Origin of the sequence: Adlercreutzia sp. ZJ141 (assembly GCF_011038965.1) — a bacterium.
In the GTDB taxonomy this organism is placed as follows: domain Bacteria; phylum Actinomycetota; class Coriobacteriia; order Coriobacteriales; family Eggerthellaceae; genus ZJ141.
Genome location: NZ_JAAKEB010000016.1, coordinates 1 through 45,277, shown reverse-complemented (window position 1 = coordinate 45,277; position 45,277 = coordinate 1). Strand labels below are relative to the sequence as shown.

The window sequence follows — 45,277 nt, the reverse complement described above, 5'->3', positions numbered from 1 at the left end:
TATGCTAGTGTCTTAGTGCCAGATGTTGTTTCGGTGAGCTTTTTGCTCGGCGGTAAGAGCGTTGATTTCTGCGATGCGGCTCTTGTAGTACGACGCCGTGCGCTCGTCGGTGAGCAGCGGCTGGAACACCTGGATGTATTTGATGCCTGAGTTTGAGTTGATCTCCATGATCTTTGGACCCTTGTCGGTTATTCCGATGTCAAACCCAAGATACTCGCATGCACCGAACTTCATACTCATGCGTTTCATGACATCAACCACCTCTGACCAGCAGTCGATGGTCAGATCGACGAGGGCATTGCTCGTGGGGTGTTGGGGGGCATTGATGACCTTGTTGGCGTAGACGATCGTGCCGTTCGAGATGTGGCCTGTATCCAGGTTAATCTTGGCGTTGTAGGAGAAGATATTGCTGTTGGTGGGCGGCACATAGTTAGGCTTGTGCCCATCTTCGTCTCCCCCCACGGCGAAGCGGATGTAGGCGGCGACGAGTTCTGGGTTAACGCCGCTTTCGTTAAGGACAATGGCTCGAATGGTGTGGATACGCGGGCTGATCTTCGCCAAGGGCTTTGCCGGGTGTAGGAACTCGGTGAAAACATAGTTCTTCATCTCTTGGAGTGACCGCACGAGCTCGTCTTCGGACACGGTCTTTCCGTCAAAAATGAAGGCGCCATCGACGAACTCCAGTTTGTGGAATCCGCAGGCAAGTGTTCCGTTGCAGGGTTTGGCGGCTACTTCACCCTTCTCCTTGAGGATAGCGATGAGTCCTGAAACGTCGGCTACTCCTTTGCTGTCCTGCAAGGGAAGGAAGCCTCGGGGGGTAGTGTAGTAGTAGTACTCGGGAAGATAGTGCTGCATATCGGTGCCCAGGAGCATAGCGTTGAGTGTGAGCTTGTCATTTATCCAAATTCGCTGCCAGTCGTTGAGCGGCCAGAGCTTCCAGTAGTCGTAGTCGGAAAGGTAATCTCCGATGTTTTCTGCGCTCAGCCCATAGGCACAAGCGGATTCGGCAAAGAAGCCGTTCTCGTGCGCCCATGAGAGGTATGTGGGATCGAACATCCCGCTGGCTATCTCGGCTTCTTTCATCTCGAGGAACTCTGCAGCCATTCGCTCGGTGAAGCCGTCGGCGAGAAGCGCCGAAAGAGTATTTTTATCGTACATGGAGTACCTTTCAGATATAGGAACTTTTCCGCTTACGAAGCGTTTTGTTCATGATAGTTGATGCGGTTGGGTTGTGAGTTGTGATTTGCTTCTTTGGCTGCTGGTTTTGGCGGGTGCAACGCATTGGGGATGTCTGCTGCCCTATAATTAATGCTGCAGCATGCTTGTAGCTGCTGACTTTGAGAGAAGAGGTTTGAATTGGATGACAGAAAGACACTGCTGCTGCTTGGCGGATCTCGACAGCAGGTTGTTGCCATTGAGGTGGCGAAGTCGTGCGGGTATCGCACGGTTCTCTGTGACTATCTCACCGACAACCCAGGTCAGCATTACGCTGACGTGTTTTATCTGGTCAGCACCACTGACAGGGATGCGGTTCTGGGGGTTGCGCGCAAGGAGCGCGTAGACGGAGTGATCGCGTACTCATCCGATCCTGCCTCTCCGACGGCGGCCTACGTTGCCGAACAGCTCGGCTTGCCGTCCAATCCTCTTGAGACGGTCGAGATAATGAGTTCGAAGAGCCTGTTCAGGGAGCATTTGACGCAAAATGGGTTTCCCTGTCCGAAGTCCTGCAGCTTCGACGCTGAGGAGGATGTCTGCCATGTGAGACGCCACATTGAGGCTCTCCGTCTGCCAGTGGTCGTGAAGCCCACCGACTCTTCGGGATCGAAAGGTGTCACGGTACTCCACAATCTTTCGAAGTTAAGCGAAGCGATCGATTATGCCCGATCCTATGGTCGAAACGGCATCGTTATCGTCGAGGAGTATATTAGTTATGGGTTTCCCCGCGTTGTCGGCGGTGACATTTTCGTCGTGGACGGCATCGTGAGGTTCTGGGGGCTTATGTCGTGTTTACGCGATTGCGGATCACCCCTTGTTCCCGTGGGCGAGCGGATGCCATCAGGGCTCACCTTCGAGCAATATCGTCGAACAAAAATGGTTCTACAAGAGCTTGTCACCTCGCTGGGTATTCGCTTTGGGGAGCTCAATGTTGAGGTAATCTACGGTGCCGATAATGAGCCGTATGTTTTGGAGTTGGGGAGCCGCGCAGGGGGGAATCTTATTCCTGTTCAGCTGTCCGATGCGAGTGGTGTCGATCTAGTCAAGGCCAATATCCGATGCGCTATGGGGGAGAATCCGGGTTTTATCGACTGGGAGTTCGGGCGGGTGCTCAATGCGACGTTCGTTCTGCATTCTACAGACAAGGGGCGCTATCGGGGCTACGAGCTTTCTGGAGTTGCCAAGGAGACCTTTTATCGCGAGGTCATGTATGTTGAGGCGGGAGATGTGGTCGATGCGTTCTCCAACGCAAACAAGGCGCTGGGTGTGCTGTTCTTTCGCTTCGAGTCAGAGGAGCAGCTCGAACATTTTACTGAACACTTCAGCGACTATGTTTCCGTGCTAGTGGAGACTGAAGACTGACTGGGCTTGCCGCGCTGATCGGGCTATCGCTTCGAGGTGCGCTATAATTGCAAGGATGTTTGACACCCGCGGGCGAAAGGAGATGGGTTTGAGAGCGCTCTGCGTCATACCGGCGTACAACGAGGAAGCCTCGCTGGAGAACACGGTAACCGACTTGCGTCGGCTCAACCCCGATGTCGACTTTCTTGTTGTGAACGACGGGTCGTCGGACTCGACGGCTGAGGTCTGCCGGCGCAACAAGTACCCATTTCTCGATCTGCCCATCAACCTGGGTCTCTCAGGGGCATTCCAAGCGGGCATGCGCTATGCGTATCGTTACGAATACGATTGCGTGGTGCAGTTCGACGCCGATGGCCAGCATTGCGCAGAGTACGTGGCAGCTCTCGTGGATGCGACGCGAAAGAGTGATATTGTAGTGGGATCCCGCTTCATCGTGGGCGAGCGACCACGATCGTTGCGTATGTTCGGCAGTATATTGATTGAGAAGGTCATCAAGCTTACCACGGGCACCACTATCAAAGACCCTACCTCGGGTATGCGCGCTTTCGGCAAACGGATGATCCCGCTGTTCTCGACGGAGCCGAACTTCGGCCCCGAGCCAGACACCATCTCTTATCTGATAAAGTGCGCGGGCGCGCGCGTTTGCGAGGTGCCTGTCGAGATGAGGGAGCGTTACGCGGGGCAGAGCTACCTCAATCTGAAGAGCTCGGTTCTCTATATGGCTCGCATGATTATGTCGATCCTATTCATTCAGTTCTTTCGCAAGGACCTTAGAGGTGGCGGTGATGCCCGATGATGACGCTGACATTGCGCGTTGTTTTGGTGATTGCCGCGCTTCTGGTTTTGATTCTTGTTCTGCGTAAGGTGCGCAATTCTCAGGTTCGCCTGGAGGATTCCCTGTTTTGGCTTATCCTGGCGCTTGCCCTTTTGGTCGTGAGCATCTTCCCGGGCATCTTCGAGTGGATGTCATCAGTGGCGGGTGTGTACGACCCGACAAACTTCGTCTTTCTCTTCTGTATCTTCGTCTTGTTGGTAAAGTGTCTCACTATGAACATCCGCATCTCCCAGCTCGACACACAGGTGAAGGAGCTAGCCCAGTATTTGGCGATTGAGAAGTTCGAGCGAAGACGACAGGACGAGACGACGATGTCCGAGCGAGGTGAACGGCTCGATCGCGGTGTCGATTCTCGTTCCGCAAGCGACTGCCCTGACGAGTAGATTGTAGATTGTAGCCAAATTGAACCCATGCGCAAGCGCATCAGCTAGGCAATTAGCAAGCCGCTTAGGCTGAGAGGGGCGCTCGGGACATTCACAGGCGACATATCCAGCGAAGGATTTTATCGCACAGAGCCTGCAGTTCACGGTCTTCGCCGAACACCTACGCGTTTCACGCACGCACCAAGAGAATAAGATGACCTTTGGCTGAAACGATCAAGCGACGTAACGTTGATAAAGAGATGATAAAGAAAAACGACGTCCATTATATCACGACAATTTGCAAAACGCCTGATAGAAGGCCTGCAGGCATTTTTGAGTCAATGTCATGAAGCCCAAAATGATTTTCAGTGATAAAGAGAAATTGCCCGATCGCCAAGCTATCTTCCATTACTTTATGCCCAATGAGGGATATATCGTTTGAACTTAGTTCCAGCGTTTTCATCTTCTTCTTTGATAAGCTCTTTCTCGCATGCTTCTCTGATTAGCCGTGAGATAGCCAAGGTATTCTTTCTTTCATTGTTCAGACCAAAGCGGCTGCGAAGGCTCTGATTCCCCATTGATTCGTCTTGTGCGTACATAAGGCAGGCGTGCCAGTAGAGGGCTTCCATGCGCTCGGTTTTTGTCATGCGATCGAAAGCCGAATCCGAATAGAGAGAAACGGTGGTTCCAAGGTCTTCGGTGCTGATAATTTTTGGAGCGGGCATAAATCGACTCTCGCACGCTTCAACCGCTCTGTCCCACCCAGTGCCTCCTTCTTCACAAAGATCCATTTGACGCAGCATGCGCACCAGTCCGTTATTTCGAGTTTTTGGTTGGGCATTGAGAATGCGGTCAGTGGGGATGAGGCACGATCCGGGATTACTAAACTCGATGCGGTTATCGTATATCTTTACTAGTGGGCCAGCGGTGGTAACGGTTGCGTCTTGATGGACGATAGCGTTAATGAGCAGTTCGCGAATGGCAGCTTGCGGATATGCGTATTGGATTTTTCGGAAAGCTCCCTCAGAGATCTCTTTTGCGGGTAATGAGGCCATAATGTAGCTTTCAGCTTGAGGAATTACCAGTGCATAGCCTTCGTCAAAGGTGCGGTCGGCGATGATGTTGAGGTTGCTTTTTCCCTCAAATCGGATTACTCGAAGCGGGCGTTTTCTCAACCCTGGGAAGCCGGACAGCTTCTTTGCAAGAAGGAGAGCACCTAAATTAGTTATCGCGTAGTTTCCATCATCTTGGTACTTGATAAGTTCTTGTTCTGCAAAGGGGATGAGTGCCGATGCTAAGTCGGTGGGTTGTTTGAGTCCGAGCAAATCGAAATACGCGTCAACGGCAAGAAGCTCGCGCACGTCTTTTGCTGGGATGTTTTCGATGGCAGTTTGGAATTCAAACGTTGCGCGTTGAAGTCTGCGCCATAACTCTTCTTCTTTAGCTGATCCGAGAGCAAGGCATGTGGTTGCGTTTCCCTCACGAATGTAGGCGGCGTTGTTGAAGCGTACAGGCTGTCCCGATGCTGCTCTCACTTTCAGGATGACAAAGCGCCTGTTGGTATCGTCGGTAACCTGGCTGAACTCGTAGTTTGCATTAGGAGTAAGGTGGCGGGTGAGCCAAACCAGCAGATCTTGATTTCCTTCTCCTTTGGCTCGAAGATAGTCGAAAGTGGTTCCAACCAGTGCATGATCGGAGTCGCGAACGCCCCATATTTTATAGCCGTAATCGTGTCCGCAAAAAGCAGCGGCATTGGCAAGGGCTGAGATATCACGGCCTGTCCGCTGAGGATCCTTGTTGTTTTCTTTGAATTCAAGCCATTCGGTTTCGGCCGGATAACCAACGAGGGAATAAACAAGATCCATTGAGTGCTGGTTGGGCATTTCGACTCCTTGGAATACGTGAGTTGATAAAGAGATGATAAAGAGGTGATAAAGAAAAATCAAGCCCTTTGTGTTGCAAGAATTTGAAAAATACCTGATAGAAAGCTCGCGGGCATTTTTGAATCAACGTCATGAACCCCAAGATGATTTTCAGTGATAAAGAGAAACTGTCAGCATGGACGTAAGTGGTATGAAGTTCCTGTACGTAGTCAGGCTCTTAAAGTGGAATCTGCATGACGCGTGCAACTAGTATTAAGTAAAGTACTATTTTGCTTACACTACAGTCTTTGACAACTGCTGTGTTTCCGTGCGCTACAATAGCGGCGTTTCACTGGGGATTGCCCGTAAAACGCTCGTGGGAGTGATAGCGAGTTCGGCTGGGAAGGGAAAGTTATCATGCGCTTCGTGTCGTGGAACGTGAACGGCTTGCGCGCCGTGCTGAAAAAAGGGTTCGAGGACGTGGTGAGCGCGTTTGATGCCGACATATTCGCGCTGCAGGAAACGAAGCTGCAGGCAGGTCAGGCTGCACCCGATTTGCCGGACTACTACGAGTTTTGGAGCTATGCTGAGCGCAAAGGTTACTCGGGTACGGCGGTGTTTTCCAAGCGGCTGCCCTTACAGGTGCTGCACGGGCTGGGTTTCCCGCATCTCGATACCGAAGGGCGCATTTGTGCGCTTGAATTCCCCGAGTTCTGGTTTGTATGCGTGTACACCCCAAATGCACAAAACGAGCTGGCACGCATTGATCATCGTATGGAATGGGACGATGCGTTTCGCGAGTTCTGTACGGGGCTTGAATCAGGAGTGTTGCCGGCGGGTGTGCCCGTAGAGCGCCCGGGCGAAGGACCGGCGGAGTTTGGGACGGGGCACGTGGATGTCGCGGTGCTTCCAACAACACAGCCCGGGGATGCAACGAATCCGAAACCGGTAGTCATGTGCGGCGACTTCAACGTGGCCCATCAGGAGATTGACCTGAAAAATCCTGGCCCCAATAGGGGAAACGCAGGGTTTTCCGACGAAGAGCGTGCCAAGTTCACCGCGCTATTAGATGCGGGATTCATCGATACGTTCCGCCTGACGCACGGCCAGGAAGAGGGTGCGTACTCGTGGTGGAGCTACCGTTTTAATGCGCGCAAGAACAACGCTGGATGGCGCATCGATTACTTCCTGGTAAGCGAGCAGCTACGCCAGCGTGTGCAGGCTGCCAGCATTTACCCAGAGGTGTTCGGCAGCGACCATTGTCCCGTGGGCCTTTCGCTGGACGAGTTTACTGAATAAGCAGTTCGCTTCATCGTTTTGCCAATTTCTCGTTCAATTTGCGTCAACGGATCTCGGGTGTGGATCTCAGGTGTCTCAAATAATGATGCGAAGCAACGTATGCGTTGTGAAACCAACGCAAAAAAGAAGGGTTCAATGGAGCGAACGAGGGTTGCATGGCGGGCAATAATGACACTCCGGTGTGCGTGTTGTGCCCGATAGAACAAATGCTACAAAATAACTAGCATATTGCGGATGCCCTCGATTCGCTGGTAGAATGAAACCGTAACGGTATTTCCATCTCGTAACAAATAGAAGGGGGTGTGCGATGGATCTGCTAACCGATGTTGCGCTGCTGTCCCGAATCCAGTTTGCTTTGACAGTTGCCTACCATTTCTTCTTCGTGCCGCTGTCCATTGGCCTTGGCTTGATTCTGGCCATCAACGCAACAAAGCATTATCGCGCCGTGAAGAGGGGTGACGCATCCGCCGAGCAGGAAGGCAATGCAGTTCGCTTCTGGGTGAAAATCTTCACGGCCACGTTCGCCATCGGTGTTGCCACAGGTATCACGATGGAGTTCTCGTTCGGCACGAACTGGGCTAACTACTCGCGCTTCGTGGGAGACATTTTCGGTGCGCCGCTGGCGGCCGAGGCGCTGTTCGCGTTCTTCCTGGAGTCGGTATTCCTGGGAGTGTTGCTGTTCGGTCGCAACCGCGTGTCGCTGAAGTTCTACACGGTGTCTGCCTGGCTTGTGTGGTTTGGCTCGTGCCTTTCTGCCCTGTGGATTCTCATTGCGAACTCGTGGATGCAAACGCCGGCCGGAGCCCAGCTTGCGGCTGACGGCAGCAAAGCGGTTATCACTGACTTTTTGGCCGCTGCGTTCAACCCGTCCATTCTGCCTCGCTACGCACATACGGTCATCGCGTTGCTGATCATGGGTGCGTTCGTTGCTATGGCTGTGGCGGCATGGTATCTGCTTCGTGGCAAGTTCAAGGAATTCGCTCTGAAGACCATGAAGATCGGTGCTGTGGTGGGCATTGTTGCCAGCTGCGCCATGATCTTTGCTGCTCATGCTTCCGCTGTGTTGGTGTGGGAAGAGCAGCCCACGAAAATGGCCATGATGGAAGGTATGTACGAAGACGAGATTCCGCCGCTGTATGCGTTCGGCTGGGTTGACGAGAACGGCGAGAAGGTTCTCGCGCCCTTTGCCATTCCCGGCGGCACGAGCTTTTTGGCTACGGGCACCTTCGATACCGAGTACCAGGGCCTAAATTCGCTCGCTGAAACCGAGAAGTACGGCGACATCAACCCGTCTGAGCTGCCAGTAAACCTTGTGTTCCAGAGCTATCACCTTATGGTGGCTATGTACGGCGCTATCATGCTGGTGGTTATTCTGGCCTTGGTGTTCACGCTGCGCGGCGGGAAGATTGCGAACATGAAGTGGCTGCAGCGCTTGATCGTTATCGGCCCCTTGTTCCCGTTTATTGCCATTCAAACCGGTTGGATTACCGCCGAGGTTGGTCGTCAGCCGTGGGTAGTGTATCCGTCCGTGAGTGGTCCTGACGGCGTGAGCCTGCTTACTAACGATGCCATTTCTCAATCGGTGTCGGCTCCTGAGCTGCTTATCACGCTGGCGCTGTTCATTGCCATCTATGCATTCTTGCTGATTGGCTGGATTCGTATTGTGAAGGGCTTTATCCAGAAGGGTCCCGTGGGCGATGAGGTCGCACCGGCGCAGGACATGACGCCGACGCGTGCGACTGTGTCTGCTGTACCGGCAACTGAGACCGCTTCTGCGTCTGCGGTCGAGACGGCTGACGCTTCTAAGGAAGGTGAGTAACCATGACGTTTCTTCAGATACTGTGGTTCATTCTCATCTTCGTATTGATCGCTGGATACTTCGTGCTGGATGGTTTTGACCTTGGTGCTGGCGTGCTGTATCCGGTGCTGGGGAAAAACGAGCGTGACAAGGCTGTGGTGCGCCGGGCTATTGGTCCGGTGTGGGACGGCAACGAGGTGTGGCTGCTTACGGCGGGCGGTGCGCTGTTCGCTGCATTCGCTCCGGCGTATGCCACCACGTTCTCGGGCTTTTACCTGGCGGTTATGCTGGTGCTGTTTGGCTTGATTGTTCGTGCGGTTTCTCTTGAGTATCGTGCGCACGACCCCAAATGGGCGCGTTTGTGGGATGTTCTGTTCACGGTTGGGTCGCTTTTGCCGGCGCTGCTTTTGGGCGTTGCGGTAGGCAACATCTACGCAGGCATTCCCATGGACGCCGCCGGCAACTACAGCGGTGTTCCGCTGTTGGGCCTGATCACGCCGTTCACGTTGTTGTGTGGTCTGCTCGGTTTGGCTATGTGCCTTGCTGCCGGTGCATCGTGGGTGGCGCTGAAAGCTCCGAAGCCCTCTGACATGCAGGACCGCGCCGCCAAGTTGCGCATGCCGCTGCAGATTGTTGCGCTGGTGTTGTTCGCTGCCGTTTCGGTGTACGCGTTGGTTATCGTGCAGCCTGAAATGGCTGCTCAACTGGGCGTTGTGCGCTGGGTGTTCGCTATTCTGTTCGTGGTTGCTGTGGTCGCGGCGATCATGGCAGGCAAGAAGAATTGCGACATCGGGTCGTTCGTGCTGCAATCTGCCGCTGCGGTGTGCCTAGTTGCGCTGCTTGCCGCGAGCATGTTCCCCAACTTGGTGGTTGCTTCCGCCGATAGCGTGGGCGCCTCCATTACCATTGCCTCTGCGGCATCATCTGAGCTGGCGCTGTCGTGGATGACGGGCATTGCTTGTGTGGGCGTGCCGCTGGTGCTTATTTACCACGTGATCATTTATCGCACGTTCCGTGGGCGCGTGGCCGACGACGAGCTGGATTACTAGGTGATTCACGAGGTGGCTCGATTGCGGAAGCACACAGCTTTCAAGCTGCTGAGGTGCCGGATGTGTCGGATGGCTTTTCAAAAAGCTATCGCAGCTTTGGTTATGGGTGCGTGATACGAGCTTATTGCGATGGCGCCGCGCGTTGCGGCGCCATCGCTGTGCGTTGGTGGAGTTCGACAATAGGGGGCTTGGTGATGAGAACCTACTTTGGGTGGATAGCCGCCATCTGTGCAGCACTGGTGATGTTCGCTGTGGGTATTACACTCGTAGGTTACAAGCCACTCAGTGTTGGGCGCGTGGCAACGATGCTTGTGCTGACCGTAGGCGCAATCGGATTCGCAGTGGCGTCGCGTCGCGTGCGCTGACGCTTAGGAAGTGAAACGATCGAGAAACCCGGGTGGCTCGAAATGGCCGACCAGGGTTGGGTGGGCCGAGCGGAAACGCCGTGGGGCTGTTGACAACCTTGGTATAGAATGTCCCAGGTAAGAACAGGCGCGTTTGAGTGGGGGTTTGTTACGTGGATACGGAAAAGATCGAACAAGGCGTGCGCCTGATTCTTGAAGGAATTGGAGAGGATCCGAATCGCGAAGGGTTGCTTAAAACCCCCGGCCGCGTGGCGCGCATGTACGAAGAGGTGTTTGCCGGCATGGAGCAGGACCCTGCCGTGCATTTCGAAACGACGTTTGACGAGCATCACGAGGAAATGGTGCTTGTTCGTGACATCCCTTTCTACTCGATGTGTGAGCATCATCTGGTGCCGTTTTTCGGCAAAGCACACGTAGCATACATTCCTGCGGCTGATGGGCGCATTTGCGGGCTGTCGAAGCTTGCACGCCTGGTTGACGTATACGCGCGCCGCCCGCAGGTGCAGGAACGTTTAACCAGCCAGATTGCTGATACGCTCATCGAGCAACTGCACCCCCAAGGTGTGATCGTTGTGCTCGAGGCTGAGCACATGTGTATGAGCATGCGTGGCGTGAAAAAGCCAGGCAGCAGCACAACCACCAGCGCAGTGCGCGGTGTGTTCGAGCGTAGTCAGAATACGCGGCAAGAAGCGCTACAGCTGATCTTTCGTCCGTAGTGTTCGCTTGATGGTGCGGTCGCGGCTGGGTCGCACGTGTAGCTGGCCGCTTCTGTATTACAATGCGGGAAACCTCGTGAAAGGACCTTCCAATGAAGTGTGTTATATCTGTTTTGGGGAAAGACCGTAGCGGCGTGGTTGCGGCTATTTCTACGGTGTTGGCTGAATGTGATGCGAACATCGACGACATCAGCCAAACCGTTCTTGATGACATCTTTAGCATGACCATGCTCACTACGCTGAACACCGACGTCGCCGATTTTAATACCGTGCAGGAACGTCTCGAAGAAGCCGGCGCGAAGTTGGGCATGCAGGTTATCATCCAACGCGAAGACGTGTTCCAATTCATGTACAAGATTTAATGAACATGGTAAAGTTATCACGATAGTGTTTCCAATTAGTTCAAGCAGTTTCTTCTAATATCGGCTATAACCTGGTGCTTCACCTCTTTCTTGGACAAAGAATGCAGACTTTTATGCATCTGCACTAAAATGAATAATCAGTGAACTAATCGCGATTATAGAAAATTCAGAGCGACCTTGATAGAATGCCGTTAGGTTCGTTGTTACTGACGTCAAAATCAACACCAAAACTCGCGAGCGCCCGTTACTGATTGTTACCGACAAGGAGGAAAAAATGGCAAGCCCGGGTGGTGGAATCTGCTGGCGCAAAGCTGCAATTCTTGCAGGCGCCATCATTGCGTTGGTGATAGGTTCTGGATTCGCTACAGGCCAAGAGCTTTTTCAGTACTTTACTGCATATGGATTGCAGTGCGTATTTGCAATCGCTGTGTTCGCGATCCTGTTCATTTACTACAACTTCAATTTCGCCAAAGTAGGCGCTGAGCAGCGTTACGAAGTTGGCAACGATGTGTTCAAGTATTTCTGCGGAAAGACTATCGGCACCGCATTCGATTATTACTCGACCTTGTTCTGCTACATGTCCTTCTTTGTTATGGTTGGAGGTGCGGCATCTACGCTGCATCAGGGGTTCGGTATCCCCGAATGGGTTGGCGGTGTCCTGCTTGCTGGATTGGTTATTCTGGTTGTGGCGGCAGGGTTAAACAAACTTGTCAACATTATCGGCGTGATCGGACCTATCAAGATAGGCTTCTTCGTTGTTGTGGGTATTGCTGTGCTTATTGTGGGCTGGCCTCATATATCTGAGGGTCTTGAAACCATCGCGAGCGGCACCTATCAGGGAGCGGAGGCGGGCCAGACTGTTACCAAAGCCGGTGGAAACTGGCTGATGTCCGGGTTATCCTATGCTGGCTTTGTCTTGCTGTGGTTCTCGAGCTTCACTACTTTGCTGGGCGCGAAAAACGAGCTTAAGAACCTGAAGGCTGGCATTATCATTGCAACGGTGACTATTTGCGCAGCTATCCTGATAATTGTTCTAGCTCAGATTGCTAACATCAACACCACTGATGGCACCAATTACGTGTGGAATGCAGCTATACCCAACCTCATTCTTGCGGAAAGCCTAAACCCCGCCCTTTCGGTTGTATATGCCGTCGTGGTGTTCGTCGGTATATGCGCAACCGCAGTGCCCTTGCTGTATAACCCCGTTGCTCGCTTCGCGAAGGAGGGGACTCGAAAGTTTCGCATTCTTGCAGTTGTGCTCGGTGTTTCGGGCCTTGTCATTGGCCTGTTCGTTCCGTATCGCATGCTCGTGAATGTCGTGTACGTTCTGAACGGGTACGTCGGCGCGGTGCTGCTGATTTTCATGGTTCGGAAGAACACTATGGATCGCAGGACGGTTTCGTCGCCTCGGCCGAACTACGATGTGTGGTATCTGATGAAGAACGGGACGCCTTTGCCTGCCGAAGAAGTTCCTCGATAACTTTTCGCCTTGGGTTCCCGTGGTTCCCCATTCTGTATCCCCCACGGAAACCCAATGGTTCCTCTCTCCTGGTGCCGCTGCAGTTTTCCCTTATCCCGCAGCGGCACCACTCACATAACCACAAGAAGACTCAGTACTTTTGTTAACCAAGCAATTTCAGGATAGCGAGAGTCTATGAGCACGTCATCTTCAGCTCCAAAATACCTCAAAGAGCAGATCATGCGGGCGTCCATCGTTTTAACCGCTACTGATATTTTGCTCAGGGAAGGGTCTGCCGCAGTAACGTACGACAGCGTTGCTAGGTTGGCACGAATTCCTCGATCCCAGATACAGTATTACTTCAGCTCCATCGATTGCCTTTTGCGTGAAGCGGCTAACTACATTGCGAACCTCATGCTCGAACAATCGGAAGAGGCTGTCTGCGAAGCTGAGAAAATGCAGACGGAAGAGATCAGGGAGGAAATTGTTGGTCTTCTGATCAAGACGTGTCTTCCCGAGAACGATTCTCTTCTGGTGGGCTATTACAAGCAAATGTTGCTCGCCGACGAAGAGCAGGCTTTAAACGAGGTTTCCCAAAAGAGACGGCACAAATTGAACCTGTTGGCCGAACGGCTTTTGAGCAAAGCGGGTATGAACGTTGATGCGTGTGTGCTGAGCATTCAGATCGATGGTGCGGTATTGCAAGCGATTTCCGAAGGAAGCAACCCAAGGGAGTCGGCCGCCCGTGTTGTGGAAAGGAACATCAACGACGGTAGCTTTTCAAAGTAACTGCAACACTCGGGGGCAGTTGCGCTGAGTATGAAAAGTTTCGCCCGCGAATAGTAACGCAGCTAGAGTTCCGCCTCATCGGCGAGGTGGATAAAGCCTTGTATTCTAGTTTATGGAAGGTATAATACATGCAAATTGCATGTATTAGAGGGAGGACATTATGCCGGCGTTGCAAGTAAGAGAATTCCCTGAAGACCTTTACGGGGAGTTGCGTGTTTTCGCAGCTCGCAATCATAGAAGTATCGCGCAACAAGTTGTCGCTTCAGTTGAACAAGTAATTCACGAATGCGATCAGGCGCAGCGTACCCCCGAGCAGCGACGGCCATTTACTGTCGAGTCTCTCGCAGAGCGCGAGGCTCGCAATACCAAACGTGAAGAAATACTTCGACGAGCTCGTGAGCGACAAAGCAAGCTACGTAGCGGTATTCCTGAACCGTCCATCATGCTTGCTAAGGCTCGTGCCGAGCGCGATGTGCGATTCGATGAACTCGCTGCTGCCGTAGCAGGAGAGAAATGATGATCGTGCTAGATGCGAATGCCGCCCTCGCCATGGTCATGGGAACGGAATATGGGGAAGCACTCAAGATACTGCGTTTAAAAGACGAAAGAATCGCAGCGCCAACACTGCTTGTTACTGAGGTTACCCATGCGCTCACAAAATACATGCGCGGAAAACATCTGACACCTGAAGAGGCAATTGATTGTGGGCGGGATGCTATTGCTCTTGTTGATGATTTTTACGACGATGGCAATCTTTGGGTTGAAGCTATGACTGAGTCGGTCAGGCTCGGTCATTCGTCCTATGATCTGTTCTACTTCGTGTTGGCACGCCGTTTGGGTGCCACTCTCTTCACTGTCGACAAAAAGCTTCAATCCCTCTGCACCGCTAACGGCGTGAATTGTCTCTGGTTGGATGCTGCTTTTTAGCCGAGTGCCAACGGTGTCCTTGTGGGCTGTTTCGTATATGTGGGGTGCATGTGTTAGGGGGAGACTCTGCTCTTTGACACACTTGAGCGGGTACGTCGTTTCGCTCCGGCAGCATTGAGTTTTCGACAGTGTTGGAACAGAATGCCAGCGTGACTGTTACGGTTACTTGCTGGGTCTATGCTAGAATGGGCACAAAGTAAGTGCTGTTCTTCGGGGAGTTTGTTTGCTTACACGTGATGACATAACTACTGCAGTGGCTCAGGTGGCTCCGAAGTACGGCGTTCGACGCGCCCATCTCTTTGGAAGTTACGCAAGGGGTGATGCCTGTGCCGAATCGGATGTCGATCTTGTAATCGAGCTTGAGAAGCCCCTCGGGTTCGCTCTCGGCGGGCTGTATCTTGATCTTGAGAAACAGCTCGGGTGTGATGTCGATATCATTTGTGGAGCCGATAGGCTGTATCCCTTTGTGCGCGAAGCATTCGAGCGGGACAAGGTGTCTGTCTATGGATGACAAAAGCGACATCAGTCCGTTTCTTGTGCAAGAAGTTCTCGTCAATGCGCGCATGATTGATAGCAGGATCAAGAGCGAGCGAATCGACGAAGATCTATTTTCGAAGTCCCCTTTTCATCAGGATCTGCTTACTATGCCGCTTTTGCGTATTTGTGAGCTTGTGAGCAATCATAAGGATGCATTTAAAGCGATCAATCCGTCTTATCCATGGGATGAAGTTGCTAAAATGCGCAGTAAGATCGCTCATCCGTATGGCGGCTTTGATTTCTATTTTGTTTGGACTGCGATAGTTGAAGATCTTCCCAGTCTTGTTTCCATTTGCGAAGACTATGTCTCGTAAAGGTTGTGGCAAGACAATCGAATGAGTCTCAAAATCAGTAATTAACCCGCTATTAGGGTACACCTACCTAAGCCCCTTGAAGGGGAATTTCAAAAAAGTGGTGTTAAACGATTCATAGTAATAGCCCGAATATTACTATGGCACGGTATGACTTCAAATAGTTGTGCAAGTGATATAAAAGATCCTGCAGTTGCACCAAAATGAATAATTGATGAACTAATCGCGATTATTGAAAATACAGATCGGCCTTGATAGAATGCCGCTTAGTTCGTTGGTTACTGACGTCAAAATCAACACCAAAGCTCGAGAGCGCCCGTTAACGACTGCTACCGATAAGGAGAAGAAGATGGTAAGCCCGGGTGGTGGAATCTGTTGGCGTAAGGCTGCAATTCTTGCAGGTGCCATTATTGCGTTGGTAATAGGCTCTGGATTCGCTACAGGCCAAGAGCTCTTTCAGTACGTTACTGCATACGGATTGCAGTGCATATTCGCGATCCTGTTCATTGGGTGCGTCGGTGCAGCGCTGCTGGCATTCATGGTTCGAAAGAACATCATGGATCGCAAGCCTAAGGTAGTCTCGTCGCCTCGGCCGAACTACGGTGTGTGGTACCTGATGAAGAACGGGACGCCTTTGCCTGACGAAGAAGTCTCCAGCTAATCCTCCGCATGGAGCTGCCGAGTTTCCCCATTTCACGCCCCCACGGCAGCTCTATGGTTCCTCTCCTGGTGCCGCTGCAGTTTACCCCTATCCCGCAGCGGCACCAGCGGCTTAACCGCAAGGAAGCTCAGTGCTTTTGTTAGCCACGTAATTTCAGGATAGCGGGAGTCTATGAGTACGTCATCTTCAGCTCCAGAATACCTCAAAGAGCAGATCATGCGGACAACCATTATCTTGACCGCTGCTGACATCATGCTTAAGGAAGGGCCTGCCAATGTGACGTACGATAGCGTTGCTAAGTTGGCGCGAATTCCTCGATCGCAGATACCGCACTACTTCAGCTCCATCGATCGGCTTTTGCACGAAGGTGCCAACTCCATTGTGAACCTCATGCTCAAACAGTCGGAAGAGGTGGTCCTTGAGGTTGAGAAGATGCATGCGGAAGAGATCAGGGAACGAATTGTTGACCTTCTCATAAGAACGTGCCTTCCTGATGACAACACTGTTTTGGTGGGCTATTACAAGCAGATGCTGCTTGCCGAGAAAGAAAAGCCCCTCAATGTGGTTTACCAAAAGAGGCGTCGCAAATTGAATCTGTTGATCGAAGAGCTTTTGAGCAAAGCAGGCATTGACATTGATGCGTGCATGCTGAGCATTCAAATTGACGGAGCGGTATTGCAAGCGATTTCCAAAGGAGAAAACCCAAGGGAGTCGGCCACCTGCGTTGTGGAGAGGTACATCAACGATTCGCTTTACTGCAACCAACCCCAAAGTACGCCTCCTCGATAAGGCGGATAAGGTCTTGTGCTCTCGTTTATGGAGGGTATAATACATGCAAAACGCATGCATTATAAGGAGTGAGCGGGATAAGGTGTCTATCTATGGATGACAGAAGCGAATGTCATCAGGTGTCTGACACATTTGGTCGCTCCCGTAGGATTTCCTCGGCCAAATACTCATCGCTTCGGCAATGCAAATCAGCGACTCCCTCTTGAATGAGAGGCATAGTTTCCGAGTTGTAGAAAATACTCAGGGCTTTTTGCGCGCTGACGTTTTCTTTTTCTGCAATCGTAGCGATGATGCGCGCATACTTCATTTGCAACACCGTCTGTTTACCTTCTGCGCTCATCACAGCTCCTTTGCGCCGATAAAACTGAGCAGAATATCAAGGGCTTTCTGGTTTCGAATACACAGTTGATCATTGGGTTTTTCGTACGCGAGACGTCCGAGCGCTTCTTGTTTGGTTATTTCGCCCGCGAAATATAAATCGACTGTGGTAAACACTCTGTCATTTGCGATGCCTCCAAAGACAATGTCCCAGTCGGTTTGATCGTCGTCTTTTCTGCAGCTCATTACGAAGTCAAGCCAATCTTCATCGTAAGCATCGAAACGAAGAACTTTGAATAATTCAACGGCCGCCTCGTCGAAGTTGTATTCGTTAAGGAATGCCGCTTTCTTTCGAAGGGTGAAACGCCTTGCGTAGCTTACTGCCTGTTCGCGCATCGTGGTAACGTAAAATCCGCGGCCAAAATCGAGGTTGTTCCTCGAATGGACTGTGTCGGGGCTTTCTACTACGTAGGGGGATGCATGGTAGACCCTCATGCTATCAGCCCCTTTTCGTGCATGTATTCAACAAGATCATCCATGAGGTATTCCTTGCCAAATGTATGAAGTACGTCATACGCTTCGATGATGTAGCCGTCAAGAATCCCGCTCGTGGCGAGCATGTTGTATATTTCGGACTGAGATAGACCGAGACGTTTGGAGAGATTTCCTATACAGTATGTGACGAACTCAATTTGTTCGATGGACATAGCAGCCTCTTTTCATGTGCTTTTATGCATTGTAGCAGCAGCGTTCTGTTCTTGTCGGTGCCAACTGATTGACGAAATTGTCGCACCAAGGTTTCCCTAGCGCCTTTAGGGCGGTTCTCAGAAGATCGAGTGCTATTGCGTGCAGTTTCTTCGTTTCTTTTTGAAGCTAAATCAACAGTGCGAAAGAACGCGTATGATGACGAAATAGTTTGATAGTCAAACTAATTATTCGTCAAGCGTGCGAGGCAAGTTTCTGATTCGCGCGCCTAAATTGAAAGGATCCGAACATGACTGTTCGTTTTGTGATTGACTCGGCATCGGACATGGTTGAGCTGGCGTGTCCGTGCCAAGAAGCGACCCTCGGAAGCGATATGCTTGCGGGAGATGGTGCGCGTGCGCCCCGAGCCGATGACGTGCTGGCGGGAGATGGTGCACGTGCGCCCCGAGCCGACGAAGTAGTCGGTGATGCATTCTTGCCATTGACGGTAGCGTTTTGCGATGAGCAGGGTAATCGCGAAGAATATCTCGACGGGATTACGTTGTCGCATGCTGAGTTCTACGAGAAGCTTATCGAAAGCGATGAGCTGCCGAAAACGAGCCAAGTTGTTCCCTATGCGTTCGAAGAGGTGTTCGAACGCATAGTTTCCGCAGGTGACACAGCTGTTGTTGTTACTATATCTGGGAAGCTGTCGGGCACGTATGAAAGCGCGTGTGCTGCAGCGCATGGATATGAGGGTAAGGTCTTCGTGGTGGATAGCGAGAGCGCAACCATCGGCGAGCGCATTCTCATTGAACGGGGCATGCACCTGCGTGATCAGGGCATGGATGCCGCCGATATCGCTTGCGCGCTCGACCGCGAAAAGCGCAACATATGCGTTCTTGGCTTGCTCGACACGCTTGAGTACCTGCGCCGCGGCGGACGCATTTCTGCAGCGGTTGCGACGGCGGGCACGCTGCTTTCCATCAAACCGGTGATCACCATTGAGGATGGCGAGGTTGTGCTGCTTGGCAAGGCACGCGGCAGCAAGAAGGGCAACAACTTGCTGATCCAAGCGATCGAGAAAGTGGGCGGCGTCGACTTCTCGAAACCGTACGCGTTGGCGTACTCGGGCCTGAACGATGACCTTATTCGCAAGTATATGCAGGACAGTCGTCATCTGTGGGCTGATCATGTGGAAGATTTGCCCATTCGCACCGTTGGCAGTGCTATTGGCACGCACGTGGGACCTGGTGCTATCGCAGTCGCCTTCTTCGCGAAGGGAAGGGAATAGCGCGAGGTAGTCGTGCGGTTCTGACGATGCGGAGCGTGTAACGCTGGCTAAACGTGTTGGTAGTGTGTGATCCACAATATATGGGAGTCTATCTTGCTGTGCCCTACATTTTCTGGTAGGATTGCCTCGAGCTTGAAAATGCTACTTAATTTGTAGCATATCCGAGACATTTGACAAGTTCGCAGTGGGAATTTGCTGCGAACAAAAAATGATTACAACGTTGCCGCAGCACCTGTAAGCCAATGTGTTGTGGCGGCGAGATGAAGCGAAGGAGGCTGTCATGGCAACGGCGGTGTTGGAGCGAAACCAGGTTCAGCAGAATCTTCAGCAAGATCAGAAGCCCTTGCAGGACGTTTTCATGGTGAGGGATGTGTCCGTGAAGGTGAACTACGCTCACGATACCGATGTGCGCGTAACCGAGCAGGAAGTTCGCGCATATATCGAGCGCGGCAATCGGCGCAACCCCAACAGTACCGTGTCGGGTTTGACGCTCGATGTCGATGGCGAGGATGTGGGCATCTTCTACGAGTACAATGCGGTGCCGTTCGACCGCATCCGTCGCATTACCGGATATCTGGTGGGAACGCTCGATCGCTTCAACGACGGCAAGCGTGCCGAAGAGCACGACCGCGTAAAGCATGGCGTCCCCCAGTGCTGCCGTTAAGAGGTACCGCCTGAAACGACGCCAAGCGTTGCGCGTTCTCTAACTCGGATGCGTAGCGTGCTACCATAGACATTCCCAGAGCAACAGGAGACCCCGTAACTCGCCAAGCGAGCTGCGGGGTCTCCGACGTTGAAGCAAAAGCTGATGCAGTGCCAGTGGTATCGTTACTCTCCAGCAGGCGTGTCGAATGCGCCGGCGCAGTGGGGGCAGCGGGTTGCCCCGGCCTTCACTTCTTCCAGGCAGAAGGGGCAGGTGGGTGCTACGGGCTCTTCCGCACATTCGTCTTCGCCGCCGCGATGGGCCAGTTTGTTGCCCATGTTCTGCAGGTTGTTAATGCCTTTCACCAGGAAGAACACGACCAATGCCACAATAAGGAAGTTAATGATGGCGCTTAAGAACGCTCCGAAGTCGATGTTGGTGCCAGGAACCACCAATCCCGAAATGGAGTCTGCTCCGCCACCGGCGATGACGGCGATCAGCGGGTTGATGATGCTGTCGGTCAACGATGTGACGATACCCGTGAACGCGCCGCCGATAATGACGCCAATGGCCAAGTCCATCACATTGCCGCGGTTGATAAATTCCTTAAACTCGCCCAAGAGCCCTTTCATGTGCTAATCTCCTGTCCTTCCCGCCCACACTCCGTGCAGGCTCTCGTTCCATATTCAACAACGCGCGTTTCCCGTTTCGTGGGGCGAAGTGACAAACGCACGCTTGTGTTCGCAGATTCTACTGCAAGAACTCCCCGGTTTCCACATCCATGAAGGTGGAAAGTTGCAGCGAAGGCGCGGCTTCGTTCGTGTCGTTCGTTTTGTTTGCGCCAGTCGTGCCGTTTGCGCTGTTCGTTGCAGTCGTTTCGGCCGCTTCGGCTTTATTTCCAATACCATTGGGGTTTTCGGGGAAGATGAGCTTGAATGGAAGATCGGCGTAGTTTCCGTTCTTCGTGCGGCGAAGCATGCCGTGCTCCTTGAAGAATGCGAGCACGTTGCGGTGCCGGGGCTCGTCGTCGCGGTTTACGTATAGCGCGATAGTGCCCTTTGCGGCATTGCGGTAGCGTGCTTCAGCGACAATGCCCCGCTCAACGGCTTCCTTGCACAGGGCGGCCGCCGTATCACAATCGGAGAACGAAACCTCCCACTTGCCAACTTTTTCCTTAATGAAGGCACTGTCGGCATCATCGGCGGCGATGCGCGTCCACACCTTGTCCTTGACTACTTTGATTCCCATGCGGTGCCGCCTACACGAACTTCACGGCGGTGCCGTAGCACAGCATCTCGATGGTTCCTTCGGCCACGGATTCGCTGGAGAAACGAACGGCGACTACTGCGTTTGCGCCCATCGTTTGGGCGGCGGCGACCATACGGTCTTCGGCGATCTGGCGCGACTCGTTGGTCATGTCAGTGTACGTTTGTATCTCGCCACCGACCATGCTCTTGAACCCCGCCATCATGTCGCGGCCGACGTTTCTCGACGTGACAATGTTTCCGCGAACCAAGCCCAGAACCTGAACAGCCTGACCGGGCAGGACGTCTGCAGTGGTAACGATCATGAGAACCCCTTTCATTTGGTGGTTGAAGGCGTATTGGCCTTAATCAGTATTTCCCAAGTATAGCGAGCATGTAAGTTGTGGCGAAGCGGGGCAGAAAAGCTCCGAAAAAGCAAGACGGCTTTACTCGGTGTTTTCCTGGGGACAATGCCCGCCGTGCCAGCGCGTTCTCAGATGCCGCTATAATGGGCGCATGAAAGGCAAGAAGCTCATACTCGATCGCTATCGGCCCGTCGAACAGGCGGGTGCGGGTGGTTTTGGCACGGTGGTGAAGGCGTGGGACACGCGCATTCAGCGCTACGTTGCTATCAAGACCATTCAACTGAGCGAACGCGATGCGGCTGGTGTTCATGAGCTGAACCATCCATCGCTTCCAGCTGAGTCGGCGTTTCCGGCCGACCCTGAGTTTTTAGATGCTCGTTCAGCGCGTTTGCGTTCGACGGATACTCATGAATCCGACCTTCCTGACTCGACGCCACTCGTGCGGGAGCTTGCCAACCTGCCCGGTTTGGACGAAGCGCGCACGGCGGCAATGCTCGAGGATCCCAACATTGTTTCCGTGCATGATTTTGAAGTGCGCGATTCCACTGCGTATTTGATCATGGAATACGTTGAGGGCATGTCGCTGTCGAAGCTGTTGCATGAGTATGATAGCCAGCTCACGCTGAACCAGATAGCGGCAGTGTTCGAAGGAGTGGCGCACGCGCTTTGCGTGGCGCACGCCAACGGTGTTCTACACCTGGACATCAAGCCCGACAATGTGCTCATCGACGTAAAGGGACAGGTGAAGGTGACCGACTTCGGTCTTGCCACGCTTGCTGATGAAACAGGGGTGGGCTATGCCGGAGGCGGAACCATCGGGTACATGCCGCCCGAGCAGATCGACCGGCAGCCGCTCGATGAGCGCTGCGACGAATGGGCGCTGGCGGCGGTTACGTACGAGATGCTTTCCGGCGAAAACCCCTTCCGGGTGCGATCGTTGGAGCATGCGGCGGCTGCCATTGTTGACGCCGAGCTTGTGCTGCCTTCGCTATGTTGGGACGATCTTAACGAAGAAGCCGATAACGTGCTATTCGACGCGCTCGACCCTGATGCTGACGCGCGTTTTGCTACGGTGGAGGAATTCGCCGACGAGTATTTGCCATACCTGGGCGATGTCGAGTGCGGGATAGCTGAACTCGCTTCGGTGGTGAGTTGTGGCGATTTCGAAGACCCCGATGACGAAGACGAGTGGGGCTCAGGCGAAGTGTCACCGCACACTCGGTTTGTCGACCGCCTTCGCGACATAATCCCAGCGTCGCAAGCGCTTTCCCGTCACGTATCGCCTCGTGCGCTTTCCGCACTTGCTCATGGCGTTGGTTGTGTGGGCAGTGCCATTGTGTCGTGGATTGCGCTGTCGGGTATTGCCCCGCTGGTTGCGGGCGGGTCCGCTGCTGGGGCGAGCGCTGGGGCGGGCGCTGCGAGCACGGTTGCGTTCGTTGGCGCCAACCCGTGGCTGGTGGTACCCCTTGTTGTGGTCGCGCTGCTGGGGTTGGTGGTACCGCACGTTGGTGCACTTGCAAGCCTTGAGATGCTTGCTGTAGCGCTTGTGGTGCAGGGGCAACCTGCTGCAGGCGTGCTGTTCGCGGCGGTTACTGCGGCGTGGTGGTATTTCGCAGGTAAGGCGTCGAAGGGAAGTGCGAACGTCGCGTTTTCTCCGGTGCTTGCGGGCGCTGTTGGCTTGGGGCAGGTGGCGCCTTTGGTTGCCGGGTTTAGTCTTCCGCCGATGCGCGCCCTGGCTGCCACAGTGTATTCCCTGGTTGTTGCACTGGTGCTGTCAGCGTGCGGTCCAGAGCTGGGGCCCGGCTCGCTGGCAGGGATCGGATCGCTGTCGGGGTGGGACATTTCCCTGTGTTTGAGCGCTGACGGTTTCGCGAACATGCAGGAGGTGGCCGTGCGCGTGCTCGTTTCTCCGCAGTTTTGGTGCACTGCCGCAAGCTGGTTGGCTGCGTCATTTTTACTGGCGCTGTTCCGCCGTCGTCAAACGAGGGCATTTGCCGTTGCAGGTGTTGCTGTTTCTGGGGTGGTAATTGTCGCCGGTTTGATTGGCGGCGCCTGGATGGCAAGCGGCGGTGTGTCGCTTGTACCCGCGCCTGCCGATTGCGCTCTGGCATTCGCCTCCATCGCGGCGATGTTCCTGTGCTGCCTGTTCGTTCCCTCGAAGCATGATGCGCACGGCGGTGTATACTTTGCAGATGCTTCGTAAGAAGCATTCGTTGGACAACGTTGAACAACAGGTAAAGGACAGTCATGGAAATCATCGATTTTCTGTTCAACACGTATGCAGGCCTTGGATGCCTGATAGGTGGGGGTCTGATCATCAGCCTTATCGCCTGCGTTATCATGGAGCGGCGCACGCGAAAGACGTTCGTTGACCGCCCTGCAGGGGAAGATGACTGGTCGCTGTTCGACGACGATGACGACGAGGACGAAGATTAACGGAAAACCACGCTGCATGCGCATGTGACCTGCGCAGTGGTGCCGCCGGCGGAAAGCCGCGCCGTGCGCCGTGTGCAGGTTGCCCCGTGCGCTTTGCGACGTTTGAGCACAAGCACGAAAAGGAGAGCCGGAAATGCTGGATATCAAGTTTGTACGCGACAACCTAGAAGCCGTTGCTCAGGCGATGGAGAATCGAAACGCCTCGTGGGACAGCGCTCGCTTCTTAGAGCTTGACGAACAGCGCCGCGCTGCCATTGCGAAACAGGAAACGCTGCAGGCTGAGCGCAATGCCACGTCGAAGTCCATCGGGGCTATGATGGCGCAGGGTAAAAAGGAAGAAGCCGAGGCCGCAAAGGAGCGCGTGCGCACCATCAACGACGAGCTGACTTCCCTCACCGCCGCTCGAGAAGAGGCCGATGCGGCGCTTCGCGAGATTCTTATGACCACGCCGAATATTCCTCACGCCACCACACCGGTTGGCAAGGACGAAAACGACAACCCCGAAGTTCGCCGCTGGGGCACCCCACGCGATTTCGCCGCCGAAGGTATCGAGGCGAAGGCTCACTGGGACCTTGGCCCCGAGCTGGGCATTATGGACTTCGAGCGCGGCGTAAAGCTGGCCGCGAGCCGCTTCTACCTGTTGGGCGGCCTTGGCGCGCGTTTGGAGCGTTCGCTTATCAACTTCATGGCCGACACGCACACGAGCCGCGGCTACAAGGAATGGTGGTGCCCGGCCATGGCGAATGCCGAAACGCTGACGGGTACCGGTCAGTTGCCCAAGTTCGAAAACGACCTGTTCAAAACGCGCGAAGGGCTCTACCTTATTCCCACGGCTGAAGTGCAACTTACCAACATCCACCGCGATGAGACGCTTGACGCCAGCCAGCTGCCGCTGAAGTACTGCGCGTTCACGCCGTGCTTCCGCGAAGAGGCGGGCAGTGCCGGGCGCGATACCCGCGGCATCATTCGCGTGCACCAGTTCAGCAAGGTTGAGATGGTGAAGTTCTCCAAGCCCGAGGAAAGCCAGGCCGACCTTGAGTCCATGGTGGCCGATGCCGAGAATATCCTGCAGCTGCTCGAGCTCCCGTACCGCGTTATCTCGCTGTGCACGGGCGATCTGGGCTTCGGATCGTGCAAGACCTACGACTTGGAAGTGTGGCTGCCCTGCTACAACGACTACAAGGAAATTTCCAGCTGCTCCGATTGCTGGGACTTCCAGGCGCGTCGCGCGAACATCCGCTACCGCGACCCCGACAACTTCAAGGGTTCTCGTTATCTGCACACGCTCAACGGGTCGGGCTTGGCGGTGGGCCGAACCATGGCGGCCATCGTGGAGAACTATCAACAGGCCGACGGCTCCATCAAGGTGCCCGACGTGCTGGTGCCCTACATGGGCTGTGAATACATCACGCCCGAACAGGCGTAAGCACCTGCTCGCATTCTCTTGAGGGGAAAGGCGAGGAGCGGACGTGGTAACGAAGCGCAAGCCGACAAAGAGAACAAAGAATAACGCGGATGCCCGGCAGCTCGGGCATCCCGCGTCTGCGCCTGTGCCTACGGCTGACGAAACGGCGAAACGGAGCTCGCTTCCCGTTGTGGACGATCCGTTCGATGACGAATCGCCATTCGACGGCGATGATGTAGATGCTGGTAGCGACACGTCGGCGGAAAACCTGCTGCGCAGCAACTCGTCGCATTTGTCTGCGCGAGCCGCCGACGAAACTGTCAACACGGCTGACGACACGACCGATGGTGCGGCTGATGACACGACCGATGACAAGCGCGCAACGGAAACTCGTGACGTTACGAGAAAGCGGCCCACGGCGGCGAAAAAGCAGCATTCGCTTGGCGTACGGATCGCGCTGGGCTTTATGGCTACGGTGCTGATCGTGTTGGTTGTGGTGGGTGGATTGTTTTCGTGGAACCGCTGGTTTCGCTACGATGACGCCACCGACTTCATAGGGGAGTGGCAGATCCACGGCACGGAGGCGATCGTTCTCATCGACGGGGAAAACATCAACCTCGCCGCTGATGCGGCGTATTCCTACACGTTGGACACGAAGGCGAAAACCATTCATTTCACGATGGGAACGATGGAGGGAGGCGGCCGCTACCGTTTCTCGCACGACCGCGCACAGCTGGTCATCGAAGACGGTGAGTTTGGATCGTTATTGGGCAATGCGTGGCACGATTTCCCGTGGATGGTCAACGAACTGCTGCATCGGTATTTGGATGCCGATTTGAACGATCCATCGGGCGAGAATGTGTCGGTGCTCGATAGGCCAGGTACGTCGCAATGACGCGCGCCAGCGGCGAGCACCTGCCGTTGCGCGTGATTCGCGTGGCAGTGCATCCGGGCAGGATGATCTGCGACGTTCAGGTTCGCAAGGGGGTTTCCCGCTATGCCAGCGCCGAAATCATGGGTGCGGTTTTAGAGAAGCGGCCCGCTTTGCGACATCATGCGTGCATAAACGATGTGGGGCCGCGCTTTGCTGACGTTATGATGGGCACGTCGATTCCACATGTGCTCGAGCACGTGATTATCGACATTCAGGTTCAAGACGCGTTGCAGTCCGCCTTTCAGTCCGTTTCGCATCCCAGCGCGCAGGCGAGAAAGCACGCGCCACTTTTTGTAGGTACGACCGAATGGATCAGCGAGGATGCGGGTACCGCGCGCGTGGAGTTTTCCTTCATCGACGACATACAGGCCATGAAGGCGCTGAGGCAAGCGCTTGATTTGTTGAACGAAATTCTGAAATCGTAACTGAACACATGGCAACGGTTCGTTAACCTAATTCTAAAGCGCTCGTGTTTTCAGGCGATGCGGCCTGACGTGGCGTATAATTCGTTCCAATGATTCTTCAAATAAGGAGGTTTGCCATGAGCGGTAAATTCGGAGTGTTTCTTGGCGGTGCTTTGGCTGGAGCGGCGGCTGCGCTGCTATGCGCTCCTCGTGCGGGAGCAGATACCCGTGCCATGGTGTGTGATAAGGTGAACGCTATGTGGGGCGATGCCCAGCAAACCGCCGAAGACGCCGCCGACGCGGTTGAAGACGTTGTAGAGGACGTTGTCGAATCCGATGACCCGGTGAAGACCGCCACCGAAAAAGGTCAGGATTTCGCTCAGCAGGCCGCCGCTAAGGGCAAGGCATTTGCTCAGCAGGCCGCTGCTAAGGGTCAGGAATTCGCAGCTCAGGCGAAGGTGAAGGGCCAGGAAGTGTACGGTCAGGCATCCGTGCGCGTGCATGAGGCAACCGACAATATTAAGCCGGCATTTACGCAGAAAAACGACGAGCTGCGCGACAAGATCGAAGAAGCCCGTCAGCGCATTGCCGCGCAAGTTGCGCGCAACGCCGAAGAGGCTGCTGTGGCTGTAGAAACAAAAGCTGATGACGTTGCCCAGGCCGCCGAGGCCGTTGCGGAAACTGCGAATGAAGCAGCGTCTGTAGCCGAAGCGAAGGCTGAAGAGCCGAACGCCTAAATTATTTGGAAGCAATTGAAGCGGTTGCTTCGCGCGTTGGTTGTGGCGTGCGGGGCGCCGCTTCTCCATTGTTTGTATGAGCGATGCCAGACTGCGCAAGCGCTGGCAGTGCGCGTGAAAAGCGAGACATGCGGGGGACAATCGTGGCCAAGAGCATTACTACCAACGGCATGACGGGCATGCGCGTTTTGGGAGGGAAGAAGGGGACGAAGCGCATTGGCAAGGTGCGCCGGTTTGTGTTCCATCCTCGGTCGAAGCGCGTCGTGGGTTTTATCGTGAAGCGTCCCGACTTGCTGTGGATGTTCCATCGCAAAGACTTGTTCGTGTCCATTAACGGCTACGACATGGTTGATGGCCGCATTGTGGTGCGCGAAGACCCCGAAGCGACGAATAAGGGAGCGTGCAAGGCGCTCGGTGTTGATTGGAACGATTGTGTGCTCTGGGTGGGCTTGCCGGTCATGACCGAGGACGGCACGAGCTTTGGCGTGGTGGGCGATGTGACCTTTGACCGCATGACGGGCGCGGTGCAGTCGTTCGAAACAAATTCCGGTATGACGGCGAACGCCGTACTGGGAACGCGCACCATATCTGCCGACATGATTAAGGGTTTTCGCACAGGCATGGGAGCAGCGCTCGTTGACGACAGCGTTGTTGGCGAAGGCGACACTGAAGGCGAAAGCGCACCCGTCTTGGGAGCTATCTTAGTGTCCGACGAAGTGAAGCGTACGGAAACCGAAGGCGGCATCGCCGAGAAGGCGGGGCAGGCAACGGCCGTTGCTGTTGACAAGGTTCAAAGCAGCGTGAAGCCCGCCGCAAGTGCTGCCGTGGCGGCAACGGGTGAAGCGGTGAACAAGGGAGCGTATGCCACTGGCAAGCAGATTGCGAAGTCGAAAACCATGTTCTCCGACTTCAAGACTGAATATGACAAGGCGCGTGGTCCGAAACCTACCCCAGCGAAGAAGGCTGCCGCAAAAGGTTCGGCGAAAAAGGCCACCGTGAAAAAGCAGGGCAAAGGAAAGAATATGTTTGCCGCATTCAAGGATGAGTACAACAAGGCGCGACACGATGACTAAGCGCGCTGAACAAAGTACTGCGAGCAAGCGTGAGTCTGTTAGGCAGAAGGCGCACGAGAAAGCGCACGAAGAGGTAAGTGTTCGTGGGCATCGCATGGAGCAAGGCGATGTGTTTAAGTTCGTCGGGTTCGTTGCGTTCTTCGTGCTGATGGTTGTCATTGTGGTGCTGTGCTGGCCGCTGTTTGGAACGTTGTTCGGAGAAGGCGGTCTTGAAGAAGTAAAGCGCCAGGTGAGCGAAGCTGGTCCGTTGGGTATGCTGCTGCTGTTGGGCTTGCAGTTCTTGCAGGTAGTGGTGGCGGTTATTCCTGGCGAGGCCGTGCAGATCGTTGCGGGACTGCTGTATGGTCCGTGGGTAGGGGCGGCTATCGTCTTGGTCGGTTGTGTGGTGTCGAGCTTCGTGGTCTTTCAGCTCGTGCACAAGCTGGGCGCACCGTTTGTTCGCAGTATGGTGCCCGAGAAGTATATGGACAAGATTCGCAATTTCGAACAAGGCTCGAAGCTCAACGTGGCCGTGTTCGTGCTGTTTTTGATCCCCGGATTACCTAAGGATGTGTTCACGTACGTGGTTCCGCTCACATCCATGCGTCTGCGCGAGTTTTTGCTGCTTTCAAACATCGCGCGCATTCCAGGCGTGGTGGTGTCAACCTACGCGGCGCATGGGTTCACGCAGGGGAAGTTTCTGGAAAGCGCGTTTCTGTTTTTGGTTGCCGCCATCATTGCCGTTGCCGGCTTGCTGGCAAGTGAGCACATCATGAAGTACTTTGAAGCGAAACACCACAAGTAACGCCTACATATCTGAGCGAGGTTGCGCCGTTTCCTGTGTGTAATGGTGTACACGAGTACAGGCTTCAGGTTACCAGGTGCCCGTCTTAGCTGCTCAGGACTGGTGGCGTTAGTTCGTTACGTTTCGAGCATGCCCTACGTGTGGGTAAGCGCTTGGTAACGGTTGGTAAAACGATGGAAGGGCGCGTGCCAGCGAGTTTCTGGTTGCAAGTACACTCTGCCCAGCACATTGTTATTCCGAAACCATTATGAATAGAAGGGGTTACGTATGACCGAAAACGGCAATCAATCGTTACAGCGTCCGCTTGCCGAGCGGCTTGCCCAGGCGGAAACCGAATACGCTGCAGCGCAGTCGAAGGTAGAGTCGCTACGTATGCAGATGGAAGAAGAAATGAAACAACGCCGGGCAGATGCTCCGGAGACTGCAAACTCTCAACCAGCACCCGAGGAAGAAAGCTCCCAGTTGATGACAGAGGATGCCGGAGCGCAAGAACAGACAATCGAATCTGATCTTCCGGCTGAATTTCAGCCAATTGTGGAGGTTGTTGAGTCTCAGCCAGCGCCAGAGGAAGCAAACTCTCAGCCTGCGCCCGAGGATGCTGCAGTGCAGCCACAGCAGTTCTACCAGCCGCCGTATCAGGCATTCCAGCAACCGCAGCAGGTGCCATTGTACGGGCAACCGGATCAGCTGGGTCAAGTGGGACAGCCGGCGTCGCCGTACGGGCAGCCAAGCCAGCCAAGCCAGCCAAGCCAGCCGGGCTACTATCAAGCGCCTGTACAGCCGCCTTATGGTAACCCTTACGCTAGCGGACCGCAGATGCCGCCTCAGCCTGGTGTTGCTCCGGGAACCATGCCGGCTGGTGGCGTGACAAAAGATCACGTTGCGGCAGGCTTACTCGCGTTGTTCTTAGGCACGCTTGGCGTTCACAAGTTCTATCTGGGGTACAACACGGCGGGCTTCATCATGCTGGCCATCACGGTTATCGGTGGGCTGATATGCGGCATTGGTATTTTCGCCATGTGCGTGGTGAGCATCATTGAGGGCGTTATGTACCTCACGAAAAGCCAGTCGGAGTTCGAGCGAACCTATCTCATGCAGCAGCGTCAATGGTTCTAGCGGCGTTGCGCTTACCGCACTATTGCTATGTCGCTACGGCGCCGCTGCATTCTTGCCATGGTGCAGTGGCGCCGCACTCGTATATGAGCGAAAAGCTCCCGTCGGAAACACAATGCCGCGGGAGCTTTTCGAGACTTTTCGACACTATTCGAGTCGTAAAATCAAGCGGCAAAGTTGCATGTCGGGGGAGGGAAGGCGCAGGTAGGCGCAGCTCGTTTTCCCTGTGTGTTTGCTCAGAGGGTCATCCTTGCATGGTAGAATTTTGTCCGCACATTCCACATGAGAGGCAGTTGATGAGTCAACACAATTCTTATAAAGATTGGAATTCGAAGGCGAACAGCACTAACGCATCGCGTGGCGCGCAAACTGGTATGCCCAAGCGCGATATGTCTGCCCAGGATTTCGAGAAGATGTGCCGTTCTATCGAGCAATCAGTCTCTCAGGTGGTCAAGTTGGTTGGTACGGGCATCGACGCGGCGAACGTGGCGGCGGGGCACGTAGCAAACGAGTGGCAGCGCGCCCGCCAGCAAACCACCCAGCAGCCCCTGAAACCTCAGAAGCCCCAGCAAGCTCGCCCGGTATCACAGCCGCCGCAGCCGCCTCGGCCTCAGCAGTTGTGGCAGGCCCAAGCGATGGCCAATCCTAAGGCGTATGGGACTGATCGTTTCGCGCGCATGAAAAACCGCTTTCGCTCGACGGCTGGCCTTACAGCAACCGGCGTACTCATGACTGTTTTCGGCGGCTCGCTGACTGTTACGTTTACCGTGGCACTTATTGTCATGCTCGTTACCTTGCCGGTGGTTGGTATGAGTGGTGCCGTCGCTGTTCCCGCGCTGTTTGCGACGTTCGCGGCACTTTCCGCCGGGCTCCTTGCTGTAGGTATTCGCCGTTTGCGCAGCTCGCAGCGCGTAAAGGCGTTTCGTCGCATATTTGGCGAGCGCGAGGTGTGCAGCATATCCGAACTCGCTGCGCAGTTGCACGTAAGTGAGTCGAAGGTTCTTGGTATGGCGCGGCGTTTGCTTAAACTGGGCATGCTTCCCCAAGGGCATATCGACGACGAGGAAACGTGTCTTATGTTGACCGATGAGTCGTACGAGCTGTATCGACAAATGCAGCGCGCCCGTACCCAGCAACTCGAACAGGAGCGCCAGCAAAAACTTTCGGCGCAACAGGAAGAGCGCATTCGGGCGCAGGAGGCGCGCACACGTGGTGAGTTGCCACCCGATGCACGCGCGTTCATCGAAGAAGGAAACGCCGCTGTCGAGAACCTGCGCACACTCGACGCGCGCATTGCTGACGCAGAAGTGAGCGAGAAAATTGTCGCCATCGAAGAGGTGGTTGGGCGCATTTTGGCGCGCGTTGCCGAAGAGCCGTCGGTGGTGGGTGGCATCGGGCGTCTCACCAGCTATTACCTACCGACGACGGTAAAGTTGCTCGAAGCGTACGACAGCCTGGAAGACCAACCCGTTCAAGGTGCCAACATAGCAAGCTCGCGCCAGGAGATCGAGCAGACGCTCGACGTGTTGCGTACCGCGTTCGAGAAGCTTCTCGATGAAACATTTCAGGATCTCTCGCTTGACGTGTCCTCCGACATCAGTGTGTTGAATGCCATGCTGGCGCAGGAAGGGCTTACGCACGATCCTTTTAAGAAGTAAGCGAAGCGACGCCGTTGGCGCTGGCGCGCATCTCACGGCACCCACACGAGAAAGGAACTGCCCATGACCGATGAAATCTCCCTCGACAGCATGCCCGTGCCGACGCTCACCCTTGAGCCTGTTAGCGAGGTGGAACCCGCACCGGTTTTGCAGGCGTCTGTCATTGAAGCGAAGCCTTCGGCAGTTGCGCTCGACGATACGCTCACCGATGACGAACGTGCTCAGGTGCGAGCGTTCTCTCAGCAAATTGATGTGGCGAACTCTCAGCAGATTCTCCAGTACGGAGCCGGCGCGCAGAAGAAGATGGCGGATTTCTCCGAAATGGCGCTCGAGAAGGTGCGCACGCAAGACTTAGGCGAGGTGGGAGATCTTATTACGGGCGTGGTTACCGAACTGAAAGGGTTCGATGTCGAGGAAGAAAAGGGGTTCTTTGGGCTGTTCAAGCGCCAAACGAACAAACTTGCTGCCATGAAGACGCGCTACGACAAAACCGAAGCAAACATCGACAAAATCGTGAGCGCGCTTGAAATGCATCAGATGACGCTCATGAAAGACGCCGCCACGCTCGACAAGCTTTACGAGCTGAACCTCACGTACTTCAAAGAACTCACCATGTATCTGCTGGCGGGGCGTGCACGTTTGGCGGATGTGCGTGCGGGCGAACTCGCCGAGCTTGAGACGAAAGCACGTCAGACTGGGCGCACCGAGGACGCCGAAGCGCTTCAGAAGCTTGAGGCGGCGTGCAACCGCTTCGAGAAGAAGCTTTCCGACCTTGATCTCACGCGCACCATCGCCATGCAAACTGCTCCGCAGATTCGCCTGGTGCAAGGCAACGAGATGCTTATGATCGAGAAGATTCAAACAACGCTCGTGAATGCCATTCCGTTGTGGAAGGGGCAGATGGTGCTTGCGCTTGGGCTTGCGAATAACGAGGCGGCACTGCGCGCACACGAAGCGGTGACCGACATGACCAACGAGTTACTGCGTAAAAACGCCGAGAAGCTCAAAACGTCCACGGTGGAAGTTGCGCGCGCAAGCGAACGTGGCATCGTAGACATCGAGACACTGCGCGCCACCAACGAGAGCCTCATTCAGACGTTCGATGAAGTTATGCGCATCCAAGAGGAAGGACGCGCGAAGCGAGCTGAGGCTGAAGGTGAGATGCGCAAGATGGAAGCAGAGTTGCGCGACAAGCTTTTGCAGGTAAGGTAATTGCGCAGAGCGTACAGCGCGTAGCGTATGGCGCAGAGTGCGCAACCCGCACCTTTGAGAGCGTTCGGCAGTTTGCCGGTTTTGTGGGCGAGGGGTGTGGGTTGCGCTGATGCATACCGTACGAGAATGCGGGCGTGAAGTAGCTGCGGGTGCTAAGCAACTGCGGGCATGAAGCACGCCTTGCGTTACTGCTCTATGTTGTGGCGGATTTCCTCGATGCTCACGTGGTGCTCGAGAGCAAGGCGCGCAAGATCGTCGTGCTCCCATTTACGGCGTATGACGGCACCGCTCGTGTTTCGAGCAATTTTCTGGCGCACGGGGCCAAGCGGCGTGTCCACTTCTATGATATCGCGCAAAAGTGCGGTGCGCTTCCAGGTGCGGTGACGCACGCCGAGCGTGGTGGTGTGGCAAAACAGCGCGTCTTCTATGGCAGCCAGCATGTCGGGTTTGCAGAGCGCACACACGAGCACGCCCGGACGGCCTTTCTTCATGCCAATGGGTATGGTGAATGCATCGAGTGCGCCCGCTTCCATCAGCTGCTCGCAGGCAAACGCAATATCCTCGGCAGTCATGTCGTCAACGTTGCAGCAAGCTTCCACGATGTCGCCGTCAGAGGTAGCTGCGCCGACAGTCTCGCCTAAGAATGCGCGCACGCAGTTGGCGATGGGCATGCGCTTGGTGCCGATGCCGTAACCTATGGCTGTCGTGCTCATGATGGGGCGCTGTGCGAACGTGGTAGCGAAGTATTTTAGTAGTGCGGCACCCGTGGGAGTGCAGAATTCGCCTTCGAGGTCGCCCGCATAGTTCGGCACGCTTTCGAGCAGAAGCGCCGTGGCGGGTGCGGGCACGGGTAACACGCCATGAGCGCAGTGGACGCTGCCATAGCCCGTGCGCACTGGTGAGGCTATTACGCGCTCGGGTGAAATCATGTCCATCAATAAGCAGGCGAAGGTCACGTCGGCAATGGCATCGAGCGTGCCGACTTCGTGGAAATGTATGTCGTTCATGGTGGTGCCGTGCACGGTTGCTTCGGCTTCCGCTATCAGGCGATATACCGCGCACGCATTCCGTCGCACCGCTTCGGGTAATGAGGTGAAGCTGTCGATGGTTTCCGTCACCTGTAGGTAGGATCGATGCTCGTGGTGGTGCTCGTGCGCGTGCGCGCCGGGGTGGTTGTGGTACGGTTCTTCTTCGCCATGCACGAACACATGCACCTGCGTTCCGGTTATGCCACAGGTTTTTGTGCGCTCGGCTTTCACCTGCACACCTGGCAGCGGCAGCTCATTCATGTGCTGGATCGCTTCAGTGGCTTGATCGGCAGGAAGCAGATCAAGCAGTGCGCTGCAGAGCATGTCGCCTGCGATGCCTGCATTGCATTCAAGATACAGAAAGGGCATGTGGTTCACTCCTTGGAAATCTCGGAGCTTTCAGGAACTTCAGAGGCCCTGGAACCTCCAGAACTCTCTGAGGCCCCGAAACCCTTCGCTTTCATGTGGTTGATACGGCTGGCAAGAAAGCCCGCGCCGAAGCCGTTGTCGATGTTCACGACGGAAACCCCGCTCGCGCACGAGTTCAGCATGCTTAGCAGCGCCGCGATGCCGCCGAACGACGCGCCGTAGCCCACGCTGGTGGGCACCGCGATGACGGGGCAGTCGACCAGGCCGCCCAACACGCTGGGCAAAGCACCTTCCATACCAGCAACAGCCACCACTACGGTTGCGCTCATCAGGTCGTCCATGTGCGAAAGCGTGCGGTGCAGTCCCGCCACGCCCACGTCGTACAGGCGCAGCACGCGGTTTCCTTCCACCTCGGCAGTAAGCGCCGCTTCCTCGGCTACGGGGATGTCGCTTGTTCCGCCGGTGGCTATGACAATCGTGCCCAAGCCGTCGGGTTCGGGCACGGTGCCAACAATGCCGACGCGTGCCTGTTCATGGTAGGTAAGGCCGTCGATGCGCCCGTCAAGTTCTGTTGCCGCTTCCGCAAATAAGCGCGTTATCAGCACCGTGTTCTGGCCGCTTTCTCGCAGCGCCTCAATGATGCCCGCCATCTGCTCGGGCGTTTTCCCTGCGCCGTAGATCACTTCGGTAGATCCTTGGCGAACCTTGCGATGCAAGTCAACCTTCGCGTACCCGATGTCGCGATAGGGCTCAGTCCTGATGCGCCCCAGTGCTTCATCCACAGAAAGCTCGCCGGCGCGCACCTGTTCGAGCATCTTACGCAATTCGTTATTCACTCGTTCGCTCCTTTAAATCAAGCAGCACCTCGTCGTAATCGGCGGCAAGCGCTGCTCGTATGGCCTCGTGCTCGTTCAGCAGTTTATCCCACTGATCGCGGGGAAGTTGAATGCGCGCGCAGGAGCCGCATCGTCGCACGCGAAAATCAGAGAACCCGCATTCGCGCAAAAAGCTCTCGGCGCGTTCGGTGGCGGCCAGTGCTTCGGCCGTGAGGGGTTGATCGTGCGAAATACGCGTTGCCAGGCACGAATAGCTTGGCTTGTTCCACGTGGGCAAGCCGAATTCGTGCGAGAGTTTGCGAATCTGCCGCTTCGTCAGCCCGCACTCGCGCAGCGGCGATCGCACGCCCAATTCCTGCAACGCGCGCATGCCAGGACGATCGGATGCGTTGTCGCTTGCGTTTGTTCCGTCGATCACCACGGGAAGTCCATCGCGCTGCGCCGCATTCGCAATAGCGTTGAAGATGGCGCGCTTGCACCAGTAGCACCGATCCGGTGGGTTAGAAGCGATGCGCGTATCGGCAAGCACGTCAAGCGGAATTTCCGTCAGCTTCACGCCGCATGATGCCGCCAACTTCCGCGCGTCTTCTCGTTCGAACCGTGGTTGGAACGCCGAAATCACGTAGTAGGCGCGCACGTGCGCCTTCGCTTCGCGCGCCGCATGCAGCAAAAAGACAGAGTCTACACCTCCGGAAAAGGCAAGCGCCACCTGCGGATGCTCTGCAAACCATGCTTTCAGTCTAGTGTTCACGCGCCTTGGGTCCTTCCCTTCCACATGATCCTGTTCTTCTGCCGCTGTCGCATTGCTCTTCGGCAAGCGGTAAGATGAAACGTATAGTGTAAACAAGTAGCCGTGCATTGCAATTCATTGTAGAGAATAGAGAAGGGGCGATCGCCGTGCAATTGAGGACTGACTGCAAAAATGGCAAGAAGCTATCGGCCCTGGGATTCGGGTGCATGCGCTTTCCAACATCTGGCGGACGCATTGATGTCGATGCTTCCGAAAAGCTCATCCTTTCGGCAGTGCAACGCGGCGTAAACTATCTTGACACCGCCTATGCTTACAACGGAAACGAAGCTGCGTTGGGGGAAATTCTCGCGCGGAACCCCGGCCTTCGCGATAAGGTTAACATTGCTACCAAGCTGCCAATTCCCCGATGCCAGACGCAAGATGACTTCGATACGTACCTTTCGCGTTCGCTCGAGCGGCTCGGCACAGATCGCGTGGACTACTACCTCATCCACAACGTGACGAGTGTGGGAGCGTGGGAGCGTTTGGAAGAGCTTGGCATTAAAGAATGGGCGCGCCGCCAAAAGGAGGCTGGTCGCATCGGGCAGATCGGTTTTTCATATCACGGGTGCGAAGCGGACTTCCCCACGTTGCTCGATTCGTACGACTGGGATTTCTGCCAGATTCAGTACAACTACATGAACGAGCACTACCAGGCCGGAACAGCTGGGCTTAAGGCGGCAGCTGAAAGGGGCATTCCCGTCATTATTATGGAGCCGCTGCTTGGCGGCAAGCTTGCTAGTGAGCTGCCGGCTGCCGCGCAAACCGTGCTTGAGCAGGCGAATATCAGCACCGATCCCGTTCGCTTGGCCCTGCGTTGGGTATGGAATCATCCGGAGGTTACCCTGGTGCTTTCGGGCATGAATGCGATGCAGCAGCTCGACCAGAACATCGAAACTGCCAATGCCGCGTTGCCCTGTTCGCTTACGGCCGAAGAGGCGCGTGCGATCGAGATAGCTCGTGCGTTCATAGCCGAGCGATACAAGGTGCCTTGCACGGGATGCGGATACTGCTTGCCCTGCCCCAAAGGTGTGAACATCCCCATGTGCTTCGCCGCCTACAACACGTCGTTTGCTCACGGGTGGTATCAGGGCATGCACCAGTACATTGCCGCATCGGGCGCCATGGAGGGCAAAGCGCACTTCGCGAGCGATTGCGTGCAGTGCGGGGCATGTCAAAAGAAGTGCCCGCAGCATATCGACATACCGAAAGAGCTTATCTCCGTAAAGCGACGGCTTCAGGTACCCGGTCTTCCCAGCATCGTTCGCCTGGGAACACGCTTCATGACGCGATAAGCGCGCCACCAGGCGCTGTTCTCCTAGCGCGACCAGTCTGCCACCAGGCGTTGTTCTCCCGGCGCGATAAGCGTGCTGCCATCCTGTTCCTTGGGGAGGGGTGACACCTGGTGCGACGAAGTGGGCTCCCTAAATTGTGCGACGCATCTGGCGCGGGCGGGCACGTTGTGTCACAATCGTGGGCATCGCGCAGAAAGGAGCGAATGTGTTCGACCGGTTTCGCAACAAGGTGAAGAAGGGCGCCACGGGCGCCGCAAGCGGGCTTTCCACCGCCGATGTGATCTACGAGTTCAAGGCCACGCCTCTGCCCGACGCCATCGATGGACTGCTGTTCCGCGTGTCGATGGCGGCGCCAAACGATCCATCGGTCACGGGCTTTGAGCGCTACACCGCGCGCCTGCTCACTGAAGTGGGTGCCGCCAACATCCGCAGCATCGCCGTCGAACACCCCATCTCCGTGCGCCATCTGTCGAGCACCGGGCTGCTTTGGTTCGCATTCGACGCTAGCGACCTTACCCCTGAGCAGGTTTCCTGCGTGCTGGGCGTAGAATCGGCGCTCAACCGTATGCTCTTCATCGGCCAGGCGCTGAAGAAAGAGGGATTTTCGCAGGCGGCGGCATGCACCGAGGAACTGTGTGCGCGGCACGATTGGCACACCATGCGTACCATCGGCTGGGATGCCGACCGCTACCTTTCGGGCAGCGAGAAGGGCAACGATCGTCTTACGCTGAACGGCGTCACCGGCGCACGCGGCGGGAACTGGGACGTGCTCACGCGACTCGCCGAGTTCTGCGAGTCGGTGGTGCTGCCTTATCGGCTTGACTACCGGCTCGACTGCGACATGTCGTGCGGCGCGGTTGAGATGCACATTACGGTGCCCGCGCCCGAACACATGCCGCGCTCGCGGTGGGTCGAGGCTGGCAATCAATGGCTCGATTGTGCTGCGCAGCGTCCGAGCGCCGCTGCTGCATACGCGTTGCGCCTGGTCATGCTAATGACGGGTGCGGCGTTCGGTGCAAGCGTGGGGGTTGCGCGCGTGTGCGTGCACGGGCACGAAAGCCAGCTTTCGAATCCCGTAGTGCTGTCGCTCGAGTTCGAGCGCATGCCGTTCGTGATGGGCACAGCGCCGTCGATCAAGGCGGGCGCGCTTTCCCAGGAAACAGGCGACTTCGATCCCGCGCTCCTGTTCTCGCTGCTGCATCCTGCGCGCTGGGCGATCTCGCCCGATGCCTTCGGGCATAACCAGCCCGTCGAGCCGCTGGTGTCGAGCTTGTCTGAGCGTCGCACGCCGTTGGCGCAGGACATACGTGCGCTGCCGAACGGGCTGGCGAACGTGCTGCATGCCGACCGCGTGTGTGACCTCGATGTGATGAGCGTGCAGGACGAGGCACTCTCAGAGCGGCTGCGGTCGGCGCTGGCCGATCGCGATGACGCACCGCTTCTGGCAACCGCGCAGCTGGAAGAGCTGCTCGCGGCGGGCGACACCGCGAGCACAAGCGGTGCCGAACGCGCGGATGCTCCGCTTCTGTACTGCGAGAACGCCATTGCTCGGTATCTGGTCGATCTTACCGGAGCCGCGCCCGAACAGCGCTACTGTCGCGCATCCGACGTGAGGCATGCGGCGCGCTCGGCGTTGGCGCTTCTGTACTTAGAAATGGGTGACGCCGCTGGGGCGCTCGCGCAGGCGGAAACCTGCGTGAAGCGCGCGCCCACGAGCGCATCGGCGTATCAGGACCTCATCACCGTGCACGCGTCTCAGAATCGCTACGACCTTGCGGTTGATGTGGCAACGTGCGCGCTGCGCTATCAGGTGTTCGATGACGCCGTGTCGTATCTGTACTACCGCCTGGCATATGCGCTGTGGAAGACAGGACGCTTGGAAGAGGCGGTGGCGTGCTACGGCATGGTGCCCGAAGACGCGCAGATGGGCTCGGCGGCGAAACGCGAGCTTGCCGAGCTGCTTGAGGAAATGGGCAATCGCGAGCCTATGGGTGCGGCGGAAATAGCCGCCACCTTGCGTGTGGGCGGCATTCCGCAGGCGCCGACCGACGAGGTTGTTGAGCTCATGTCGAAAGCGCTAATAGAGCTGTGCGACGCCAACCTTCCTCTCGCCGCCGCGCCTTTGGCAACCATGCTCGGTCGCATCAAGCGAGATGACGTTCTTTCGGCAATAGGAAGATCCCTGCGTGAAGGATAGTGTGTGAGGCGTTTTGGCCCCCCTCACACTCTTAGATGAGCCCGGCAGGGATGACGAGGGTATCGCTATCGAGAGCGGAGAATTTCTCGACTGCGCACACGATGGCGCCGCGTCCCCGTGGTATGGAGCCCTTGTCCAGCACGCCGAAGCTGCGCGTCATTGAGCGGGTGGGCGTAGCTGTCTTCTTTATCTCGATAGGGTGAAGCTTGCCGTCGGTTTCGATGACGATGTCGATTTCCTTCGCATTGCGATCACGATAGTAGTAAAGCGGTGGTTCCACGCCGGTGTTCAGATAACTCTTGTATATCTCCGACACGACGAAGTTCTCCATGAACGCCCCGCTCATGGCTCCGGCTTCCAAGGTTTTAGCGCTGGTCCAACGAGTTAAGTGCGCTACGAGACCACAGTCGTGGAAATAGAGCTTAGGGGCCTTGACTGTGCGTTTGAGCTGATTGTTGGAATAGGGGTGCAGGTAGAATATGATCCCCGACTTCTCGAGAATCGAAAGCCATTGTTTCGCCTTGTCGAGTCGAATGCCCACGTCCTCGGCAATGGAGGCCACGTTGAGCATTTGTGAGCAGCGGGCTGCCGTGGCGCGCATGAAGCTTGCGTACTGCAGCGCATCGACATTTCCAAGCAATCGCCGCACGTCGCGTTCGATATAGGTTTGTATGTAGCTTGAGTAGAACACGGGTAGGTTGTCGTACTTCTCGGAGAGGATGCCCGGCATCGCACCGCGGAACATGCGCTCGAACAGTTTGGTGACGTCGGCGGGCGGCGCGGCTTTCTCGCGTGTCTTCCATAGGTTGATATCGAGTGAGAATGGTGCGGGGGTAATTCCCAGCGCTTCGGCCTGGGTGAGTAACACAGGGGACGGTTCCTTAACACAGGGGACGGTTCCCTGTGTTATGCGGTGAAATGCTTGGCATCGGGGGCCGCCCAGGGCACCTCGGCTGTGATTGGGCCACCCTCGCAATCAAGACGCGGCAGCTTGCAGTGGATGTAGGTCTTGTATTGCCATATGTCCAAATGGCGCCACGTGCGCTCGCGCGTATCGCACACGCCGTGCATCACCCCACATCTCGGACATCTTAAGGCATACCCCGGCGTCCTTTCGATGTAGACATGCAGTTCATCAGGATCGGGATTGCAATCCCTCATCTCAACGTCGACAACAGTCCACTCATCTCCGAGGTTCAATGATTTTGCAATGATCGTTGCCAGCATCTTCGTTTGTGGGTTCATTTTGACATCTCCGTATGTTTCCGCTTACATGCTAAATGATACCGCTTGGCCCCGCTTGTAACTACACTTCCCACAGCTGGCACCCTGTGCTACCCACTAAAAACCGCGAAGGGCCAACTTTGATTTCAAGGTTCTGTACCTGTTGTCATTACCGTTGGCTATTTTCGGTCTTTCGGTGTCGCAGTATGGAGGCGGAGCCTTGAACGTCATAAGTGCCATCTGTACAAACGCCAGCCTCTCGTTTTTTGTACTGTTCGCTATTACCCTGCTGTGTAGCATCGCCTATCGATACAACGTGAACCCGCTGTGGTTGTTGGGTTTTGCTGAGGCAATGAAGATTCTCGGATCGGTTTTGGGCTTGGTGGTGGGAACCGTATTCATGGTTGATGCGTTACCGGTAAACATCCAGCTGTTTACAGACATCCTGGTTGTGGTACTGGTGGTGCTATTCATGATCTTCTTGTCGGATAAGGATTATCGTGGTACCTGGGGCAGTGTGCCCGTGAACGCCGATGAAACTTCAGCCGTAGGTGCTCACGGTCAGTCGTACTTCGAGGCATTGTTGGATGCCTGTGCCCATATGGCGCACCAGTATGGGCTTACGCGCCGTGAAGAGGAAGTGGTGTTTCTGCTGGCGCAGAACAAGTCGTTGCAAAGTATCGAGGATGAGTTGTGTATAACTACCGGTACGGCGAAGTCGCACTGTCATCACATCTACACGAAAATGGGTGTGCATAAGCGTCAGGAGTTGATAGGCCTCATCGAGAACGACAAGGCCATGAAGGCCATGCGCCGTTCGATTCAAGCGGGGCGGCAGGTGAGATCGGGTCACTGAGGTCTTTTTCGGAGTTAGGGTTGGTTGGTGGCGCAACGGTAACGGTAGGTAGGGGTAGGGTGAAATGTTACCGAAACGCATCTTTCAGCGTCGCGGAAACTGTTACAATACAAGCACCGGCAAAGCCCGTCTGCGATTAACAGTGTTACGGGCGGCGCAGGTTAGTTGTTAAGGGCGGTAGCGGTCACTACCGCCCATGTTCTTCACCTTCGTCATCCGCTCGCGATTTCCATTCCCTCCAAATTTCGAGGATAAACCCCGCTACGGTTGCAATTGCAGCCACGATAGAAAGAATTTTCTCAAACATAAGCGATCACTCCCTTCGAAAAGAAGTGCCGCCCGCGTCGGACTTTGCCGGTTTCGCGATTCTAGCACACAAGGGCCTGGCAACCCCTCCATGAGGCATTAACCGCTACGACAATTGGAAGGGCGCCGGATGAATGAGTGGCATCCCGCCAACTTATATAGATTATGGGGGGAGGGGCCAAATCTCCATAACCCAAATGAGGCATTTGTCAACTGCTTGTAGTATACTTGGTACTAGGTGTCAGTATGCTTTGCCGCAGGTTGGTTCGCGGAAAAGCCTGCTGAACAGTAAAAATGCGAATAACCTAAAGTTTGCTCCGCACATGCATTTTTTCGGTGGGCCGAAAATAATAGGGGGTACACCGAAAAATGCTGGGGAATTACGAAGAGGGAGTCTGGTTGCAGATACCAGACGAGCGTGTGGGGCAAAGAACTGACGACCGAAACGTCAAGTTAGGTGGTTGCCATGTTTGAGCGATTGATAGATGTAAGGAACACATTCGAAGGTAAGTTCCTGGCGGTGTTGCTTTCCGTGTCGCTGATGTTTAGCTCCACGAATGCGCTGGCGTTCGCCGAGGTGAACGACGAAGCGAATGAGGGTGCTGCAACTGGTACCGAGCAGGTTGCCGAAGGCTCCGGCCAGGGAGCCGACGGGTCTACACCTGCGCCTGCAAACAACCAGCCTACTGTGCCCGAGACTGAACCTGTCACGGAGGTGCCAGCGGAACCACCTACGCAGCAGCTCGCAACGCAGCCGGATGCGACACAGCAGAACGAGAGAGATTCTGCGGCAAGCGACAACGCCGATGCGCAGGAAGAGAGCGTGCGTCCTGGTGAGGCCAAAGTTACCTTTATGTTGCAAGATGCGTACGTTAAGGTAAAAGGTCAGGAGCTTACCGGCCTTAATGAGGTCGAGCTGACGGTGGAAGGCGCAAAGGAGCTGAAGTTTAGCGCCTTTGCAAATACCGATTGCGAGCTGACCGAGGTCAAGGCGAAGAATTCCAAAACCAACGAGGTGCCCATGCGCAGCGAGGGCAACGAGTACACCATCGAAGCCGCTGACGTTGACAGCACGCTGGAAATAACCGTTGAAACCGAGAGTGATCAGGACAGCCGTACTACAGAAAATGATGTTACTACTTTGACTCTAGAGACAGCTCTTAAGAACGAAAACGATCATCATAACGATATTCAAGGTGCTGCCATCAAATTCGACGCCAACGGTGGAGAAGGCGCCCCTGATCCCGTAAAACTCGATAATGGCTCCGTCACTATTCCCGATCAGAAACCTACTCGCGCTGGGTATGAATTCCAAGGTTGGGCTACATCTAAAAGTGAATCCCAGGTTTCTTATCAAAATGGGCAAACCTACAGCGATCTTGAGGCTGGTGTGACGCTCTATGCTGTCTGGAAAGAAGTTGAAGCGCCAAGTATTACGATCATAGCGCAAGGTGAGACTACTATAGAAAAACAGATTGGGACGGTTCAGCTTGTCGCTACGACGGTGCCTGCAGATGCTCATGTGACATGGTCTTCTAAAATACCAGCTATTGCCACAGTTGATGAAAAAGGATTGGTAAAGGCAGGGGATACGCCGGGTACGGTGCAGATAACAGCAACAAGTGGTGAAGAGACAGCCAATATTTCCATTACAGTTAAAGCGTTTGAAACGATCACATTTGATTCCAATGGTGGAAACATAGAAGTACCTCCGCCGAGAAAAGTGGCATGTGATAGTGAGACTGTGTTGCCTGGCTACAATGGTACAAAAACAAAAGACGGAAAAGAACTGCTGTTTGTGGGATGGTCGGAAGATGCTCAGGCAACAGAACGAGGATCAGCTCATTATACAAGTCCCGTTTTTTCACCGAGCGGTACGTATAAGGTAGAACACTCCACAAAGTTGTATGCGGTTTGGGCAGAGCAAGATGTCGGTGCTCTTTTCTTCATTCGTCTTAAAGGAGACATTCCTAATGAGCCTCAGGAATGCCCAACGTCTGACTACACTGAGGGTCTTTATAAGGAAAATGCAATTAGCAACGCTTCATTTTATGCCGATTCGGCCGGTGTTGATGACCGTTTGAATACCGAGAATCTGCCTACTGAGGAAGAAATCCAAGGGTTGCTTGAGAAAGCAGGTAAAACATATGATCCCAATAAGCAGTATATTGTGTGGTATGTGATCAAGAATGAAGCCGAAGGCTGGCACGTTGATGGCTCCCTGCTTGATAGGACTAAGGTTACCCTAAAATATCATCCAAATGCTCCTACTGGTAAGTTTTCTGGTGTACCTGAAGGTCAGCAGTATGAGGTAAATACAACGGCAACCATTTCTGAAAAGATTCCAAAGCGTACGGATGGATATGTATTTACTGGTTGGAAGGATGGTGAAAAAAAACCCTACGAACCCGGCGCACAGATCAAAATGAATACTTCAAAGGATCTATATGCTCAGTGGGAGAATAGGAATAGATATACCGTAACATACCAATCTGCGGGTAATGGATCTGTTGATCCTAAGCAGAATGTTGATTTCGTAACAAGTACAAAAGAGATAACTGGCTCAACTGCTACGCCTCAGGCAGGTTACAAGTTCGTCGGTTGGTATAAGGATAATGTCGAGGTTTCAAACAAAGCTACACTTACAAAAGAAACAGCTGTCAAAAAGCTGAATAGAGATAGCGATGAGCTCTATTGCGACACAACCTTTGAGGCTCGGTTCGTTGAGGATGATGAAGTTGACTACACCTATACTACCGAGACTGGTGGCTCTGTTAGTTCCGTATCCGAAAGTGTGAAGCCTGTCACCGGAACAGCTCAAGGATCGACAGCAACCGCTGCAACTGGTTATCTATTTGATGGCTGGTATGTTAAAGATGACAACAACAAGTATGTCAAAATCACAAAAGACAACCAGGCGAGCTACGGTGTTACAGTTGAGGATACAAAAATAATCCCGAAAAAGAACGCTTCTGGCGTTTATACCGGTGGTAACTTTTTTGCAAAATTCGAAAGAATAGAAGTCACGGTTACCACGACCGGCGGCGAGTACACCTACGATGGCAAGTCTCACGGTGCAACGGTGAGCGTCTCTGGCCTGCCAAAGGACTACACAGTCGAGGCTACGTCGAGCGCTACGGCGACTAATGTGACAGAACGTGCAGTTGACGCTAAGTGTGATCATCTTGTTATTAAAAACACCAAGGGCGAAGATGTTACTAAGGACCTCAAAATCACGTACGTCGACGGCTCTATCACGGTTAACCCTGCGACGCTTACCGTGACCACGCCCAGCGAGAGTAAGGTCTATGACGGCACGGCCTTAACCGCTAAAGGCACAATCACTGGCTTTGTTAACGGTGAGACGGCAACCT

Annotated in this window: 47 protein-coding genes; 34 read left to right on the top strand and 13 right to left on the bottom strand. The window is 54.9% G+C overall.

Features of this window, described 5'->3' with window-relative positions; translation table 11 throughout:
* Nucleotides 1-12: 12 nt before the first annotated feature.
* Nucleotides 13-1,158, bottom strand: a complete 1,146-nt coding sequence (locus G7Y44_RS08230; RefSeq protein WP_165248980.1) for a sugar-transfer associated ATP-grasp domain-containing protein — start codon at nucleotides 1,156-1,158, stop codon at nucleotides 13-15.
* A gap of 198 nt (nucleotides 1,159-1,356) precedes the next feature.
* Between G7Y44_RS08230 and G7Y44_RS08225 the strand changes: the two genes are divergently transcribed.
* From G7Y44_RS08225 to G7Y44_RS08215, 3 genes are all read left to right on the top strand, one after another.
* The gene (locus G7Y44_RS08225; protein WP_165248979.1) at nucleotides 1,357-2,577 is read left to right on the top strand and encodes an ATP-grasp domain-containing protein; all 1,221 of its coding nucleotides are present in this window, start codon (nucleotides 1,357-1,359) and stop codon (nucleotides 2,575-2,577) included.
* A gap of 88 nt (nucleotides 2,578-2,665) precedes the next feature.
* Nucleotides 2,666-3,373: a glycosyltransferase family 2 protein gene (locus G7Y44_RS08220; protein WP_206214441.1), complete on the top strand. Its 708-nt coding sequence runs from the start codon at nucleotides 2,666-2,668 to the stop codon at nucleotides 3,371-3,373.
* Entirely contained in the window at nucleotides 3,370-3,795 is a 426-nt protein-coding gene (locus G7Y44_RS08215) for a DUF2304 domain-containing protein (protein ID WP_241159229.1), read from the top strand. The genes G7Y44_RS08220 and G7Y44_RS08215 overlap by 4 nt, the downstream gene beginning before the upstream one ends.
* A gap of 392 nt (nucleotides 3,796-4,187) precedes the next feature.
* Here G7Y44_RS08215 and G7Y44_RS08210 read toward each other — a convergent pair whose 3' ends face one another.
* Nucleotides 4,188-5,720 carry an ATP-binding protein gene (locus G7Y44_RS08210; protein WP_165248977.1) on the bottom strand — a complete coding sequence of 511 codons (1,533 nt, stop codon included), beginning with the start codon at nucleotides 5,718-5,720 and terminating at the stop codon, nucleotides 4,188-4,190.
* A 333-nt stretch (nucleotides 5,721-6,053) separates the two neighbouring features.
* On the opposite strand from G7Y44_RS08210, the gene G7Y44_RS08205 reads away from it, so the two are divergent.
* The 14 genes from G7Y44_RS08205 to G7Y44_RS08140 all read left to right on the top strand — a co-directional run bounded on the left by G7Y44_RS08205 (nucleotide 6,054) and on the right by G7Y44_RS08140 (nucleotide 16,698).
* Nucleotides 6,054-6,935 (top strand): exodeoxyribonuclease III, encoded by an 882-nt coding sequence (locus G7Y44_RS08205; protein WP_165248976.1) that lies wholly within the window; start codon nucleotides 6,054-6,056, stop codon nucleotides 6,933-6,935.
* Between the two features lie 307 nt (nucleotides 6,936-7,242).
* Nucleotides 7,243-8,754 carry a cytochrome ubiquinol oxidase subunit I gene (locus G7Y44_RS08200; protein ID WP_165248975.1) on the top strand — a complete coding sequence of 504 codons (1,512 nt, stop codon included), beginning with the start codon at nucleotides 7,243-7,245 and terminating at the stop codon, nucleotides 8,752-8,754.
* Between the two features lie 2 nt (nucleotides 8,755-8,756).
* The gene (cydB, locus tag G7Y44_RS08195; protein ID WP_165248974.1) at nucleotides 8,757-9,782 is read left to right on the top strand and encodes a cytochrome d ubiquinol oxidase subunit II; all 1,026 of its coding nucleotides are present in this window, start codon (nucleotides 8,757-8,759) and stop codon (nucleotides 9,780-9,782) included.
* A 194-nt stretch (nucleotides 9,783-9,976) separates the two neighbouring features.
* Nucleotides 9,977-10,147 carry a hypothetical protein gene (locus tag G7Y44_RS08190; protein ID WP_165248973.1) on the top strand — a complete coding sequence of 57 codons (171 nt, stop codon included), beginning with the start codon at nucleotides 9,977-9,979 and terminating at the stop codon, nucleotides 10,145-10,147.
* 152 nt (nucleotides 10,148-10,299) lie between these two features.
* Nucleotides 10,300-10,863, top strand: coding sequence for a GTP cyclohydrolase I FolE (gene folE / locus G7Y44_RS08185; RefSeq protein ID WP_165042804.1), 564 nt, complete (start codon nucleotides 10,300-10,302; stop codon nucleotides 10,861-10,863).
* A gap of 92 nt (nucleotides 10,864-10,955) precedes the next feature.
* A complete protein-coding gene (locus G7Y44_RS08180; RefSeq protein ID WP_165248972.1) occupies nucleotides 10,956-11,225 on the top strand; it encodes an ACT domain-containing protein in 270 nt (89 codons plus the stop codon).
* A gap of 274 nt (nucleotides 11,226-11,499) precedes the next feature.
* Complete coding sequence (locus G7Y44_RS08175; protein ID WP_206214440.1) at nucleotides 11,500-12,705, top strand: YkvI family membrane protein; 1,206 nt, start codon at nucleotides 11,500-11,502, stop codon at nucleotides 12,703-12,705.
* 174 nt (nucleotides 12,706-12,879) lie between these two features.
* Nucleotides 12,880-13,473 (top strand): TetR/AcrR family transcriptional regulator, encoded by a 594-nt coding sequence (locus G7Y44_RS08170; protein ID WP_165248970.1) that lies wholly within the window; start codon nucleotides 12,880-12,882, stop codon nucleotides 13,471-13,473.
* 160 nt (nucleotides 13,474-13,633) lie between these two features.
* Nucleotides 13,634-13,990 (top strand): hypothetical protein, encoded by a 357-nt coding sequence (locus G7Y44_RS08165; protein ID WP_165248968.1) that lies wholly within the window; start codon nucleotides 13,634-13,636, stop codon nucleotides 13,988-13,990.
* Complete coding sequence (locus G7Y44_RS08160) at nucleotides 13,987-14,400, top strand: type II toxin-antitoxin system VapC family toxin (protein ID WP_241159228.1); 414 nt, start codon at nucleotides 13,987-13,989, stop codon at nucleotides 14,398-14,400. The genes G7Y44_RS08165 and G7Y44_RS08160 overlap by 4 nt, the downstream gene beginning before the upstream one ends.
* 223 nt (nucleotides 14,401-14,623) lie before the next feature.
* Nucleotides 14,624-14,911 carry a nucleotidyltransferase family protein gene (locus tag G7Y44_RS08155; protein WP_165248966.1) on the top strand — a complete coding sequence of 96 codons (288 nt, stop codon included), beginning with the start codon at nucleotides 14,624-14,626 and terminating at the stop codon, nucleotides 14,909-14,911.
* Nucleotides 14,904-15,251, top strand: a complete 348-nt coding sequence (locus tag G7Y44_RS08150; RefSeq protein ID WP_165248964.1) for a HepT-like ribonuclease domain-containing protein — start codon at nucleotides 14,904-14,906, stop codon at nucleotides 15,249-15,251. Before G7Y44_RS08155 ends, G7Y44_RS08150 begins: the two co-directional genes overlap by 8 nt.
* 256 nt (nucleotides 15,252-15,507) lie before the next feature.
* Complete coding sequence (locus G7Y44_RS08145) at nucleotides 15,508-15,909, top strand: hypothetical protein (RefSeq protein WP_165248926.1); 402 nt, start codon at nucleotides 15,508-15,510, stop codon at nucleotides 15,907-15,909.
* Nucleotides 15,910-16,080: 171 nt separating this feature from the next.
* The gene (locus tag G7Y44_RS08140; protein ID WP_165248962.1) at nucleotides 16,081-16,698 is read left to right on the top strand and encodes a TetR/AcrR family transcriptional regulator; all 618 of its coding nucleotides are present in this window, start codon (nucleotides 16,081-16,083) and stop codon (nucleotides 16,696-16,698) included.
* Between the two features lie 115 nt (nucleotides 16,699-16,813).
* On the opposite strand, the gene G7Y44_RS08135 is transcribed toward G7Y44_RS08140, so the two are convergent.
* From G7Y44_RS08135 to G7Y44_RS08125, 3 genes are read right to left on the bottom strand one after another with little or no spacing between them, the layout of a single operon-like run.
* On the bottom strand, nucleotides 16,814-17,038 hold the full coding sequence (locus G7Y44_RS08135) for a DUF3791 domain-containing protein (RefSeq protein WP_206214439.1): 225 nt from the start codon (nucleotides 17,036-17,038) through the stop codon (nucleotides 16,814-16,816).
* The gene (locus G7Y44_RS08130; protein ID WP_165248960.1) at nucleotides 17,038-17,511 is read right to left on the bottom strand and encodes a DUF3990 domain-containing protein; all 474 of its coding nucleotides are present in this window, start codon (nucleotides 17,509-17,511) and stop codon (nucleotides 17,038-17,040) included. The genes G7Y44_RS08135 and G7Y44_RS08130 overlap by 1 nt, the downstream gene beginning before the upstream one ends.
* Complete coding sequence (locus G7Y44_RS08125) at nucleotides 17,508-17,723, bottom strand: DUF3791 domain-containing protein (RefSeq protein ID WP_165046074.1); 216 nt, start codon at nucleotides 17,721-17,723, stop codon at nucleotides 17,508-17,510. The genes G7Y44_RS08130 and G7Y44_RS08125 overlap by 4 nt, the downstream gene beginning before the upstream one ends.
* Before the next feature lie 287 nt (nucleotides 17,724-18,010).
* Between G7Y44_RS08125 and G7Y44_RS08120 the strand changes: the two genes are divergently transcribed.
* Both G7Y44_RS08120 and nrdD read left to right on the top strand, forming a co-directional pair.
* Nucleotides 18,011-18,994 (top strand): DegV family protein, encoded by a 984-nt coding sequence (locus G7Y44_RS08120; RefSeq protein ID WP_165248958.1) that lies wholly within the window; start codon nucleotides 18,011-18,013, stop codon nucleotides 18,992-18,994.
* Between the two features lie 280 nt (nucleotides 18,995-19,274).
* Nucleotides 19,275-19,658 (top strand): anaerobic ribonucleoside-triphosphate reductase, encoded by a 384-nt coding sequence (gene nrdD, locus G7Y44_RS08115; protein ID WP_241158226.1) that lies wholly within the window; start codon nucleotides 19,275-19,277, stop codon nucleotides 19,656-19,658.
* A 164-nt stretch (nucleotides 19,659-19,822) separates the two neighbouring features.
* Here nrdD and mscL read toward each other — a convergent pair whose 3' ends face one another.
* The 3 genes from mscL to G7Y44_RS08100 all read right to left on the bottom strand — a co-directional run bounded on the left by mscL (nucleotide 19,823) and on the right by G7Y44_RS08100 (nucleotide 21,207).
* Nucleotides 19,823-20,269 (bottom strand): large conductance mechanosensitive channel protein MscL, encoded by a 447-nt coding sequence (mscL, locus tag G7Y44_RS08110; protein WP_165248956.1) that lies wholly within the window; start codon nucleotides 20,267-20,269, stop codon nucleotides 19,823-19,825.
* Nucleotides 20,270-20,387: 118 nt separating this feature from the next.
* Nucleotides 20,388-20,885, bottom strand: a complete 498-nt coding sequence (locus G7Y44_RS08105; RefSeq protein WP_165046071.1) for a hypothetical protein — start codon at nucleotides 20,883-20,885, stop codon at nucleotides 20,388-20,390.
* A 10-nt stretch (nucleotides 20,886-20,895) separates the two neighbouring features.
* On the bottom strand, nucleotides 20,896-21,207 hold the full coding sequence (locus G7Y44_RS08100) for a YbjQ family protein (RefSeq protein WP_165046070.1): 312 nt from the start codon (nucleotides 21,205-21,207) through the stop codon (nucleotides 20,896-20,898).
* 190 nt (nucleotides 21,208-21,397) lie between these two features.
* Between G7Y44_RS08100 and G7Y44_RS08095 the strand changes: the two genes are divergently transcribed.
* The 11 genes from G7Y44_RS08095 (at nucleotide 21,398) to G7Y44_RS08045 (ending at nucleotide 33,002) form a co-directional block, all read left to right on the top strand.
* Complete coding sequence (locus tag G7Y44_RS08095) at nucleotides 21,398-23,449, top strand: serine/threonine-protein kinase (protein ID WP_165248954.1); 2,052 nt, start codon at nucleotides 21,398-21,400, stop codon at nucleotides 23,447-23,449.
* A 44-nt stretch (nucleotides 23,450-23,493) separates the two neighbouring features.
* A complete protein-coding gene (locus G7Y44_RS08090) occupies nucleotides 23,494-23,682 on the top strand; it encodes a DUF6724 family protein (protein WP_165046068.1) in 189 nt (62 codons plus the stop codon).
* Nucleotides 23,683-23,815: 133 nt separating this feature from the next.
* A complete protein-coding gene (gene serS / locus G7Y44_RS08085) occupies nucleotides 23,816-25,108 on the top strand; it encodes a serine--tRNA ligase (protein ID WP_165046067.1) in 1,293 nt (430 codons plus the stop codon).
* Nucleotides 25,109-25,151: 43 nt separating this feature from the next.
* Nucleotides 25,152-25,982, top strand: a complete 831-nt coding sequence (locus tag G7Y44_RS08080) for a hypothetical protein (RefSeq protein ID WP_165248952.1) — start codon at nucleotides 25,152-25,154, stop codon at nucleotides 25,980-25,982.
* Nucleotides 25,979-26,446: a cyanophycin synthetase family protein gene (locus tag G7Y44_RS08075; RefSeq protein WP_165248950.1), complete on the top strand. Its 468-nt coding sequence runs from the start codon at nucleotides 25,979-25,981 to the stop codon at nucleotides 26,444-26,446. Before G7Y44_RS08080 ends, G7Y44_RS08075 begins: the two co-directional genes overlap by 4 nt.
* Before the next feature lie 116 nt (nucleotides 26,447-26,562).
* Entirely contained in the window at nucleotides 26,563-27,162 is a 600-nt protein-coding gene (locus tag G7Y44_RS08070; protein WP_165046064.1) for a YtxH domain-containing protein, read from the top strand.
* 128 nt (nucleotides 27,163-27,290) lie between these two features.
* Nucleotides 27,291-28,235, top strand: coding sequence for a PRC-barrel domain-containing protein (locus G7Y44_RS08065; protein WP_241159227.1), 945 nt, complete (start codon nucleotides 27,291-27,293; stop codon nucleotides 28,233-28,235).
* Nucleotides 28,228-29,019 (top strand): TVP38/TMEM64 family protein, encoded by a 792-nt coding sequence (locus G7Y44_RS08060; RefSeq protein ID WP_165248948.1) that lies wholly within the window; start codon nucleotides 28,228-28,230, stop codon nucleotides 29,017-29,019. The genes G7Y44_RS08065 and G7Y44_RS08060 overlap by 8 nt, the downstream gene beginning before the upstream one ends.
* A gap of 267 nt (nucleotides 29,020-29,286) precedes the next feature.
* On the top strand, nucleotides 29,287-30,135 hold the full coding sequence (locus tag G7Y44_RS08055) for a TM2 domain-containing protein (RefSeq protein WP_165248946.1): 849 nt from the start codon (nucleotides 29,287-29,289) through the stop codon (nucleotides 30,133-30,135).
* A 293-nt stretch (nucleotides 30,136-30,428) separates the two neighbouring features.
* Nucleotides 30,429-31,790 carry a 5-bromo-4-chloroindolyl phosphate hydrolysis family protein gene (locus G7Y44_RS08050; protein WP_165248944.1) on the top strand — a complete coding sequence of 454 codons (1,362 nt, stop codon included), beginning with the start codon at nucleotides 30,429-30,431 and terminating at the stop codon, nucleotides 31,788-31,790.
* Between the two features lie 63 nt (nucleotides 31,791-31,853).
* Nucleotides 31,854-33,002 (top strand): toxic anion resistance protein, encoded by a 1,149-nt coding sequence (locus G7Y44_RS08045; RefSeq protein ID WP_165248942.1) that lies wholly within the window; start codon nucleotides 31,854-31,856, stop codon nucleotides 33,000-33,002.
* Between the two features lie 185 nt (nucleotides 33,003-33,187).
* On the opposite strand, the gene larC is transcribed toward G7Y44_RS08045, so the two are convergent.
* The 3 genes from larC to larE are packed head-to-tail and all read right to left on the bottom strand — an operon-like array spanning nucleotide 33,188 to nucleotide 35,986.
* Nucleotides 33,188-34,399 (bottom strand): nickel pincer cofactor biosynthesis protein LarC, encoded by a 1,212-nt coding sequence (larC, locus tag G7Y44_RS08040; RefSeq protein ID WP_165248940.1) that lies wholly within the window; start codon nucleotides 34,397-34,399, stop codon nucleotides 33,188-33,190.
* A 5-nt stretch (nucleotides 34,400-34,404) separates the two neighbouring features.
* Nucleotides 34,405-35,235, bottom strand: coding sequence for a nickel pincer cofactor biosynthesis protein LarB (larB, locus tag G7Y44_RS08035; protein WP_241159226.1), 831 nt, complete (start codon nucleotides 35,233-35,235; stop codon nucleotides 34,405-34,407).
* On the bottom strand, nucleotides 35,228-35,986 hold the full coding sequence (gene larE, locus G7Y44_RS08030) for an ATP-dependent sacrificial sulfur transferase LarE (RefSeq protein WP_241159225.1): 759 nt from the start codon (nucleotides 35,984-35,986) through the stop codon (nucleotides 35,228-35,230). Before larE ends, larB begins: the two co-directional genes overlap by 8 nt.
* A 146-nt stretch (nucleotides 35,987-36,132) precedes the next feature.
* Between larE and G7Y44_RS08025 the strand changes: the two genes are divergently transcribed.
* Both G7Y44_RS08025 and G7Y44_RS08020 read left to right on the top strand, forming a co-directional pair.
* Entirely contained in the window at nucleotides 36,133-37,320 is a 1,188-nt protein-coding gene (locus tag G7Y44_RS08025; protein WP_165248935.1) for an aldo/keto reductase, read from the top strand.
* Nucleotides 37,321-37,525: 205 nt separating this feature from the next.
* Nucleotides 37,526-39,517 carry a hypothetical protein gene (locus tag G7Y44_RS08020; protein WP_165248933.1) on the top strand — a complete coding sequence of 664 codons (1,992 nt, stop codon included), beginning with the start codon at nucleotides 37,526-37,528 and terminating at the stop codon, nucleotides 39,515-39,517.
* Nucleotides 39,518-39,548: 31 nt separating this feature from the next.
* Here the strand turns inward: G7Y44_RS08020 and G7Y44_RS08015 are convergent, their stop codons facing one another.
* Both G7Y44_RS08015 and G7Y44_RS08010 read right to left on the bottom strand, forming a co-directional pair.
* Entirely contained in the window at nucleotides 39,549-40,385 is an 837-nt protein-coding gene (locus tag G7Y44_RS08015) for an ATP-binding protein (RefSeq protein ID WP_206214438.1), read from the bottom strand.
* Nucleotides 40,386-40,423: 38 nt separating this feature from the next.
* Nucleotides 40,424-40,762, bottom strand: a complete 339-nt coding sequence (locus tag G7Y44_RS08010) for a transposase family protein (protein WP_165248929.1) — start codon at nucleotides 40,760-40,762, stop codon at nucleotides 40,424-40,426.
* Nucleotides 40,763-40,961: 199 nt separating this feature from the next.
* Between G7Y44_RS08010 and G7Y44_RS08005 the strand changes: the two genes are divergently transcribed.
* Complete coding sequence (locus G7Y44_RS08005) at nucleotides 40,962-41,597, top strand: response regulator transcription factor (RefSeq protein WP_165248928.1); 636 nt, start codon at nucleotides 40,962-40,964, stop codon at nucleotides 41,595-41,597.
* A 772-nt stretch (nucleotides 41,598-42,369) separates the two neighbouring features.
* Nucleotides 42,370-45,277: InlB B-repeat-containing protein (locus G7Y44_RS08000; RefSeq protein ID WP_241159230.1), on the top strand; the 2,908-nt coding region annotated here is incomplete at its 3' end.

Bases quoted from the DNA above. Each gene is read 5' to 3' on its own strand.
- G7Y44_RS08230 (WP_165248980.1), bottom strand. From the start codon at position 1,158: ATGTACGATAAAAATACTCTTTCGGCGCTTCTCGCCGACGGCTTCACC.
- G7Y44_RS08215 (WP_241159229.1), top strand. From the start codon at position 3,370: ATGATGACGCTGACATTGCGCGTTGTTTTGGTGATTGCCGCGCTTCTG.
- G7Y44_RS08205 (WP_165248976.1), top strand. From the start codon at position 6,054: ATGCGCTTCGTGTCGTGGAACGTGAACGGCTTGCGCGCCGTGCTGAAA.
- G7Y44_RS08200 (WP_165248975.1), top strand. From the start codon at position 7,243: ATGGATCTGCTAACCGATGTTGCGCTGCTGTCCCGAATCCAGTTTGCT.
- cydB (WP_165248974.1), top strand. From the start codon at position 8,757: ATGACGTTTCTTCAGATACTGTGGTTCATTCTCATCTTCGTATTGATC.
- G7Y44_RS08190 (WP_165248973.1), top strand. From the start codon at position 9,977: ATGAGAACCTACTTTGGGTGGATAGCCGCCATCTGTGCAGCACTGGTG.
- G7Y44_RS08180 (WP_165248972.1), top strand. From the start codon at position 10,956: ATGAAGTGTGTTATATCTGTTTTGGGGAAAGACCGTAGCGGCGTGGTT.
- G7Y44_RS08175 (WP_206214440.1), top strand. From the start codon at position 11,500: ATGGCAAGCCCGGGTGGTGGAATCTGCTGGCGCAAAGCTGCAATTCTT.
- G7Y44_RS08170 (WP_165248970.1), top strand. From the start codon at position 12,880: ATGAGCACGTCATCTTCAGCTCCAAAATACCTCAAAGAGCAGATCATG.
- G7Y44_RS08165 (WP_165248968.1), top strand. From the start codon at position 13,634: ATGCCGGCGTTGCAAGTAAGAGAATTCCCTGAAGACCTTTACGGGGAG.
- G7Y44_RS08160 (WP_241159228.1), top strand. From the start codon at position 13,987: ATGATGATCGTGCTAGATGCGAATGCCGCCCTCGCCATGGTCATGGGA.
- G7Y44_RS08150 (WP_165248964.1), top strand. From the start codon at position 14,904: ATGGATGACAAAAGCGACATCAGTCCGTTTCTTGTGCAAGAAGTTCTC.
- G7Y44_RS08145 (WP_165248926.1), top strand. From the start codon at position 15,508: ATGCCGCTTAGTTCGTTGGTTACTGACGTCAAAATCAACACCAAAGCT.
- G7Y44_RS08140 (WP_165248962.1), top strand. From the start codon at position 16,081: ATGAGTACGTCATCTTCAGCTCCAGAATACCTCAAAGAGCAGATCATG.
- G7Y44_RS08135 (WP_206214439.1), bottom strand. From the start codon at position 17,038: ATGAGCGCAGAAGGTAAACAGACGGTGTTGCAAATGAAGTATGCGCGC.
- G7Y44_RS08130 (WP_165248960.1), bottom strand. From the start codon at position 17,511: ATGAGGGTCTACCATGCATCCCCCTACGTAGTAGAAAGCCCCGACACA.
- G7Y44_RS08125 (WP_165046074.1), bottom strand. From the start codon at position 17,723: ATGTCCATCGAACAAATTGAGTTCGTCACATACTGTATAGGAAATCTC.
- G7Y44_RS08120 (WP_165248958.1), top strand. From the start codon at position 18,011: ATGACTGTTCGTTTTGTGATTGACTCGGCATCGGACATGGTTGAGCTG.
- nrdD (WP_241158226.1), top strand. From the start codon at position 19,275: ATGGCAACGGCGGTGTTGGAGCGAAACCAGGTTCAGCAGAATCTTCAG.
- mscL (WP_165248956.1), bottom strand. From the start codon at position 20,269: ATGAAAGGGCTCTTGGGCGAGTTTAAGGAATTTATCAACCGCGGCAAT.
- G7Y44_RS08105 (WP_165046071.1), bottom strand. From the start codon at position 20,885: ATGGGAATCAAAGTAGTCAAGGACAAGGTGTGGACGCGCATCGCCGCC.
- G7Y44_RS08100 (WP_165046070.1), bottom strand. From the start codon at position 21,207: ATGATCGTTACCACTGCAGACGTCCTGCCCGGTCAGGCTGTTCAGGTT.
- G7Y44_RS08095 (WP_165248954.1), top strand. From the start codon at position 21,398: ATGAAAGGCAAGAAGCTCATACTCGATCGCTATCGGCCCGTCGAACAG.
- G7Y44_RS08090 (WP_165046068.1), top strand. From the start codon at position 23,494: ATGGAAATCATCGATTTTCTGTTCAACACGTATGCAGGCCTTGGATGC.
- serS (WP_165046067.1), top strand. From the start codon at position 23,816: ATGCTGGATATCAAGTTTGTACGCGACAACCTAGAAGCCGTTGCTCAG.
- G7Y44_RS08075 (WP_165248950.1), top strand. From the start codon at position 25,979: ATGACGCGCGCCAGCGGCGAGCACCTGCCGTTGCGCGTGATTCGCGTG.
- G7Y44_RS08070 (WP_165046064.1), top strand. From the start codon at position 26,563: ATGAGCGGTAAATTCGGAGTGTTTCTTGGCGGTGCTTTGGCTGGAGCG.
- G7Y44_RS08065 (WP_241159227.1), top strand. From the start codon at position 27,291: ATGCGGGGGACAATCGTGGCCAAGAGCATTACTACCAACGGCATGACG.
- G7Y44_RS08060 (WP_165248948.1), top strand. From the start codon at position 28,228: ATGACTAAGCGCGCTGAACAAAGTACTGCGAGCAAGCGTGAGTCTGTT.
- G7Y44_RS08055 (WP_165248946.1), top strand. From the start codon at position 29,287: ATGACCGAAAACGGCAATCAATCGTTACAGCGTCCGCTTGCCGAGCGG.
- G7Y44_RS08050 (WP_165248944.1), top strand. From the start codon at position 30,429: ATGAGTCAACACAATTCTTATAAAGATTGGAATTCGAAGGCGAACAGC.
- G7Y44_RS08045 (WP_165248942.1), top strand. From the start codon at position 31,854: ATGACCGATGAAATCTCCCTCGACAGCATGCCCGTGCCGACGCTCACC.
- larC (WP_165248940.1), bottom strand. From the start codon at position 34,399: ATGCCCTTTCTGTATCTTGAATGCAATGCAGGCATCGCAGGCGACATG.
- G7Y44_RS08010 (WP_165248929.1), bottom strand. From the start codon at position 40,762: ATGAACCCACAAACGAAGATGCTGGCAACGATCATTGCAAAATCATTG.